Source organism: Streptomyces sp. NPDC001270 (assembly GCF_042896695.1).
Taxonomy (GTDB): Bacteria; Actinomycetota; Actinomycetes; order Streptomycetales; family Streptomycetaceae; genus Streptomyces.
The window spans coordinates 56,641-112,931 of sequence record NZ_JBIAXM010000001.1 but is presented as its reverse complement, the minus strand read 5'-3'; the positions used below and the strand labels follow the sequence as shown (position 1 = coordinate 112,931).

The 56,291-nt window shown below is 69.0% G+C and carries 57 protein-coding genes (2 of these 57 only partly in view); 20 read left to right on the top strand and 37 right to left on the bottom strand.

What is annotated here, in order from left to right:
* The 10 genes from ACFY2B_RS00545 to ACFY2B_RS00500 all read right to left on the bottom strand — a co-directional run.
* Positions 1-1,340 carry the 5' portion of a BTAD domain-containing putative transcriptional regulator gene (locus tag ACFY2B_RS00545; RefSeq protein ID WP_390760963.1) on the bottom strand. 1,684 nt of this gene lie to the left of the window's left edge, so only the first 1,340 of its 3,024 coding nucleotides appear in the window; its start codon is at positions 1,338-1,340; the stop codon falls past the left edge of the window.
* Positions 1,341-1,592: 252 nt separating this feature from the next.
* Complete coding sequence (locus ACFY2B_RS00540; protein ID WP_390760962.1) at positions 1,593-2,054, bottom strand: TadE/TadG family type IV pilus assembly protein; 462 nt, start codon at positions 2,052-2,054, stop codon at positions 1,593-1,595.
* Positions 2,051-2,464, bottom strand: coding sequence for a TadE/TadG family type IV pilus assembly protein (locus tag ACFY2B_RS00535; RefSeq protein ID WP_390760961.1), 414 nt, complete (start codon positions 2,462-2,464; stop codon positions 2,051-2,053). The genes ACFY2B_RS00540 and ACFY2B_RS00535 overlap by 4 nt, the downstream gene beginning before the upstream one ends.
* Complete coding sequence (locus ACFY2B_RS00530; protein WP_390760960.1) at positions 2,465-2,926, bottom strand: TadE family protein; 462 nt, start codon at positions 2,924-2,926, stop codon at positions 2,465-2,467.
* Positions 2,927-3,109: 183 nt separating this feature from the next.
* The gene (locus tag ACFY2B_RS00525) at positions 3,110-3,361 is read right to left on the bottom strand and encodes a hypothetical protein (RefSeq protein WP_390760959.1); all 252 of its coding nucleotides are present in this window, start codon (positions 3,359-3,361) and stop codon (positions 3,110-3,112) included.
* Between the two features lie 126 nt (positions 3,362-3,487).
* The gene (locus ACFY2B_RS00520) at positions 3,488-4,408 is read right to left on the bottom strand and encodes a type II secretion system F family protein (protein ID WP_390760958.1); all 921 of its coding nucleotides are present in this window, start codon (positions 4,406-4,408) and stop codon (positions 3,488-3,490) included.
* Positions 4,405-5,412: a type II secretion system F family protein gene (locus ACFY2B_RS00515; RefSeq protein ID WP_390761502.1), complete on the bottom strand. Its 1,008-nt coding sequence runs from the start codon at positions 5,410-5,412 to the stop codon at positions 4,405-4,407. Before ACFY2B_RS00515 ends, ACFY2B_RS00520 begins: the two co-directional genes overlap by 4 nt.
* 95 nt (positions 5,413-5,507) lie before the next feature.
* Positions 5,508-6,815, bottom strand: a complete 1,308-nt coding sequence (locus tag ACFY2B_RS00510; RefSeq protein ID WP_390760957.1) for a CpaF family protein — start codon at positions 6,813-6,815, stop codon at positions 5,508-5,510.
* Positions 6,812-7,807: a hypothetical protein gene (locus tag ACFY2B_RS00505; RefSeq protein WP_390760956.1), complete on the bottom strand. Its 996-nt coding sequence runs from the start codon at positions 7,805-7,807 to the stop codon at positions 6,812-6,814. The genes ACFY2B_RS00510 and ACFY2B_RS00505 overlap by 4 nt, the downstream gene beginning before the upstream one ends.
* Positions 7,808-7,824: 17 nt before the next feature.
* Entirely contained in the window at positions 7,825-8,544 is a 720-nt protein-coding gene (locus ACFY2B_RS00500) for a hypothetical protein (protein WP_390760955.1), read from the bottom strand.
* Between the two features lie 575 nt (positions 8,545-9,119).
* Between ACFY2B_RS00500 and ACFY2B_RS00495 the strand changes: the two genes are divergently transcribed.
* The 6 genes from ACFY2B_RS00495 (at position 9,120) to ACFY2B_RS00470 (ending at position 14,158) form a co-directional block, all read left to right on the top strand.
* Positions 9,120-9,716, top strand: a complete 597-nt coding sequence (locus ACFY2B_RS00495) for a hypothetical protein (RefSeq protein ID WP_390760954.1) — start codon at positions 9,120-9,122, stop codon at positions 9,714-9,716.
* The gene (locus ACFY2B_RS00490) at positions 9,713-10,750 is read left to right on the top strand and encodes a hypothetical protein (protein ID WP_390760953.1); all 1,038 of its coding nucleotides are present in this window, start codon (positions 9,713-9,715) and stop codon (positions 10,748-10,750) included. The genes ACFY2B_RS00495 and ACFY2B_RS00490 overlap by 4 nt, the downstream gene beginning before the upstream one ends.
* Before the next feature lie 66 nt (positions 10,751-10,816).
* Positions 10,817-11,116, top strand: coding sequence for a hypothetical protein (locus tag ACFY2B_RS00485; RefSeq protein ID WP_376529982.1), 300 nt, complete (start codon positions 10,817-10,819; stop codon positions 11,114-11,116).
* A gap of 1 nt (position 11,117) precedes the next feature.
* Positions 11,118-12,365, top strand: a complete 1,248-nt coding sequence (locus tag ACFY2B_RS00480) for an enoyl-CoA hydratase/isomerase family protein (RefSeq protein ID WP_390760952.1) — start codon at positions 11,118-11,120, stop codon at positions 12,363-12,365.
* A 104-nt stretch (positions 12,366-12,469) separates the two neighbouring features.
* Positions 12,470-13,378 carry a hypothetical protein gene (locus tag ACFY2B_RS00475; RefSeq protein ID WP_390760951.1) on the top strand — a complete coding sequence of 303 codons (909 nt, stop codon included), beginning with the start codon at positions 12,470-12,472 and terminating at the stop codon, positions 13,376-13,378.
* 39 nt (positions 13,379-13,417) lie between these two features.
* Positions 13,418-14,158, top strand: a complete 741-nt coding sequence (locus ACFY2B_RS00470) for a hypothetical protein (RefSeq protein WP_390760950.1) — start codon at positions 13,418-13,420, stop codon at positions 14,156-14,158.
* A 60-nt stretch (positions 14,159-14,218) separates the two neighbouring features.
* On the opposite strand, the gene ACFY2B_RS00465 is transcribed toward ACFY2B_RS00470, so the two are convergent.
* Complete coding sequence (locus tag ACFY2B_RS00465) at positions 14,219-14,509, bottom strand: winged helix-turn-helix domain-containing protein (RefSeq protein ID WP_376529990.1); 291 nt, start codon at positions 14,507-14,509, stop codon at positions 14,219-14,221.
* 160 nt (positions 14,510-14,669) lie between these two features.
* Here ACFY2B_RS00465 and ACFY2B_RS00460 point away from each other — a divergent pair, with 160 nt between their 5' ends.
* From ACFY2B_RS00460 to ACFY2B_RS00435, 6 genes are all read left to right on the top strand, one after another.
* Positions 14,670-14,966 carry a hypothetical protein gene (locus tag ACFY2B_RS00460; protein WP_390760949.1) on the top strand — a complete coding sequence of 99 codons (297 nt, stop codon included), beginning with the start codon at positions 14,670-14,672 and terminating at the stop codon, positions 14,964-14,966.
* A 558-nt stretch (positions 14,967-15,524) separates the two neighbouring features.
* Complete coding sequence (locus ACFY2B_RS00455) at positions 15,525-16,178, top strand: hypothetical protein (RefSeq protein WP_390760948.1); 654 nt, start codon at positions 15,525-15,527, stop codon at positions 16,176-16,178.
* Positions 16,179-16,388: 210 nt separating this feature from the next.
* On the top strand, positions 16,389-17,045 hold the full coding sequence (locus tag ACFY2B_RS00450) for a hypothetical protein (RefSeq protein ID WP_390760947.1): 657 nt from the start codon (positions 16,389-16,391) through the stop codon (positions 17,043-17,045).
* Between the two features lie 739 nt (positions 17,046-17,784).
* Positions 17,785-18,438, top strand: a complete 654-nt coding sequence (locus ACFY2B_RS00445; RefSeq protein ID WP_390760946.1) for a hypothetical protein — start codon at positions 17,785-17,787, stop codon at positions 18,436-18,438.
* Between the two features lie 68 nt (positions 18,439-18,506).
* The gene (locus ACFY2B_RS00440; protein ID WP_390760945.1) at positions 18,507-19,454 is read left to right on the top strand and encodes a hypothetical protein; all 948 of its coding nucleotides are present in this window, start codon (positions 18,507-18,509) and stop codon (positions 19,452-19,454) included.
* 267 nt (positions 19,455-19,721) lie between these two features.
* Positions 19,722-20,303 carry a hypothetical protein gene (locus ACFY2B_RS00435; protein ID WP_390760944.1) on the top strand — a complete coding sequence of 194 codons (582 nt, stop codon included), beginning with the start codon at positions 19,722-19,724 and terminating at the stop codon, positions 20,301-20,303.
* Between the two features lie 132 nt (positions 20,304-20,435).
* Here ACFY2B_RS00435 and ACFY2B_RS00430 read toward each other — a convergent pair whose 3' ends face one another.
* From ACFY2B_RS00430 to ACFY2B_RS00405, 6 genes are all read right to left on the bottom strand, one after another.
* The gene (locus ACFY2B_RS00430; RefSeq protein ID WP_390760943.1) at positions 20,436-21,029 is read right to left on the bottom strand and encodes a hypothetical protein; all 594 of its coding nucleotides are present in this window, start codon (positions 21,027-21,029) and stop codon (positions 20,436-20,438) included.
* Positions 21,022-21,696 (bottom strand): hypothetical protein, encoded by a 675-nt coding sequence (locus tag ACFY2B_RS00425; RefSeq protein ID WP_390760942.1) that lies wholly within the window; start codon positions 21,694-21,696, stop codon positions 21,022-21,024. Before ACFY2B_RS00425 ends, ACFY2B_RS00430 begins: the two co-directional genes overlap by 8 nt.
* On the bottom strand, positions 21,693-22,775 hold the full coding sequence (locus tag ACFY2B_RS00420; protein ID WP_390760941.1) for a hypothetical protein: 1,083 nt from the start codon (positions 22,773-22,775) through the stop codon (positions 21,693-21,695). Before ACFY2B_RS00420 ends, ACFY2B_RS00425 begins: the two co-directional genes overlap by 4 nt.
* A 306-nt stretch (positions 22,776-23,081) precedes the next feature.
* Positions 23,082-24,572, bottom strand: a complete 1,491-nt coding sequence (locus ACFY2B_RS00415) for a putative T7SS-secreted protein (RefSeq protein ID WP_390760940.1) — start codon at positions 24,570-24,572, stop codon at positions 23,082-23,084.
* 26 nt (positions 24,573-24,598) lie between these two features.
* Positions 24,599-24,922, bottom strand: coding sequence for a type VII secretion target (locus ACFY2B_RS00410; protein ID WP_390760939.1), 324 nt, complete (start codon positions 24,920-24,922; stop codon positions 24,599-24,601).
* 113 nt (positions 24,923-25,035) lie between these two features.
* Complete coding sequence (locus ACFY2B_RS00405) at positions 25,036-25,338, bottom strand: WXG100 family type VII secretion target (protein ID WP_376530006.1); 303 nt, start codon at positions 25,336-25,338, stop codon at positions 25,036-25,038.
* A 370-nt stretch (positions 25,339-25,708) separates the two neighbouring features.
* On the opposite strand from ACFY2B_RS00405, the gene ACFY2B_RS00400 reads away from it, so the two are divergent.
* Positions 25,709-30,280 carry an FtsK/SpoIIIE domain-containing protein gene (locus ACFY2B_RS00400; protein WP_390760938.1) on the top strand — a complete coding sequence of 1,524 codons (4,572 nt, stop codon included), beginning with the start codon at positions 25,709-25,711 and terminating at the stop codon, positions 30,278-30,280.
* A gap of 223 nt (positions 30,281-30,503) precedes the next feature.
* On the opposite strand, the gene ACFY2B_RS00395 is transcribed toward ACFY2B_RS00400, so the two are convergent.
* Positions 30,504-31,349 carry a menaquinone biosynthetic enzyme MqnA/MqnD family protein gene (locus tag ACFY2B_RS00395; protein WP_390760937.1) on the bottom strand — a complete coding sequence of 282 codons (846 nt, stop codon included), beginning with the start codon at positions 31,347-31,349 and terminating at the stop codon, positions 30,504-30,506.
* 286 nt (positions 31,350-31,635) lie between these two features.
* Between ACFY2B_RS00395 and ACFY2B_RS00390 the strand changes: the two genes are divergently transcribed.
* A complete protein-coding gene (locus ACFY2B_RS00390) occupies positions 31,636-31,839 on the top strand; it encodes a cold-shock protein (RefSeq protein ID WP_003974443.1) in 204 nt (67 codons plus the stop codon).
* 230 nt (positions 31,840-32,069) lie between these two features.
* Here ACFY2B_RS00390 and ACFY2B_RS00385 read toward each other — a convergent pair whose 3' ends face one another.
* Positions 32,070-34,016 carry an AMP-dependent synthetase/ligase gene (locus ACFY2B_RS00385; RefSeq protein ID WP_390760936.1) on the bottom strand — a complete coding sequence of 649 codons (1,947 nt, stop codon included), beginning with the start codon at positions 34,014-34,016 and terminating at the stop codon, positions 32,070-32,072.
* Between the two features lie 229 nt (positions 34,017-34,245).
* Positions 34,246-35,565 carry an acetyl-CoA C-acetyltransferase gene (locus tag ACFY2B_RS00380; RefSeq protein WP_390760935.1) on the bottom strand — a complete coding sequence of 440 codons (1,320 nt, stop codon included), beginning with the start codon at positions 35,563-35,565 and terminating at the stop codon, positions 34,246-34,248.
* A 125-nt stretch (positions 35,566-35,690) separates the two neighbouring features.
* Here ACFY2B_RS00380 and ACFY2B_RS00375 point away from each other — a divergent pair, with 125 nt between their 5' ends.
* Entirely contained in the window at positions 35,691-37,205 is a 1,515-nt protein-coding gene (locus ACFY2B_RS00375) for a 3-oxoacyl-ACP reductase (RefSeq protein ID WP_390760934.1), read from the top strand.
* A complete protein-coding gene (locus ACFY2B_RS00370) occupies positions 37,205-38,041 on the top strand; it encodes a MaoC family dehydratase (RefSeq protein ID WP_390760933.1) in 837 nt (278 codons plus the stop codon). Before ACFY2B_RS00375 ends, ACFY2B_RS00370 begins: the two co-directional genes overlap by 1 nt.
* Here the strand turns inward: ACFY2B_RS00370 and ACFY2B_RS00365 are convergent.
* The 9 genes from ACFY2B_RS00365 to ACFY2B_RS00325 all read right to left on the bottom strand — a co-directional run bounded on the left by ACFY2B_RS00365 (position 38,029) and on the right by ACFY2B_RS00325 (position 45,475).
* Positions 38,029-38,754, bottom strand: coding sequence for a TetR/AcrR family transcriptional regulator (locus ACFY2B_RS00365; RefSeq protein WP_390760932.1), 726 nt, complete (start codon positions 38,752-38,754; stop codon positions 38,029-38,031). The two genes, ACFY2B_RS00370 and ACFY2B_RS00365, sit on opposite strands and share 13 nt — an antisense overlap.
* A gap of 124 nt (positions 38,755-38,878) precedes the next feature.
* Positions 38,879-39,190 (bottom strand): DUF4229 domain-containing protein, encoded by a 312-nt coding sequence (locus ACFY2B_RS00360; RefSeq protein WP_390760931.1) that lies wholly within the window; start codon positions 39,188-39,190, stop codon positions 38,879-38,881.
* A 127-nt stretch (positions 39,191-39,317) separates the two neighbouring features.
* Complete coding sequence (locus ACFY2B_RS00355) at positions 39,318-39,842, bottom strand: GNAT family N-acetyltransferase (RefSeq protein WP_390760930.1); 525 nt, start codon at positions 39,840-39,842, stop codon at positions 39,318-39,320.
* 87 nt (positions 39,843-39,929) lie between these two features.
* Entirely contained in the window at positions 39,930-41,093 is a 1,164-nt protein-coding gene (gene mqnE, locus ACFY2B_RS00350; RefSeq protein ID WP_390760929.1) for an aminofutalosine synthase MqnE, read from the bottom strand.
* Between the two features lie 56 nt (positions 41,094-41,149).
* A complete protein-coding gene (locus ACFY2B_RS00345; protein ID WP_376530028.1) occupies positions 41,150-41,605 on the bottom strand; it encodes an Lrp/AsnC family transcriptional regulator in 456 nt (151 codons plus the stop codon).
* Positions 41,606-41,701: 96 nt separating this feature from the next.
* Positions 41,702-42,385 carry a UbiX family flavin prenyltransferase gene (locus ACFY2B_RS00340; protein ID WP_390760928.1) on the bottom strand — a complete coding sequence of 228 codons (684 nt, stop codon included), beginning with the start codon at positions 42,383-42,385 and terminating at the stop codon, positions 41,702-41,704.
* Positions 42,386-42,416: 31 nt separating this feature from the next.
* The gene (locus ACFY2B_RS00335) at positions 42,417-42,989 is read right to left on the bottom strand and encodes a Uma2 family endonuclease (protein WP_376530032.1); all 573 of its coding nucleotides are present in this window, start codon (positions 42,987-42,989) and stop codon (positions 42,417-42,419) included.
* A 46-nt stretch (positions 42,990-43,035) separates the two neighbouring features.
* The gene (gene mqnP, locus ACFY2B_RS00330) at positions 43,036-43,938 is read right to left on the bottom strand and encodes a menaquinone biosynthesis prenyltransferase MqnP (RefSeq protein ID WP_390760927.1); all 903 of its coding nucleotides are present in this window, start codon (positions 43,936-43,938) and stop codon (positions 43,036-43,038) included.
* Between the two features lie 79 nt (positions 43,939-44,017).
* Positions 44,018-45,475, bottom strand: a complete 1,458-nt coding sequence (locus tag ACFY2B_RS00325; protein WP_390760926.1) for a menaquinone biosynthesis decarboxylase — start codon at positions 45,473-45,475, stop codon at positions 44,018-44,020.
* 88 nt (positions 45,476-45,563) lie between these two features.
* Here ACFY2B_RS00325 and ACFY2B_RS00320 point away from each other — a divergent pair, with 88 nt between their 5' ends.
* Both ACFY2B_RS00320 and ACFY2B_RS00315 read left to right on the top strand, forming a co-directional pair.
* A complete protein-coding gene (locus tag ACFY2B_RS00320) occupies positions 45,564-45,953 on the top strand; it encodes a PLD nuclease N-terminal domain-containing protein (RefSeq protein WP_376530187.1) in 390 nt (129 codons plus the stop codon).
* Between the two features lie 36 nt (positions 45,954-45,989).
* On the top strand, positions 45,990-46,739 hold the full coding sequence (locus ACFY2B_RS00315) for a TioE family transcriptional regulator (RefSeq protein ID WP_390760925.1): 750 nt from the start codon (positions 45,990-45,992) through the stop codon (positions 46,737-46,739).
* A gap of 183 nt (positions 46,740-46,922) precedes the next feature.
* Here the strand turns inward: ACFY2B_RS00315 and ACFY2B_RS00310 are convergent, their stop codons facing one another.
* The gene (locus ACFY2B_RS00310; protein WP_376530040.1) at positions 46,923-47,690 is read right to left on the bottom strand and encodes a CDP-alcohol phosphatidyltransferase family protein; all 768 of its coding nucleotides are present in this window, start codon (positions 47,688-47,690) and stop codon (positions 46,923-46,925) included.
* Between the two features lie 355 nt (positions 47,691-48,045).
* Between ACFY2B_RS00310 and ACFY2B_RS00305 the strand changes: the two genes are divergently transcribed.
* Together ACFY2B_RS00305 and ACFY2B_RS00300 are read left to right on the top strand one after the other, a co-directional pair.
* Positions 48,046-48,513, top strand: a complete 468-nt coding sequence (locus ACFY2B_RS00305) for a nucleoside deaminase (RefSeq protein ID WP_390761501.1) — start codon at positions 48,046-48,048, stop codon at positions 48,511-48,513.
* A complete protein-coding gene (locus tag ACFY2B_RS00300) occupies positions 48,506-49,471 on the top strand; it encodes an isopenicillin N synthase family dioxygenase (protein ID WP_390760924.1) in 966 nt (321 codons plus the stop codon). Before ACFY2B_RS00305 ends, ACFY2B_RS00300 begins: the two co-directional genes overlap by 8 nt.
* Before the next feature lie 211 nt (positions 49,472-49,682).
* Here the strand turns inward: ACFY2B_RS00300 and ACFY2B_RS00295 are convergent, their stop codons facing one another.
* From ACFY2B_RS00295 to ACFY2B_RS00265, 7 genes are all read right to left on the bottom strand, one after another.
* Positions 49,683-50,123: an SRPBCC domain-containing protein gene (locus tag ACFY2B_RS00295; RefSeq protein ID WP_390760923.1), complete on the bottom strand. Its 441-nt coding sequence runs from the start codon at positions 50,121-50,123 to the stop codon at positions 49,683-49,685.
* A 40-nt stretch (positions 50,124-50,163) separates the two neighbouring features.
* On the bottom strand, positions 50,164-51,264 hold the full coding sequence (ccsB, locus tag ACFY2B_RS00290) for a c-type cytochrome biogenesis protein CcsB (RefSeq protein WP_390760922.1): 1,101 nt from the start codon (positions 51,262-51,264) through the stop codon (positions 50,164-50,166).
* On the bottom strand, positions 51,261-52,991 hold the full coding sequence (locus ACFY2B_RS00285) for a cytochrome c biogenesis protein ResB (RefSeq protein WP_390760921.1): 1,731 nt from the start codon (positions 52,989-52,991) through the stop codon (positions 51,261-51,263). Before ACFY2B_RS00285 ends, ccsB begins: the two co-directional genes overlap by 4 nt.
* A 3-nt stretch (positions 52,992-52,994) precedes the next feature.
* Positions 52,995-53,768, bottom strand: coding sequence for a cytochrome c biogenesis CcdA family protein (locus tag ACFY2B_RS00280; RefSeq protein ID WP_390760920.1), 774 nt, complete (start codon positions 53,766-53,768; stop codon positions 52,995-52,997).
* Between the two features lies 1 nt (position 53,769).
* Entirely contained in the window at positions 53,770-54,360 is a 591-nt protein-coding gene (locus tag ACFY2B_RS00275) for a TlpA family protein disulfide reductase (RefSeq protein ID WP_390760919.1), read from the bottom strand.
* A gap of 66 nt (positions 54,361-54,426) precedes the next feature.
* Positions 54,427-55,731: a hypothetical protein gene (locus ACFY2B_RS00270; protein ID WP_390760918.1), complete on the bottom strand. Its 1,305-nt coding sequence runs from the start codon at positions 55,729-55,731 to the stop codon at positions 54,427-54,429.
* 228 nt (positions 55,732-55,959) lie between these two features.
* Positions 55,960-56,291: the 3' end of a histidine phosphatase family protein gene (locus tag ACFY2B_RS00265; RefSeq protein WP_390760917.1), read on the bottom strand. It continues 352 nt past the right edge of the window; only the last 332 of its 684 coding nucleotides appear in the window; the start codon falls outside the window, past its right edge — the gene reads right to left on this strand; the stop codon is at positions 55,960-55,962.

Here is a 56,291-nt window from a genome sequence, read left to right as displayed (position 1 = left end):
CCCTCCGGGTCGGCGCCGACCAGCAGCGCGTCCTGCGCGTCCTGGGCGTCGCCGGTCGGCGTGGGCGGCTCCATGCCGCGCCGGCCGCCGACGGCTCCGAGGGCCGACTGCCACAGCGCCTGCCGGCGCCGCCTGCCGAGCGCGCCGAGCAGGCCGGCGGCGAGCAGTGGCGCGCCGATGAGGGCTTCCGGGAGGCCGAAGGCGTGGCCGGCGGACTGGCTGCCGGACGCGGCGGGCGTCGCGTGCTGCTGCCCCCGCTCGGCTCCGGCACCGCCGTCCGCGCCACCGAGCGCACCGCCGTGTGCGCCGGCCTGCTGCGCGGGCAGCGAGACCTGGGCGGCACCCGAGCCGCCGCCCTGCTGGGCATGCCCCTGGGCCTGCTGGTTCGCTCCCCCGTCCTGCCCCCCGCTGCGCGCATAGTCCTGGATCTGCTGCTGGACGTCCGGGGCGGCGGCCTGGGCGGCGGGCATCTCGACCAGTTCGCCGCCGCGCGCGTCGGCCGGCATCTCCATGATCCAGCCGGGCCGGATGAGGCTGGCCTCGGACAGCCGCGAACCGTCTGGCTGGACGCGGTCCTTGTTGAGTTCGTAGATCTCCTTGTACCGGCGGCCGTCGCCGAGGTGCCGCTGCGCTATCTCCCAGAGGGAGTCGTGGTGGCGACCCTCGGGCGGCTGGATCCGGTAGTACTTCGTCCCGGCGTCCTTGGCGACCGTGCCGCCCGCGTCCGCGTGGACGCCGGTCTGCGCCGCCTGAGCTGCCTGCGCGGCCTGTTCGCCGAGGGCGGCGGCCGTGCCGGAGACCTGCTCCTGCTGCTGGGCGAAGAGTCCGGGGGTCTGCTGGGCGGCGGCCACCGTGCCCCGCTGGTTGCCCTCCATGCTGTGCCCGAGCTGCGACAGCCCCGGGGTGAGGCTGGCCGCGGTGGCGCCGACCAGCAGCAGTGCGGCGACGAGCTGCCGGGCGAGCAGTTGGCTGGGCCCGGAGCCGGGCACCCGCCCGGCCAGTCCCACGCCGGACAGCGCGGCCTTGGCCTCCACGAGCACGCAGGCGGTGAACTGGGCCCAGGCGAGCCACACGATCACCGTCAGCACGTGCAGGAAGGTCTGGACGGTGATCTCCTGCTGCAACCACTCCAGGCTCGGCGCCCCGTGCGGCAGCGGCCACCCGACGGTGACGGCGAGGGCACCGGGCACGCCGACGACGAGCACGAGCAGGGCGAGGAACGCGAAGAACGCCTTGACGAAGTCCCCGAACGTGCGCCGCCGCACGCGTACCGGCTGCGGTGTCCGATTCCTCGGGCCCGTCGGTCTTCCCGTCGAGCTTGATGTGCTGCGTCGCGCCATGGCGGGTGTCCTGGGTCGTGGGTGGGAGGAGCTGGTCGGGGCGGGTCGAACGAGTGGATCCTAGGGAGATCCTATTGACTGGGACCGACACCGTCGAAGGTCCGCGGCGGCCGAACCCGGCGCACCGGCGCTCCCGTTCACCGGATCACCGATCCACGAGCGTCGCCCCCCGGCGATCGTCATCGGTCCCCCGCGCAACGTCTCCACCCCTTCACCCCTTCACCCCGTACGAACGTCATGCCCATCCCCGGCTCAGCCGACCTCGTTCCGCGCCACCGCCTGGCCGTGCACGACCACGTTCCCGCCGTAGAACATGCCGGTGAACACCGGCTGGTACGTCAACTGCACCTCGATCTCGACCTGTTGGGCGTCGGCCAGCACGCAGTGGGTCGCGGCGATGTCGGCGCCCGTCATGTCCATCTCGCGGGCGAAGGTCTTCACCCGCGCGTCGCAGTTCTGGTAGTTGATCGGCGCGGGGCCGCCCGCGTTGTCGTAGAGGGCTTCCTTGTCTATGTCCTGGGCCGCGTAGCGGGCCGCCTGTTCCGCGATGTCGGCGGCGCGTTCCCGCTTGGAGATGGACATGCCGCCGTCGATCACGAAGGCGGACAACGAGAGGAAGACGAGGGCGAAGATGATCACCGCGCCGGCGCCGGAACCCCGGTCGTCCAGCCCGGTCCGGCGCGCGGACCACCAGGCGCGTACGGCTGTCCTCACGCCGACCTCCGGAACGGGTCGAGCGGGGAGCTGAAGCTCGACGACAGCCGGGTCGGGATGTCCAGGCCCAGCATGGCCAGGCCCCGTACCTGGCAGCTCACCTCGACGGTGAAGATGGTGTCGGGTGCGAAGCCCTGACTGGTCTGGACGACGGAGACCGGGCCGGAACAGACGTCGGCCAGGTCCGCCTCGGCGGCCCTGCGGGCCTCGGCCATGGCGGTGCCGTGATCCTTCTGGATCGAGCCCGCGCGGGCCGCGTCCCGCGCGGCGCCGTCCAGCGCGCCCCGGCCGTCGACCAGTTGGCCGAAGGCCACCAGGACGAGGATGAACAGGATCATCACCGGCGCGAGGATCACGACCTCGACCGTGGACAGACCCCGGTCGTCGCCCGCGGGGTTACGGCCGCGCATTCAGTTGCCCCCTTCCGGCACGAACCGCTCCACCGGTCCGGAGGACTGCGCGTGCACGGTCAGGTCGAGGCCCGGGAAGACCGTGGGGATCCGCGCCGAGATCTCCACGCCCACCGTGCCCGCGTCCGGCTGGAGCAGCTTCACGTCCGGCGCGACCACCAGCTGCGGGCCGAGCTGGCTGATGTAGGAGTCGACGACGTCACGGGCCTCGCCGCGCCAGGCGCCGGGCTGTTCGTCGGCGGTGGCGCGAGCCTTGCGGGCACCCGCCTGCGCCGCCGCCTGGGCCACGTGGTCGGCGAAGAAGTACAGCGCGAACTGCACTGTCGCGAAAATCATGAAGAACAGGACGGGGGTGAGCAGCACGAACTCGATCGCGGTCATGCCCGAGTCACCGCTCTCGCCATGCGCGGCCCGCGCACGGCGGCGCGCCCATCTGCCCACGCCCACAAACAACCCCGTCATCCCCGTCGTGTCGCGCCGTATCGTCGTGTCTTCGCCGAGCGTCGTGTCTTCTTGTCGCGTCGTTTCTTCGTGTCGCGTCTTCGCGCCGCGTCGTACAGTCGCGCCGCGTCCTGCGTGCCGCGCCACGCCACGTCCTGCGTGCCGCGCCACGTCCCGCGGCGACGCCCCGCCTCGTGCGCGCGGTCAGCAGGTCTTGCCCGCGTCCGCGCCCCTGATGCAGTCGCCGACCTTGTTCGCGCCGTCGCTCAGCGCGGCGTTGATGATCGCGGCCACCACGCCGACGATCGCCACCACCACCGCGGAGATGATGACCCACTCGACGGCGGAGGCACCACGGTCCAGTTCGCCGGAGCGGGCGCGCTGCACCCGGCCCTGGAGGAAGGTGATCAGGAAGTCCACCGCCGGGATTCCGGTGCGGACGGTGCGTTCAGTCATGGAAGTCGTCCTCTCGACCCAGCTCGACTCGGCTGACGGTCTGGGCAGTGGGAGCAATGGAGCGGAAGGAGTGAAGTGGAGGCGATGGAATCGGATCGTAGGTCTCGTCGTTGCCGGTCGGAGGGCTCACACCTGGAACACCCGCACGGCCGCGGGGAAGATCAGGAACACCAGGAATCCCGCGCACAGCAGCAGCTGCGCCACGAGCATCGACTGGGACTTCTCGCCCGCGCTGCCCTCGATCTCGGCGAGTTCGCGGTGCCGCATGGTCTCCGCGCGGGAGGCGAGCGACTCGCGCACCTTGGCGCCGTCGTCCGCGACCAGCGCCAGCGAGGCAGAGAGGTCCTTGAGTTCCTCGACGCCCAGCTCCTCCCCGAGCTGCCCGAGCGCCTGCCACTGGCTGATGCCGGTGATCCGGGCGTCGGACAGGGCGCTGCGGATGCGCTGGTTGGCCCAGCCGTCGGAGACCTCGGCCGCCGCCATCAGCGCCTCGGGCAGGCCACGCCCGCCGGCCAGGCTCATCGACACCAGGTCCAGATAGGCCCCGATGACCCGTCGCAGGTCCCGGCGCTTGTCGGCCGCGTCCCGCCGTACTTCGAGGTCGGGCAGGAAGAAGAAGAGCGCCGCGCACATCAGGGCCAGCCAGACCGGGATGACCGGACTGCGGCCGAAGCCCATCGTGTAGACGACCGCGAACAGGAACGGCCCGAAGAACAGCCCGGCCGTGGCCAGCAGCACCTTCGTCGCCAGGAACTTCTCCCAGCTGCGGTCCAGGACGGCGAGGTCGGCGCGCAGCGAGCGCTGTTCCCAGCCCTGGTGCAGGTAGAACTCGGAGACGCGGGCGCCGATCTCGGCGCGCAGCGTGCCGAAGCGTCCCGTGTCCTGCGTCTGCCGCGCGGACTCGTACGCCGCGCCCCGCGCCCGCATCGCGTCGATCCGCGCGACCTGGGCGACCGCGCTCCGCCTGGACGGCATCAGGGCACGGATGAGGGCGTAGACGCCCAGTCCGAAGACCACGCCGATCAGGATCGGCATCGTCAGGTTCACCGGCGTACACCTTCTTCCGACTGGAACGGCGGCTGCGACTGGTGGGGCTGGTGAGGATGGAGCGGCTGTTGGGCCTGCGGGGCGTGCGGCTGTGTGCTCGTGACCGGGCCGCGGGGCCGTACGAACTGCACCGACGACTCGTCGCGGACCAGGAAGCGTTCGGGTGTCTCGATCGTGGACAGCTTGCGCAGCCACCAGAAGCCGAGCGCGAACAGGGCGCAGACGAGGGCGAGTACGAGCTGGCCGACCGGGCTGCCGTACGGCGAGACGAAGTCGCGGTTGAAGATGGCGAGTCCGAGGACGAAGGCGATCGACACCGCGACCACGATCTGCACCGAGCGGCGCGTGGAGGCGCGCTGGGCCATCACGCGCTGGCGCATGTCGACCTCCTCGCGGGCCGACTTGGCGAGCGCGCCGAGGACCTGGCGCAGGCCGGGGCCACGCAGCCGGGCGTTGAGGATCAACGCGGCCACGATGATGTCCGCGGACGCGTCGTCGATCTCGTCGGCGAGCACCTGGAGCGCGTCCGGCAGCGGAGTGCGGGCGCGCAGCCGGTCGACGAGGGAGTCGAGGTGGGGGCGCAGGACGGGGGCCGCGGCCCGCGCGGACGCCGGGATGGCCTGCTCCAGGCCGACCGCGCCGGCGATGGTGTCGCGCAGGGACTCGGTCCAGGAGGCCAGGGCCTCCACCCGGCGCATGGCCGCCCGCTCCTCCCCGGCGCCGCCGAAGAGGCGGTCCCAGAAGAAGACGAGGACGCCGGCCGCGAGACCGGCCACCGCCCAGCGGGTCAGCAGCAGGACGGCGAGCCCGACGATCGCGGCGAGCGAGCCGCGCTGCCCGGCGAACCGGATCAGTTCGGCGGCCCGCTCGTTGGCCTTCTGCTTCTCGTGCGCCGGCTTGGCGGGCAGGCCGCGCACGGCGAGCATCAGCAGCGCGATGCCGCCGCCGACGGCGACACCGCTGCCGATCGAGTACAGGACGGTGGTGGAGAAGAGGCCGCCCATGGAGCCGAGCGGACCGAGGGCCGTACGCGTGACGGCGTCGGTGCCGGTGGCGATGGCGGCAGTCGTGGCAGCGGTGGCGATGAAGTACGTCATGGTCACCCCCACGCCCCGTGCGGCTGGTAGCCGTAGGCCATCAGGTCCTCCAGGCAGGCTATCGGCGCGTGCGGTACGACCCGGCCGTCGGGCGTCTCGGCGAACACCTCGCTGGACAGCACCCGGCCGTCGACACCGTTGACCTCGCGGATCGAGGTCACCACGCGCTGGAGCCGGCCGCCGCTCTGGAAGTTGTTGCGCCGCTGGACGAAGACGACGAAGTTCACGGCGCCCGCGATCAGCATCTGGCTGGCCTCGATGGGCAGCCGCTCGGACGCCTGCAACGCGTACGTGGAGATACGGTTGAAGACCTCGCTGGAGCTGTTGGCGTGGATCGTGGAGAGCGAGCCGTCGTTGCCCTGCGACATCGCGTTGAGCATGGTGACGATCTCGTCGCCCAGCACCTCACCGACGATCACCCGGGACGGGTTCATGCGCAGCGAGCGGCGGACCAGCTCGGCCATGCTGATGGCGCCCTGGCCCTCGGAGTTGGGCAGCCGTTCCTCGAACGCCACCACGTTGGGGTGCAGGTCGGTGAAGGTGTCGAGCCCGAGTTCCAGGGCGCGTTCGACGGTGATGAGCCGCTCGCCCGGCGGGATCTCGTTGGCGAGGGCACGCAGCAGGGTCGTCTTGCCCGCGTTGGTGGCCCCCGCGATCATGATGTTCTTGCGGGCGCGGACGGCGCAGGCGAGGAAGTGGCCCAGCTCGGGGCCGAGGGTGCCGTTGCCGACGAGGTCGGAGATGAACACCTTGCCCATGCGCGCCCGCCGGATGGACAGCGCGGGCCGCCGGGCGACGTCCATGACGGCCGAGAGCCGGGAGCCGTCGGGCAGCCGCAGGTCGAGCTGCGGGTTGGCGGAGTCGAAGGGCCGGGAGGACAGACCGGAGTAGGCGCCCAGCACCTGGATCAGCTCGATCAGTTCCTCGTCGGTCTCGGCGACGGGCTCGCCCTTGACCTCGTGCCCGTCCGAGTAGCCGACGAAGACCTGGTCGCAGCCGTTGATGTCGATGTTCTCGACCTCGGGGTCGTCCAGCAGGGGCTGGAGCCGGCCCACACCGAAGAGCGCGGCGTGCACGGCGGCCGCGTACTGCTCCTCGGTCTCGGCGTCCAGCGGGGTACGGCCCGCGTTGATCTCGGTGCGGGCGTACTCCTCCAGGATCTGCGCGATGACCGCGCGGGCGTACTGCCGCTCGTCCTCCGTGGACATCGGCGACACGCCGCGGACCTGGTCCTGGCGGCGCTGTTCGGCGATGCGGTCGCCGGCGTCCTGCCGGAACCGCTTGACCAACTGGTGGTCGACAGCGGTCATCGTCCGGCTCCCGCGTGACCCTGCTGGGGCCGCTCGCCCTGCTGCGGCGGCTGCGGCTGCTGCTGGCCCTGCTGCGGCGGCTGCGGCTGCTGCTGGCCCTGCTGCGGCTGGTACGCCTGCTGCTGGGGCTGCTGCCGGCCGTGGTGCGCCTGCTGCTGGGACTGATGCGCCTGCTGGGCCTGGGCGGACGCGGCCCACGCGGCGCCGTACTGCTGGTACAGGTCGGCGGTGACCTTGCGGGCCGAGCGGATCAGCAGCGACTTCTCCAGACGCCCCCGCTTGCGGCCGGCCAACTGCTCCGCGCCGGACGGGTCGTCGGCGAGCGTGCCGACGACCCGGGCCCCGGTCTGGGCGTGCACCAGCATGTCGTTGACCTGGCCGGCAAGCTTGGCGGAACTGCTCGGGTCGGCGACCAGGACGACGCCGATGAGCGGGGTGGCGAGGGTCGCGGCGCCGCGCGGGCCGCCGTGCAGCTTGACGGAGAGCGCGGCGGCGCGGTCCCGGACCCGGGCCAGCGACTCGGGCTCGGTACGCGAGACCAGCAGGACGAGCGCGGCATGCGGGAGCAGTTCCACGGCCGGGGTGTCGCCGCTGATGCGTCCGCAGTCGGCGATGACGTCGGCGGGCGCGTTCGGGGAGTCGGCCAGGGAGGCGAAGGCGTGCCCGAGGGTGGGCCACAGGCCGGCCAGCCCGGCCGCCTGCTCGGCGATACCGAGCCCGACGAGCACCTCGAGCCCGCCGCTCAGCGGCTGCACGTGGTCCCAGAGCTGGTCGGGCACGAGCCCGCGGCGGGCCGTGGCCGCTATGGACAGCATGCCGGTGTTCGGGTTGAGCGGCCCGCCGTGCGCGGCGGCACTCCGGTAGACGAGGTCACCGCCGGCCGGGTCGGCCTCGGCGAGCAGCGCGCGCCTCGGCCAGACGGCGGCGAGGGCGACGGCCGCGGTGGTGACGCCGGGGGAACCCTTGTCGGCGGCGATTGCGATGAGCGCCATGGGGTGGGTGCCGCCTTCTAGTTGCCGGTGCCGGGAACTCGCACGACGGCCACCGCGTTGGCGGACGCGGCACGTGCCACGGCGGCGGCGTCGGCCTCGTCGACGAGCAGGGTCAGCGAGAGGTTGCCCGTGCTGACGGTGGCGTCACTGCCGTCGGACTTCGAGCTGACCCGCGCGTCGCCGACGATGAGCCCGCCGGAGGAGGCCCCGGACGAGTCGGCCGAGCTGCCCGAGTTCGAACCGCCGGAGTCGACGCTGTAGACGGCGACGGTGTCACCGGGCTTGATGTCGGCCGGGTACTGGCCCTGCTTGAGGGAGACGCCGACGGACGCCTTCCCCTTGGGGAGGGAGTTGCCGGCGGCGAACATCTGCCCCACCACGACCGTGCCCTTGTAGATGGTGGACTTGGCCTTGAGGGTCTTGAGGGTGTCGAGCTGGTCCCAGCGGACGTAGGCGATGCTGTCGTCGGCAGCGACCATCACGGAGGTCACCCCGCCGTCCTTGACGGACTCGCCGGCCGGGATCTCCTTGGTCACCTTGATGACCTCGATCCGGTCCCCGGCACGCAGCACGAGCGTCGTGGCGCCGAGCGCGCCGAGCAGGATCAGCAGCACGGCGAGCGCGGCCAACGCCGGTTTGCGCTCACGAGGCGGAGTGGGCAGCCGGTCACCGACCGACGGCTGAGCCGGAGCGGCGGCACGACCCGCGCCCGCCCCCGTACGCTCCTGGATCTTCACGCAACCGCTCCCCGTACGCGCAAGAAATGCCTGCCAAGTTGCCAAAAAAAGCGGACACTTCACCCCCGACGCCCGCGCGTAAAACACGAGACGTGCTGGACGCACCGCCCGAGCCGGGCGGATACCCAGCGCCAGAGTGAGTGTCAAGCGAACGCACCGTATCAGCCGTGCATAAGCCCCTCAAGGCACGCTCCGTGTGCGTGGACCCACCCGGAACACGGTCGCGCTCCGCAACGGCCATCGAACGCACAGCAGTTGAACCAAGGGGTTACGGAGCCTACTGCCTGCGTACCTGCGAACACCCGACAATCCCACCGCCGGGCAAGCGCTCACCGGGCGGACACGATGCCTGCACGTTTCGCTCACGACAGGTGCGGGTGGTTCCCCACCCTCCGTACGGAGAACCGCTGTTGTCCCGCGCCGGTCCGGCGGCCGACGCCGCTCCAGCCTGGCGGAACCTCCAATCCCAGGGATACCGTCAGTGCCCTTGACAGCCTTCATGTCTCAACGGGGAGCCCACAGTGATGCGCCGCTCTGTGCCAATTGCCGCCGCGGTTGCCGCAACCGCAAGTCTCTTGCTGACGGGGTGCGGTGGGGGTGACTCGGGCACGGACGGGGAGAGGATCGCGGGGGCCGACAGCGGGGACTCCTCGGCCTCCGCGGCTCCGAGCCCGACGACGAGCGGCGCCACGCGGCCCGACCTGACACTGCCGGGCGACGTACAGGAAACCTTCGAGGGCTGGAAGACCGGGGACGCCACCAAGGACGCGGTCCTGGCGGACGCCGGAAGGGCTCAGACCGCGGTGACGTACTCCGTCACCAAGGGGGATCCCGAGACCTCCGCGCTGGCTTTCTACCAGGCCGAAACCGCCCTCGCCGGCAGCCAGGACTGGGTCAAGTCGATCGTGGACTCCGGCCTCACCTTCTCGGGTGCGGTGCGTTACTACGCGGCCAAGATCAGTGTCTTCGACAAGAAGACCGCTGGTGTGTCGTACTGCGCGGACGAGAGCAAGGCGTACAACAAGGACCGGAAAACCGAGAAGGTCGACAAGGAACCGGCGACCGCCAAATCCTATGTGCTCTACAGCACCCGCCTTCAGTTGAACGACAAGGGCGTGTGGCAGACCACGAAGCTCGAATCGGAGCGGGGGAACAAGGCGTGCACTCCTTGAGGATCAGGCATTACTGGCTCCCCGTCGGGGCAGCCGCGGTCACCTTGGCGCTCCTTCCCGGCACCGCCTTCGGGTGGGGAACCCCTGGAAAATCGAACGGCCAGAAGACCGACACCCGCGGTGGGCAGGACGGCGGACGGCTCTACTCGGTGATCACCTTCAGCGGTTCCGCCGCGGGCGGAGGCGGTGACGAGGGCCGTGTCACCCCCGTCGGCGACTGGACCCCACCCGCGTGCTGGTACGAGCCGAGAAGCGCCGCGGACTTCTCCAAGTACGTCGAGAACATGTACACCGAAACGATCAATACGCCGGGCCAGCACAGCTACGCCAAGGCCTCCGTCGGCATGTTCCGCAACGACTACAAGGACGGCACGTACAAGAACTACAACCTCGACATACAGGACGAGGGCAACTGGTGGGTCGCCGTCGTCGACCAGGACCGCTGGATGGAGCCGGCCGCCCAGGTCTGCGACAAGCAGCCCTTCTGGGTGGAGAACGGTGACGCGCCGCCCGTGGACCACGCGGTCACCCCGCAGATCCTCGCCGAACTCGCCTACAACCGCGTGCGGCTCCCCGCCACCGAGGTGAGCCTGGCACCGCAGGACACCACCAAGGTCAATCTGCCCACCTGGGCCTGGCTCGACAAAGCCAGGTTCAAACCGGTCTCGGTGACCGCCGCCCTCGATGTCGGCGGCATTCACATCCAGGCCACGACCACCGCCGAACCCGTCGCGCTCAAGCTCGAACCCGGCACCCCGGACGCCACGACCTCTCCCGGTTCGGGCGAATGCACGCTCAACGCCGACGACTCCGTCGGAGAGCCCTACGCCAAGGGCAAGGCCGACCGGACGCCGCCCTGCGGCGTCACCTACCTGCGCTCCTCCGGGAACGGCACGTTCAAGCTGCGGGCCACGGTGACCTGGCGGATCACCTGGACGGGCACGGGCAATCCCGATCCGAAGCGGCTCCCTGACGGCACGTTCGGCAACGACCAGGCCGTCACGGTCCAGGAGATCCAGTCCGTCAACCGCTGACGACCCACCCACCAGCCGTGCGACGTCCACTCGCGACGGGCCCGTGACCGGAGACCGGAAGACGACATGAGCGACCTGCGCCTCGAAGACACCGTCTTCGAACACCTGAAGAAGACCTTCTCCACCATCAGCGACCGCATGGAGGACGCCCGCCGCAGCCTGCGCGGCACCGACGCCTCGGCCGTCGGCGAGAGCAAGCTCGTCGACGACGTCCAGGACTTCGCCGACGACTGGGGCTACGGCATCAAGCAGCTCGGCAAGCACACCCAGGGCGCCGTGAAGATGATCAACACCATCGGCGACACCTTCGACAAGCTCGACCAGGAACTCGCCGAATCACTCAAGGTCAAGAAGAAGGGCAAGTGACGTGACCGGCAAGCGGCCCTCCTTCCCCCACATAGGCTGGGACCCCACCCCCGGGGACGTGATCGACACCCGGGAACTCGCCAAACGACTCGGCAACCTGGCCGGCGAACTCGGCACCGCGGTACGCGAACTCGAACGCATCGAATGCGGCGCCTGGAAGGGCAAGACCGCGATCGCCTTCACGGAGTACATCGGCGAGGACGTCACCCCTCTCATCCGCAAGAGCTACGAATCGTTCGACAAGGCATCCCGGGCCCTCCACCGATGGGCGGGAGAGCTCCAGGACTTCCAGGACGAAGCGGACCGGCTCGAAAAACTCGCCGGTGAGAAACTCGACGCCAAGGGCAAGGCCGAAGCCAAGGCGGGCAGCGACGGCAGCGATGAACTCGGCAAAGCCTCCGGCGCCGTCGACGAGGTCATCAACAAGGTCCACGACCTCGAAGACCGCTACAAGCAAGCCGCCCACAAAATAGGCAAGGAACTCGACAAGGCCGCGGACATAGCCCCCGACGAACCCGGCTTCTGGGACAAACTCGGCAAGGGCATAGCGGACGCCTGGGACGCCACCGGCGACTGGCTCAAGGAACACGCCGACCTGATCAAAACGGTCGGCGACATCCTCAGCAACGCGTCCGCGGTACTGGGCATGCTGGCCATCGCCACCCTCCCCTTCCCCCCACTCGCCGCCATCTTCGGCACAGCCGCCCTCATCGGCAGCGGACTGGCCCTGGCGGCCCATGGCGTCGCCATGGCGGCCGGGGCGGATGTGAGTTGGATGACACTGGGGACGGATGCGTTGGGGCTGATGCCTGGGCTTGGGATGTTCGGGAAGGGGGTCAAGGTCGCCGGCAAGACGGCAGAAGTGGCCAAGGGTGCGGCGACAGCCAAGGCTGCCTTGCTGGGCAAGGGATTCAAGGTCGCAAAAATCGGTGAATCACGTATTGCTTTCGCCATGGGCAAGGCATCGAAGGACCTGGACGGGGGACGCGGGCTGGCCGGTTTGGTGAAAATCGGAGGAAGTTCCAAGAACGTCTACGAGGTTTCACACGCCAGTGGCCTGGCATCGCGCATGGGCGGCCTCGTCAGCGCCGGCTACCACGAAGGGCAGTGGATCGGCACCAAGGGAATCAACACCTTGACAAAATGGAGCGTGGATCCAATAAGCAACATGGGCAGGTCCATCGACGGCAGCCTCAAGATCGCCCCCAAAGTCATCACCAACATCAAGGACGCCGTTTCCGGCGATTAGCCTTGCCCCTCGGAATCAGACCGTGACCACGCTCCAGAGTATGGACGGCAGAGGGCGTCACGGAAACGAACCACTGAGTCAGAACACAGGGAGTGCACACCGAGATGAATATCTGGCAGCCCGAACCAGGGGAAACGCTACTCGCCCGCGCTCCCGTCACCTACGCAACAGGCGCTGCGATGCGGGTCAGAGGCATGCGCTGGTTCCGTGACACCTACCGCAATGACATCCAGCACGAGCTTCCCGGCTGGCCCGAAGGCCCCTCCTACACGCCCCATTCGACAGGCGGCACGGTGGCCCTGAAGTCCCTCAAGGGTGCCGGCATGGTGGTGGGGACGGCCTTCATGGCTCTCCTCAGCGCTGCGGGCGGCAACATCGCGGGCCCCTCGGACGACTCCGGCTCCGACACACCAGACGAGCCGGCGGACGAGGTCGAGGACTTCCCGGTCATGTGGGCCGCACCGGGCAGCATCGCCCGCACCCTGCCCTGGCAACTTGACCCAGGACGCACCGACCAGAATCACCAACGGACCCACGCAATCGTCACCGACCGCAGACTCGTCATCGTCGAACTGCCCTACAAGAAGAACTCAAAAGAAGTCGACGACGCGGTCCTCTGGCAGTGTCCACGCACCGATATCGGACACATCGAACTCAAGGACTTCAAGGACGGAGACGACGTCAAAATCGTTTTCGTAGACGGCTCATGGTGCAGGTTGAGATGCGTCTGGCGCAGGCACCTGACACGGTATCTGGAGAACACGCCCGACCTGCTCACGCTGGAATCCCTCACCCCGCAACAGCAGACAGCCGTCCTGGACTTCGCGGCTGAGGTCGAGATGCCGGAGTCGGTGTCCCCCATCATCACGCGAAACGCGTGCGGCCATTACCACGTCGACATTCTCCTGCCGAGTCGGTTCACTCCCGCCTTCGGAGCTTCGGAGGAGACTCTCACCATGAACGAGGACGGCCAGAAGGCCGATCCCCTGAAGTACCACCCCGAAGACCTCTGAACCCAAAACCACATCACACTCGAAACGGCTCCCGCGTCCATGCCATCCTCTGCCGAATCCACGGCCCCTCTTCCACCGCCGCCGCCACCGATAGACCCCCCACCCGTCTGGTTCCTGACCCCCGAAGGCTTCTTCCCACTCCCCCTCGCCGACAGCCCCGACGAGCGTGCGGCCCGAGCGCACTCCTTCGTACGGGACCTCTACTCCCGCGGTGACGAAACCGTCTGGGAACCCGCCGCCCCGTACTACTCGGCCATAGCCGAACTCATGCAGAACACCGGTGTCTCCTACGCCGCGATGGGCCTGTTCTCCACCTCCGAGGAGGAACGCACTCCCGAGGGCGACATAGCCAGGCACGACCTCTCCGGCGGCGCCGCCCAGTGCGCCTTCACCCTGGCCGCGATACCGACGGACCAGGCCGACGCCGAAACCGATGTCGTAGCACAGGGAATCCTCGCGGCCCTGTCCGCGGACCGGTACAACGAGGTCGACTGGCTCGACCTCCCCTGCGGCCCGGCCGTGTCATGCGTCACCTGGCGCCAGCTGAACCTCAACCCCGCCGTGACGGCAAGCGGAGAGGCCACGGAACTCGTCACCGCCCAGATCCAGGTCCACGTACCGTTCCCGACCGGCCCGTTCACCGCGGTCTTCACGCTTTTCACGGCCTCAGTGGATCAGTGGAGCCAGTTCGTCGAGATGATGGGGGCGATTCTCCAGACGGTTTCCTTCGTCGATCCCACCGAGGATCTGACGCCCCTCACGTCGGCCGAGGAAGCCTGAGAGCCAGAACGACGCCGGCCAGGCAAAGTCCCGGAGCCCAAGCTCGGCACCCGGACCCTGCTACTCCTGTCCCTCACCATCTGACGACACGTCGGCCTCCGGATACGCGACGAAGGTGCCCTTCGCCGGGAGAGTGACGACGAGGCCGCGCTCACGAAGTTCGCGAACGGCTCGGCGGGCGGTCAGGTACGCGACCCCGTATTCCTCACCGAGATCCCGCTCACCTGGCAGTCGCGCTCCCGGCCTCAGCGCACCCGACGCGATCCGGGCAGCGATGTGGTCAGCCACCTGCATATAGACGTACGCGATCTTGTTGGGGTCGATCGGCGAATCCCCTGCGTCTGCTGCCATAGCAACCACCGTAAAACAGCCCTGAGCTGCATTGATGGGTGCGATGCTGCATACTGCTATGCACTGACATGCGCAGCAATGTAGGCTGATTGCGCAATAGACCCCGGCGACGGGTGGAAGCCGTCCCGGGGCACGGCCAACGCTGAATCGGAGCGTCGACATGCCGGACTTTATCGTCCGCCTCCTCACCTGGATGCTGAGCATCTGCACCCCAAGCCCCCAGGGCCGCCACCGCCGAGGCGCACCCCCACCCCTGCGTTTCATCCCCATCCCGCCACCCCGCATCATCAATCCCCTCGACGGCAACGCATCCCACCTCGCACGCCCCTACGTCCTGGCCCCCGCCGAACACCGCCGCCAACGCGAACGCCGCCGGGCCGCCTCCCTGGCCACCCTCGGAATCGACGTGGGCCCGAGACACATCCACGGCGTACGCGTACCGGCGGCCGGCCGATGACGCGCCCCGCCATGCGCATGTGCGCCCGCTGCGACCGCTCGACGGACGAACCGGTCCTGATCCACGAGGTCCACGCCCCAACGGGCCCCGGCTTCAACGTCTACGCATGCCCGGAATGCGCCGCGCACTACGACGCACCCAGGACGCACGTACTCGAACTGCCCGACCCCACATCCCGCCGCTCCCGCCTCACCCTCCGCATCTACAGAATCGACAGGGAGGGCAGGGTGACCGACGACCGGGGCAAGGTCGAGGTCGTGGCCGGCGGGCACGGCGAACCAGTGCCATTCACATCGGCGTATCCGCCGTGCTCCTGCCGGAGATGCACAGCTGCGCGATAGCAAAACAAACAAGCGCACAACGACGGCTCCGGACATGGCACTCGACCACGCCCGGAGCTGTCTGCCGTTCGAGCACAATCAAGCCACCAGGCACTCCGGGAGTTATCCCTTACGCCGGAATTGCCCATGAGCATGGGGAGTTCAACCTGGCGGAAGCGGGAACTCTACCGATACCGTTGACCTCTTGACTGGAATTTTGTCTCACGGGGAGCCCACAGTGAAGCGCCGCACTCCGCCCGTTGCGATCGCGTTCGCCGCAACCGCAACCCTCCTGTTGACGGCCTGCAGCGACGGGGGTGAAAGCTCCAAGTCCAAGGACAAGATCACAGGTGTCGATACGGGCAAGGCAACAGCCCCAGCATCACCGACCGCATCGGCGGACATCGCCGAGCGCCCCAAGGTGTCTCTGCCCGCGGACGTAAAGTACGTCTACGAGGGATGGCACTCCAGCGACTCCGCCGAGGCCGCTGCGCTCGCGGACGCGAAGCGGCGCATTGAGGCCACGGACGCCGCCATCACCAACAACGACCTCAACTCGAAGGCCATCCCGTTCTATTACGAGGGTGACGCCCTTCTCGGAGCGGCTGACTGGATCAAGGGCTTCACGGACGACGGCTACACGATCACTGGCACGACGCGTTTCTATAACCCACACTTCACGAAGTTCGAGAAGGACTCCGTAAATCTCAGTTACTGCACAGACGAAAGCAAGGCGTACGACAAGGAGCGCAAGACCGGCAAAGTCGACAAGACGCCCGTGACCGCCAAGTCGTACGTTTTCTACAGCACTCGTATGGACCGGAACGCGCGGGGAGTCTGGCAGACCAGCATGCTCGCGTCGGAAAGGGGCAACGCGAAGTGCACGCCGTGAGCACAGGCACTAAGCGGCTCCGAGGACTTGGCACTCGCCGACGCCCGGAACTGTCGACCGCTCAAGCATAATCAAGCCATGCACTGCTCCCAGATTGCACCCATACACCGAAATTTCCCATGAGTACAGGGAGGGTGCATCCCGCCGGAAGCGATACTTTATTGATATTGTTGGAATCTTGACCAGATTTCCGTCTCACGGGGAGCCAATGTGAAGCGCCACACTCTGCCAGTTTCTGTCGCGATTGGCGCTACGGCAGCCATTCTTCTGAGTGCTTGCAGCGGCAATGCCGACGGGACTAAGAGGAATGGCAAGATTGCAGGTGAAGACACCAGTGACACCAGAGCCTTAGCCACGCCGAGCGCGAGCGTCTCCGACAAGGTCAAGCGCCCGGATTCGACGTTACCCAAGGGCGTTAACGATGTCTTCGAAGGCTGGCATACGGGCGATCCAACAGAGGACGCAGTTCTCGCCGACGCCGCGCGGTCACAAACCGCGATGAACTATGCCATCCTCGAAGGCGACTCGAACACACCAGGCATGACGTTCTATTATAAAGAAAAAGCGCTAACGTCGTCTATGAAGTGGGTCCAGAAGTGGCTGGATACTGGCCTCACTTATACCGGCACAACACGCTACTTCAAACCGAAGATCAATGTGTTCGACAGCAGGTCCGCGGGCGTCTCGTTCTGCGCTGACGAGTCAAAGGCGTTCAACAAGGACCGAAAGACCGGAACAGTCGACCGCTCACCGGTGGGCAACGACGCGTACGTCTTGTACAACACCCGCTTGGAAAGGAACGAGCAGGGCATCTGGCAGACGACCGACGGCACTTCCGTCCGGGGGAGCAAAATGTGCCTTCAGTAATCGCCGCCCGCCCGACCATCGCAGTATGCGTACTCATTGCATCTGAGCATGCTGGCCAAGCCCGAACCCTCTAGGTCCGCCGCCGGCGAGCGCGTCGAGACCACACCATTCGCATCACCTCATTTCAGTGAGGGCTGCACAAAGCGTTCCCAGGTCAAGGCCGTTGCAAGGTGCCCCTCCGACGAGGAATGGCACTCCAGCGACTCCACCGAGGCCGCCGCGGGACACTACAAACGAACCAGCCCTGCTCCAGGCAGTCCACGCCACAACGGGCCCGGCTTCAACATCTACGCATACCTAGAGTCCGCCGCGCACTACGCACCCAGGACGGACGTACCCGAACCCCTTGAACCCACACCCCACCACTCCCGCTTCACCTCGCATCTACAGAATGGACAGGAGGGGCAGGGTGACCGACGACCGGGGCACAGCCGAGGTCGTGGCTGGCGGGCACGAAGACCCCGTGCCGTCCACATCGGCGTATCCGCCATGTGCATGCCCGAGATGCATAACCGTGCGATAGCAATACAAAAGGGCAAATAACGACAACCTCAGAACTGACGCTCAGCCACGCCACGCCCTGCCAGCCGTTCGAGCAAATTCAAGCCACGAGGCACCTCCGGAAGGATCCCATACGCCGGAATTGCCCATGGGTACTGGCAAGTTCGTGCTGGCGGAGGCAGGAACTCCACCGATACCGTTGGGCTCTTGACAAACCCAGTCTCACGGGGAGCCCACAGTGAAGCGCCGCACTCTGCCCGCTGCCACCGCGTTCGCCGCGACCGCAGCCCTACTACTGACGGCATGCGGTGGCGGGGACGATTCCAAGACCAACGGCAAGATCGCCGGGGCCGACACCGGCGACACTGCCGTGCCAACCTCGCCCAGTCCATCCACCACCAGCTCGGCCCAGCGCCCCAAAATCACACTGCCGTCCGACCTCGATGATGTATTCGAGGGATGGCAGACGGGAAATTCCACGAAGGATTTGCTACTGGCCGACGTCCAAGGAGCACAGACGGCAACCGACTACGCCATCTCCAAAAGTAGCGCAAATGAATCAGTCCTGGGTTTCTACTACCAAGGCGACGCACTGGTCACCACTGCACAGTGGGTCAAGTCCTTCGCAGACAAAGGGCTGACCATTACTGGGAAGATCAGATACTTTGATCCTCAAGTCACCCTTTCTGGAAGCACATCCGGGTCCGTGCGTTACTGCTCTGACGAGAGCAAGGCATTCAGCAAGGACCGTAAGACCGAAAAAGTAAACATGACCGCCGTAACCGACGACTCTTACGTGCTCTACAACGTCAGGGTCGAAAAGAACAAGCAAGGAGTATGGAAGACGACGAATGGCCTGTCGGACAGGGGGAACTCCGAATGCACTCCCTGACATATCGATTCAGAGCAGTACTCGGGACCACAATAGTCGCGGTCGTCTTTTCCATTCCACCTTCCGCGATGGCGACCATCACCGACAAATCCCAGTACGAGGAGGGGATTAAGGCCAGTTTCCGCGGCAAGGAAATCGCCTCCCAGGTGAAGTTCGACTTCTCAAAAAATGGGAGTGGCAAGTCCACCGGAATGGTCGCCTCCGTAGGCACCTGGACTCCGCCTGCATGTTGGTACGAGCCGAAGTACACCCCTGAAGAAATGGAAAAACAGTACGAAGATCTACTCAAAAGCCCCCTCTTCTCCGGCAAGAAGGAGGCCGTGGAAGGCATGGGGGGCCGATTCAAAGACGGCAATCCCTACACCGACTTCAACAAAGAGAAGGCCGGCAAGGGAATGTTCTGGACATCGGCCCGCGATGATAGCAATCCAACAAATCCCCACATCTGGGATTGCAAGAAGCCGGACTTCTGGGCTGACAACGGTCATGCGCCTGACGTTGAGCACGCCATAGACGCAGAGACCCTGGCTGGCCTCGCTTACAGCAGGATTCAGGTACCCGACACCGAGGTCACCCTCGCTCCGGAGCAGTCCACAAGGGTCAACCTCGCCACCTGGGCCTGGCTCGACCAAGCGGACTTTCACAGCGTGTCCGTTACTGCCTCCCTCAACGTGGCAGGTTGGAACATTTCCGCCACCACGACAGCGAAGCCTGTCTCTCTCAGGCTAGAACCGGGCACTGCGGACGCGACCATGTTTCCGGCCAGCGGTGTTTGCCGCATCAACGCCGACGGCTCTATCGGCGAGCCATATTCCAAAGGCAGGTCAAACGAGTCCCCGCCCTGCGGGGTCACCTACCTTCGTTCATCAGGCGACGGCACATACAAACTCAAAGCAGCCATTACCTGGCAGATCACCTGGAATGGATCTAACGGAGAAGCAGGCCGACTTCCTGACGGTAGTTTCGGGACCACTCAGGACGTCACCGTTCAGGAGATCCAGTCTGTCAACCGCTGAACACGGAGCGCCGTGTGGACTTTGAACGGGTGTGCTTGACAAATTCGATGTAGACGAACTTGCTCGGTTCATGAATATTCTCTTGCCACTAACGCCGTAAAGATCACCGTGGCATCTCACTACTAGCGGCCGATTATTACTCGTTCATTGGCAAGGGTTTTGAGCAAGGTCGGCAATATTCCCCACCAGTATCTTCAGGGCAGCCCAGGATGTCATTGTGCAGAACATCCAACAGCCCAATGAGCAACGGGTTGAAGGAGAGTTCTCATGGCAGGTTCCGCCAAGCCTAAACGTCGAAGAGCAGCAGCGTCGGGTCTCGACTACGATCCACGTCCCAACAGGCTGAGCTCGTGCCGCGAAAAGAACCGGCCGAAAGGTAATTTTACCTTTGGCCTTCTCATGTTCCTAGGCGTTACCGGTATCATCATCTTGTTCGTAACCCTTGATATTCTCTGGGGCGATGAAACCTGGATGTGGGCGGCTGAAAGCTTGCCGGGTGGCGCCTATGGATTCTCCGCGTGCGTCGGCATATGCGGGCCGTGTCTCGCAGCTCTTTCGATCTTCTCTTTGATTCGTTTGAGCCAGAAGAGCCAGAGGATACACAAAGGCCGAACGCTGGTCATGGCAGGGCTGTGCATCGCGTCCACCGCCCTGCTAGTGCCTTACATAGTACTCGTCTTCAACGCCCAGAACACGGGAAAGTGGGGTCGCGGCAATTCAACTTCACCGAGCTGGGTGTTCAGCAACTACCCGTGGCTCTGGGCCGTTGGGCTGCTCAGCACCATGGTGACGATCGCAGGGCTCATTTGGGTATTTGTCGCCTGCAATCGCCGCAAAACTGATTCTTGAGGTGCGGAGCGTCGTCCACGCCGCGCAGCGAAAGCTCGGCGACGACTCCCCGATCACGGTCATAAATAAGGCTTGCGGCCGTCCGCTCACCCACAAACCCGCCCCCTTCTCAAGCCAAGCCAGTCCCACGACTCAGAACCCCACCTTGACCGTCTTGACAATACTGTCCGCGGCCTCCTCCATCTCCTCGTCCAGTCCCAGTACCGTCCACGAGACAAGCAGCATGATGGCGATGTTGCTGCCGGTCGGCAGAATTCCGTATGTCAGTGTTCCCAGCAGAAGCCCCGGCCCGCGGCGTGGGGAACCATCCGCGGCGAAATTCTGCCGCAGTCGTACCGCGGGACCGATCGGCAGTTCGGTGTGTGAGATCTGCGGAGGACCGAAGTCGTCAGCGCTGAATGTATCGGCGAGCCAGTCGAGCGTGATGGTGGGAACCGTCTCATCGGGATGAATCAGGTCGACTTCCAGGAGCGCAATGGAAGCGTCGAAACCATCGGGGTAAAAGGCGAAGGCATAGAACGGATCACGGCTACGGCTGTCCTCGACTCGGGATCGTAGGTCCTTACGGAGGGTCCCTTTGTCGAGTTCGTAGCCCGCTGCCTTGCTGCGCTCACGCAACTCCACCGCGGTGCTCTTGGCCCAGTCCTTGACGTTGTCAGTCGGGTCGAGCGGGAGTGGCACCCATTCCGTCGGGCACTCGATGCCGCAGGTGCGGATATCACTCATGGGTCTGTTCACCATCCGTCCAGATCATTGATCCAGCCACCGCGTCGAAGAGTTCGATCATTACATCGGCGATCTCCACAAGCGGCGTGGAGAAGGTCAGAAGGAGGTACGCCCTGGTCGTCGGCACCGGCACTTGGTAGGTGAGCGTGACCGACGGGAGCGGTGGTTCAGTACTTCCCGGTACGCCGACGGGTGGACTCTGAGTTGGCTGTCCTGCCGGTGTGCGAGTCCGGACTGCCGTGCCTGCGGGTAGTTCGACGATCGACACGTCTGCCTCTCCGTCAGATGAAAGGCGAGCAGCGAAGTCCTGTGCTGTCAACGCTCTTTCACTGTGCGGTGTCGGCAACAAGGTGATCAGGAGGGAGGCTGGGATCGTGAGCGGGCCTGCTTGCTGCAGACTGATGTACAGCTCGATGCCGCCCCCCTGGTAGGCCGCAGCGGCCTGTGCCAGGAGTTTGTCACGTAATTGCCGTTTGATGTGCGGTGCGTTGTCCACGCCTTCGAACTGGCGATTGATCAGCACGTCCACCGAGCGCTCGCGACGGTCCGGGGAGACGGGCACCAGAAACCACCCCTCCGGCAGGAGCAGGCGGTAATCAGCGGGAGGCGTGCCGCTGCTGTCCACGGGAGTGGCCACAGGAGCTCCCGTCTCGTCGGCTTGACTCATACCCTGCCTCCCGGCTTGTCCAGAGGTTTGTCGTACGAGACGCGGCTGATGAATGCACTCACCGCTGCAGGCACCAGTGCGGCCACAATGGTCATCGCCGACAGCAGTCCCGCCAAAAAGGCCGGAATCTCGTCTCCGAAGACTCCAGCCAACAGAACAGCGCTGAAGAGAGGAAGGGAGAGGAGCTCATTCTTGCCGATGACTGCCCTGTGCCAGCTTGTCTCTTCGCGGGCTTCCTTCGCCTCCATGGGGGACATCCGGCGGGCGTCTCCAGCCAGCACGTGCCCCTGCCACCAGACCTTCGCGTTCTTGGCGTACTCGTACCGCTCGTCCGCAACAGGAACATTCAGCGCGGTTACCAGTTCCGTCCAGCGGTCGCGTCCCTGCGGTCCTGCGAACCAGTGCTTCCACGGCAGGAGAACCCGCGCTTCACCGCCCCGGTCCCGGAACTCCACACCCAGCAGTTCTCCTGTTGTCGGAGCCACCAGTCGTACCAACCACGCCACTCCATGAGTCTGTGACCGCCCAAGCCAGCGTTCGTGCCCAATCGAATTGGTCAGGACTACGTCGTGCGGGAGCACACGCACCGACGCCGTCCGCAGGAACCGCCTCGTCGCTCCCCCGGCTGCGGGGGACGGCTTGATCTCCACGCTGTGCGCAGGCCAGGTATGGCGTCTATTGCGCCACCAGGCCCTGACTCGCACCATCCCATCGGCTGCGGGGAGCAGGAACAGGGCGCCGGCAGCGACCGGCATCGCCCAATCGAGGTCGGCTGCGAAAGCCGTCACGAGAGCGATGAACCATACGAACAGACCGAGTGCCCTGACCCAACTGTGCCAGTGAGGCAGTTGGGCGTGGATGGCCCGGTCCGGCCCGCTCTGGTTCTTCTTCGGTGTTCCAGGGCGCGGGAGGGGGACTTGGCTTTCTTCCAAGGGAATGCCGAGTGTGGTAACGATTTCCTTCAGCCCGGTCCGGCCGAGGCAATTCAGCGGCTGCAGATCCATCGCCCCTGCGGCTCCCGCCTCGGGCAGCCAGGCCGCCAGAGGTACCAACAGGATGTCCCGGCCGTCCTCGTCCATGAAGACCAGAGAACCCCAACGTTCAATGGGCCGTTTTTGCACGGTCTCCCACAAGTCGCCAGGTGGGTGGAAGACGGCGCGCCGAATGCCCCCGGCACCGACCGGGTATCGGCGCTCCAGTAGCCGAGGCCCGCGTACAACCAGGCTTCGCCCGTCAGCGTAGATCCGGGCTCGGCGTACGATCTGGGCATTGTGCGGCGGCATACCCGCCGGGCGCGCCATGGGGTCGGCCGACTGGCACAGCGACTCGCTCTTCCTCGGCTGCTCGCCCATCACTGAACCTGTCTCGACCGTCACTCGCTCCACTCACCCATCACTCGTTGTCGTGGCGTCCTTGACCCCGGTTGCCGACCAGAGCCCCTCAGCCAGCCCGCCTATCCCAACAAGATCGCCGATCTTGCCGGTGATCTCTCCCTTGTCGAGTAGGTCGGTGGTCGACGCGACTGCGGTCGAGCCGGCCCAGATCCGAGTCTGGGTCTGGAACACGTCGATTGCTCCCTTGACCCCGCTGTCGACCCGAAGCGATTGGGACATCTCGTCGAGACTGCTTTTCATCGCGGTAATGGCGGGGTCATTCAAACCGGGGCGAACTCCCGTCCACGTATCCGCCTGTCCGAGTTGCCTGAGATTGCTCGGGCTCAGGTCTTTGAGGGCCTTGATACTGTCCCGCGATTCCTGGTAGATCAACTTCGGGTTGAATGCGTCTGCCACTCGCTGAGCTCCGGGGAACCAACCCTTGGGCGCCTTGGCGATCATTTCTGCACCGGCCTTTCCTCGCAAGGCACCGCCACTGATTTCGTTGGCCTTCTTCCAAGCTTGGTTTATGGCCTTGTTGTACGCCGGAGTTCCCGGCTTCGCCTTGATGCCCTGCCTGAGTGCCCTGGCTGCCGACGACCGTCCCAAACCCTTGGCGGCGAGCGACGCGCCCTTGGCTCCTGCGAGGGCGCCTCGACCGATGCCGAGGGTGGCCAGGCCTACAACATCGAGGGCGACATCAAACCAACTGCCCTCGCCTGCCAGCGCCAGAAGGGTATGGCCGACAAGGGATACCAAAGTGGCGGCCAGCGCGATGGTGCCCAGGACTCCCGCCAGCACCTGCCCCACGACCGGGATCCATCCCACCACGAGCGCCAAGGTCCCACAGACGGTGGCGATCCAGCCCGTCCAGGTGAGGACTTCATTGATCCATCCGGAGTTGTCATGCACCCAGCCCTTGAACTTGTCCCAGGTGCCGTCCTTCAGCCCATCGTGATCGATGGCATGGCGGATGGACTCACGCGCTCTCTTGGCTGCGGCATCGCGGACGTCCTTGGCTGCTTCGAGGTCCCTTTTAGCCCGTTCGAGTGCTGAGGAGGCGGCTTCTTGACGCTTCTCCAGTTTCTTACGCTCCGGATCGTCAGCAACCGTTCCCTTGGGCAGCATGTCGATCGCGCCGCCGCTCGACTGGTGCTCATCGTGCGCGGTCCTCGCGTCGCGGAGCGCCTTGTCTGCCATGGTCTGAGCGCGATGGAGTTCCGAGGCGTACTCCGTGGCACAACCGCCGTCAACGACCCCTTCTCCCAAGGTGTCCGCGGCGGAGTCGTAGCGTTTGAAAGCCTTCCGTAGCTTCCCCTCGGCTTCCTCAGCATTCTTTCGGAACTCGTCAGCCGTCTTGCTTTTCCATGACTCGACGGAAGAGAGTGCTTTGATCTCGTCCGCCTGTTTTCTGATGACCTCGGCAGTTTTCCGTAACTCGCGGCCGAGCGCAGCCACTTCTTCCGGATTACCTGGAATCGGATCTGCCGACTCTCCGATCACCGACCACTCATCCGCCCTGGGCCGCGTCACTTCGCGCCTGCCCTGGCGCCGGGCTTCCTCTTGTCCGTGCCGCGCAATGCCTCGGCCAGCGCGTGATCGATGTCTTCGTACGCCTTGGCCGCTGTCGTCAAGAGCTTCGACAACTTTTCCAGTTCGTCCATGAGGCGTCCCCTGTGGATCTTCCAGTTGTCGCCGAAATCGTCGAAGACATCGACCAGCCCCTGGTCTCCGAGGGTGGACGCGCCCAAGCCCTCCGCAGGATTCGCATGGCCCTTGAACTCTCCGTGGATCTTGGAGAGTGATCTGGCGCTCTCCTTGATGCGCGCGAGATCGGCCGTCTGGTCCGACATGTGTTCCCCCTGAGATATGGCCTTGCGCAACACCGACAGGCCGCAAGGCGCGGCACGCGGCGCGGTCCCAGGGACACGCGCCGCGCCGTACGTCACCGCTGGCGGAGTTGGACCTACCGGCTCTTGGCCGACTTAGCCAGTTCCTCGTCGATCTGTTCGAACTTGTCCGCGGCCGTCGTCAGGTAGTCCCCCATGCCGTCCAGGCCGTCCAGCGTGTCCTTCGTCCCCCGTACGAACTCGTCGAAGTTCTCGTCGAACGCCTTCGACGAGCTCTTGGTGACATAGCCGGACTCGACCAGGTTCGCGATGTACTTGCGCAGGCCGTCCAGCTTCTCCTGGAGCTTTTCCTTCTCCTTGACGACATGCTTGGCCGCATCCCGCATGTCCTGGTATGTGACGTCAAGGTCCTTGGCCATGAAGCTGCTCCCTCTTCAAAACGCCGCAGGGCCAACCCCCGTGGCTCCCTGTGCGCGGACGAGACGGCTGGTACACATGGTTCCGCCGGTGCGATCGTCCGCTCTTGCGACTGCAGCTTACGGGGGTCAACTGACCGGCCACATCCCCGAATCGGGAACCGGATCCGGATCCGGGAACGGATGCGGAACGGACACGGACACGGACACGGACACGGATCCGTGATCGGAGCCGGGTGGGCTCGTGCGCGGTGCGTTGCCATCGGGAAGGGTCCGCTTCCCCATTGCCCCGCCCGTGCGCCGAGCGGATATCGTCGCTTCGACTGTGACCTGCGGGAGGGAAGCGGGCACGGGGGGCTTGGGGAGGACAAGCGTGCGCCTGACTCTGACCGTCGTCGATCCGTTCGGCGGGGATTCCGCCGACGTCGTACTCGATGCCGACCCCGAGTCCAGCGTCGGGGACATCGCCGTGGAACTGGCCAAGCACGTGGGGGTCAGTGGTGCGCAGGTCATTCCGATCGGGCATCAAGCGGTTCCGGCGGGCGGTGCGCCGCTCGTGTACGTGGACGGGTACGGCGTCGATCCCGGTGCCACCGTGGTCGGTTCGCCGCTGCGGGACGGGGCCGTCGTCAGCCTTCAGGATCCCGCCGGGTGCCTGCCCGGCGAGCCCACCGGGCTGGTGGAGCTGCGGGTGGTGGGCGGGCCGGTCGCCGGGTTCGTGCACCGGCTCGGGGTCGGGCGGTACGACATCGGCAGCGGGCCGGCCTCGTACATCCGTATCGACGATCCTGAACTCGACGCCCGCGCCCTCACCTTGTCAGTTGCAACCGATGGCACCTGCCAGGTGGCCGTGCACGCCGACCAGGAGGCCGTCACCCTCGACGGGAAGAAGATCTCCGAGGCCGGCGAGGACGGGGCCTGGCCGCTCGGTGGGCAGATCGCCGTCGGCAACTCGCTGCTCGAACTGGGGCGTTACACCCCGCCCAACGCCGCGCTGAAGTGGTCGGAGGACGGGGTGGGGCTCGACTACAACCGGCCGCCCCGGCTGCGTCCGCCGGACCGGCAGACCAAGTTCCGGCTGCCGAGCCCGCCCCGGGACTACGAGGCCCGGCCGCTGCCCTGGCTGATGGCGCTGACGCCGCTCGTCGGCTCCGTCGTCTCCGTGCTGATCTTCCACCGCTGGTACTACCTGATCATGGCGGGGCTCAGCCCCGTCCTGCTGTTCGCCAACTACTTCATGGACAAGAAGCACGGGCGCAAGTCCCATGCGAAGCAGCTCAAGGAGTACAAGGAGCAGAAGGAGCGGATCGAGAAGGACGCGCAGGACGCGCTGGCCGCGGAGCGGCAGGACCGGCGGAATGCGGTGCCCGACCCGGCCGCCGTGCTGTCGCTCGGCACCGGTCCGCGCACCCGGTTGTGGGAGCGGCGGCGCACCGACCGGGACCATCTGGTGGTACGGGTCGGGACGGGGCGGCTGCCGTCGGAGGTCGTCCTCGACGATCCCGAGCAGGACGATCACCGGCGGCAGGTCACCTGGGACATCGAGGACGCGCCCGTCTCGCTCTCGCTGCGCTCGCTCGGCGTCATCGGCATGGCGGGCCCCGGTGATTCCGCCCGTGCCATGGGGCGGTGGGCGGTGGCGCAGGCCGCCGCACTGCACAGCCCGATGGACGTCCAGGTGTACGTGCTGAGCGAGAGCAGTGCGCAGGGCAGCTGGGACTGGGTGCGGTGGCTGCCGCACGCCCGGCCGACCGGCGGGCAGGACGCCAACGTCCTCATCGGCACCGACGCCGAGACCGTGGGCGCCCGGATCGGCGAGCTGACCCAGATCCTCGACGCCCGGAAGAAGACCGCCGAGCAGAACCGCGGGCAGGGGACCTCCTTCAGCGATCCGGACATCGTCGTGGTCTGGGACGGGTCGCGGCGGCTGCGGTCGCTGCCCGGGGTGGTGCGGCTGCTGCGCGAGGGGCCCGCGGTGTCGATGTACGCGGTGTGTCTGGACGCGGAGGAGCGGTTCCTGCCGGGCGAGTGCCAGGCGTACGTCGTCGCCGAGCCCAAAGCGCGGGAGTACGACAGCCCGGCCCAGCAGGTGGTCCCGCAGCAGGCCGCCGGCGGGTTCCCGTCGTTCCAGGCGTGGCACACGACGAGCGGACCCGAACCCGAACAGGCTGCGGCGGCACAGGAGTTGCGGCTGCGGGTGGAGGAGGCGGGCGCGGAACGCATCAAGGACGTACGGCCGGACTTCGTGTCCGCCCCCTGGTGTCTGCGCCTCGCGCGCTCCCTGTCCCCGCTGCGGGACATCAGCGGGGAGACCGAGGACTCGGCGCTGCCGGCCGCGAGCCGACTGCTGGACGTGCTGCAACTGGAGCCGCCGACCGGTGACGCGATCACCGCACGCTGGCGGATGGGCGGGCAGTCGACGCTCGCGGTGATCGGTGAGTCGTACGACGGCCCGTTCGGCATCGACATGCGCAAGGACGGGCCGCACGGACTGATCGCCGGTACCACCGGTTCCGGCAAGTCGGAGCTGTTGCAGACCATCGTGGCCTCCCTGGCGGTGGCCAACACGCCGGAGAACATGACCTTCGTCCTCGTCGACTACAAGGGCGGCTCGGCGTTCAAGGACTGTGTGCAGCTGCCGCACACCGTCGGCATGGTCACCGACCTCGACGCCCACCTGGTGGAGCGTGCCCTGGAGTCGCTGGGCGCGGAGCTGAAGCGGCGCGAGCACATCCTGGCCGCCGCCGACGCCAAGGACATCGAGGACTACCAGGATCTGGTGCGGAGGGATCCCTCGCACGCCCCGGTGCCCCGGCTGCTCATCGTGATCGACGAGTTCGCCTCGATGGTGCGCGATCTGCCGGACTTCGTGACCGGTCTGGTCAACATCGCCCAGCGGGGCCGTTCGCTCGGCATCCACCTGCTGCTGGCCACCCAGCGGCCGAGCGGTGTGGTCTCCCCCGAGATCCGGGCCAACACCAACCTGCGGATCGCGCTGCGCGTGACGGACGGCGGCGAGTCCAGCGACGTCATCGACTCGCCGGAGGCCGGACACATCTCCAAGAACACACCGGGCCGGGCGTACGTCCGGCTCGGGCACGCCTCCCTCGTACCGTTCCAGTCGGGGCGGGTCGGAGGGCGTCGGCCCGGCGCCGCGGACCCCGCCGCGCTCGCCCCGTGGGTGAGCGAGCTGGCCTGGGCGGACCTGGGCCGGGCCGCGCTGGTGAAGCCGAAGGCCGAGGCGCGCGAGGACGAGGAGATCACCGACCTGAAGGTGCTGGTCGACGCGGTCCGCGACGCCAACGCCGCGCTGCGCATCCCGGCCCAGCACAGCCCGTGGCTGCCCGCGCTCGCCGAGACGCTGCTGCTGGCGGAGATCGACGAGAGCGCAGCGCCGTCGGTGGCGGCGCTCGCGCCGGGGCGGCTCGCGCCCGCGCCGTACGGTGTGGAGGACCTGCCCGCCGACCAGGCGCGCCGTCCGGTGGTCGTGGACTTCGCGTCCTTCGGCCATCTGATGATCGGCGGTGCCCCGCGCAGCGGCCGGTCGCAGGTGCTGCGCACCATCGCGGGCTCTCTCGCCCGTACGCACTCCGTCGCCGACGTCCATCTCTACGGCATCGACTGCGGCAACGGCGCCCTGAACGCGCTGACCCGGCTGCCGCACTGCGGCGCGGTCGTCGGCCGCAACCAGACCGAGCGGGTCGTCCGGCTCGTGGGCCGGCTCAAGGGCGAACTCTCCCGCCGCCAGGACCTGCTGGCGGACAAGGGCTTCGCCGACATCGGCGAGCAGCGGGCCGCGGAGCCCGCGGAGGAGCGGCTGCCGCACATCGTCGTACTGCTCGACCGCTGGGAGGGCTGGGTGCCCACGCTCGGCGAGATCGACCACGGTTCACTGACGGACGAGCTGACGACGTTGATGCGCGAGGGGGCGAGCGTCGGCATCCATCTGGTGCTGACCGGTGACCGTACGCTGCTCGTCGGCCGGATCGCGACGCTGACGGAGGACAAGTACGGGCTGCGGCTCGCCGACCGCAGTGACTTCTCCACGCTCGGCATCCCCGCCCGCAAGGTGCCCGAGGAGATCCCGCCGGGCCGGGCGTTCCGCAACGAGTCCGGTACGGAGACGCAGTTCGCGCTGCTCGCCGAGGACACGACCGGGCAGGGGCAGGCGGCGGCGATCGCGGCGATCGGCGAGACGGCCGCGGCCCGGGACGCGGACGTACCGCGCTCGCGCCGGCCGTTCCGGGTGGACAGCCTGCCGAGCCGGATCTCCTTCCCTCAGGCGTGGGAGATGCGCGATCCGGAGGCGTCCCGTTCGCGGCTGTGGGCGCTGGCGGGCATCGGCGGCGACGAGATCGTCGGCTTCGGCCCCGATCTCGCGGACGGCGTGCCGTCGTTCGTGGTCGCGGGCCCGGCGAAGTCCGGCCGCTCGACGGTCCTGCTGAACTTCGCCCAGTCCTATCTCGCCCAGGGCGTACGGCTGGTCGTCGCGGCGCCGCGCCAGTCGCCGCTGCGGCAGCTCGACGGCACGGACGGCGTGCTGAAGGTCTTCACCGGCGACGACATAGACGAGGACGAGTTCGAGGAGGTCATCGACTCGGCGTCGCCCGAGGAGCCGATCGCCGTGCTCGTCGACGACGGCGAGATCCTGGAGGACTGCGACGCCGCCTCCCAGATGAAGCGCATCGTCTCCCGCGGCGCCGAACAGGGCCTCGCCCTCGTCATCGCCGGTGACGAGGAGGACGTGTGCAGCGGCTTCTCGGGCTGGCAGGTGGACGCGAAGAAGGCCCGTCGCGGCATCCTGCTGTCCCCGCAGGAGTCCTCCAGCGGCGACCTCATCGGCGTACGCCTGTCCCGCAGCCTGGTGGGCGGCCAGATCGCCCCCGGCAGGGGCATGCTCCACCTGGGCGACGGCGAACTGCGCACGGTGGTCGTACCGGGCTGAGGCCGGGGCCCCGGGCCTCGGTCCCCGGGACACCGGTCACGGGGGCCGGGGTCATGGGAGCCGGGGTCGCGGCGGCGACGCGAGGTGGTCGGTCTTCGTCGGGCGGGAGATCGGGGCGCCCGCCCCTGCGTACCGGCCGGCCGCGCCCGTACCAGCGACTCCGCCTCTTCGCCCGCCCCTTCGCCGGTCCCGTCGTCCGTCCCTCGCGGCGGCTGCGCCCTCGCTACGCCAGCAGTTCCACCTTCACGTCCGCCGGGAAGCCCGTCGTGGGGCCGACCCGGCGGGCGAACTCGGTGACCGCCGCCAGCTGCGGGCCGCCGAAGCGGAAGTCGAGGGTCGTGAAGTACTGCTCCAGGATCCGCTCGTCGAACGCCTCCCAGCGGGCCGCCTGCTCGGCGACCTTGCCGACCTCCTCAAGGGAGAGGTTGCGCGAGGACAGGAACGCCTCGTGCACCTGACGGGTGATCACCGGCTCGCGCTCGGCGTACTCACGCCGGGCCGCCCAGACCGCGAAGACGAACGGCAGGCCCGTCCACTCCTTCCACAGGGTGCCCAGGTCGTGCACGGCGAGCCCGTAGCGCGGCCCGTCGAGGAGGTTGGCGCGCAGGGCGGCGTCGCCGATGAGCACGGCCGCGTCCGCCTCCTGCATCATCAGGCTGAGGTCGGGCGGGCAGGTGTAGTACTCGGGCCGCACGCCGAACCGCTCGGCGAGCAGCAGCTGGGCGAGGCGTACGGAGGTGCGGGAGGTCGAGCCGAGGGCGACCCGGGCGCCGTCGAGCTGGTCGAGGGGGACCTGGGAGACGATCACGCAGGACATCACCGGGCCGTCGCAGCCGACCGCGATGTCGGGGAAGGCGATCAGGTCGTCCGCGTTCTTGAGGAACTCGACGAGGGTGATGGGCCCGATGTCGAGGTCCCCCCGCACCAACTGCTCGCTGAGCTTGTCCGGGGTGTCCTTGGTCAGCTCGAAGTCGAGGAGGGTGCCGGTTCTCGCGAGCCCCCAGTAGAGGGGCAGGCAGTTCAGGAACTGGATGTGGCCGACGCGCGGCCGGGTGCGAGAAATGTCCACATCGCGAGACTAGACCCCCTGGGGTAGGGTTCCGAGACCGCCCCTACGTCAAGTGGCCCAGCAGGTGTTCAAACTTCCGGGTGACGTGATCTTGACCTCTATTGCTCGGGGCGGCCCGCATGCTAGGCTCGCCGCAAGTTGCAGTTTGGTTTCCCTTGCAGTACAGAGCCTGCGGAGCATGTAACCGCGGGCTCTCGTCGTTTTCAGACATATGCACTTGTGCGGCACGGTTTCACACTTGCAGGTTCTGGAGCAGGGCAACCCTTTGTGAGCCCAAGGAGGGCTTATGGCTACCGGAACCGTGAAGTGGTTCAACGCCGAAAAGGGCTTTGGATTCATCGCCCAGGAAGGCGGCGGCCCCGACGTCTTCGTCCACTACTCCGCGATCAACGCTCAGGGTTTCCGTTCCCTCGAAGAGAACCAGCAGGTGAGCTTCGACGTGACCCAGGGTCCGAAGGGCCCGCAGGCGGAGAACGTCACCCCCGTCTGAGCAGCGAGCCGATCGCAGCCTGAAAGAAGTACCCAAGGAGCCCCGCGCCTTCCGGCGACGGGGCTCCTGCCCTTTTCCCGCCGACGCCGACGCCGACCCCGGCCGCCGACAGCCACAGCAGCCGCAGCAGTCGCAGCAGTCGCAACAGTCGACAAGAGCAACAGGGGCAACAGGGGCCACTGCGGCGCGCGGCACTCGCGCCGGACGCGCGGTCTCCGGCGTCCTGTCGGCTACCCCTCGTACAGGGCCTCCACCGCCTCCGAGAAGTCGCGCATGATCTCGGCGCGGCGCAGCTTCATCGAGGGGGTCAGATGGCCCGCCCGCTCGGTGAAGTCCGTCGGGAGGACGGTGAACTTCCTGATGGATTCGGGGCGGGAGACCATGCGGTTCGCCTCGTCCACCGCGCGTTGCAGGAGGGCGTTCAGGTCCGGGTCGTCCACCAGCAGCTCGGCCGGGACCGGGTGTCTGCCGTTCATCCGGCGCCAGTGCGTGATGCCGTCGGGGTCGAGGGTGATGAGGGCGGTGACATAGGGGCGGGCGTCACCGACCAGCATGACCTGGGAGATCAGCGGGTGCGAGCGGAGCCAGTTCTCCAGCGGCGCCGGTGCCACCGACTTGCCGCCCGCGGTGATCAGCAGTTCCTTCTTGCGGCCGGTGATCGTCAGATAGCCCTCGTCGTCCAGTTGCCCGATGTCACCGGTGGGCAGCCAGCCGTCCCGGGTCACCGGGACCACCCCGCCCGCCGACGGGTCCCAGTAGCCGCGCAGTACGTGCTCGCCCGCGATCAGGATCTCGCCGTCCGCGGCTATCCGGACCTTCGTGCCGGGCATGGGCCAGCCCACCGTGCCGAGGCGGGGCTTGAGCGGCGGGGTCACGGTGGAGGCACCGGTCGTCTCGGTCAGGCCGTACCCCTCGAAGATCTCGATGCCCGCCCCGGCGTAGAAGGCGGCCAGGCGGCTGCCCAGCGGGGAGCCGCCGCAGATCGCGTAGCGCACCCGGCCGCCCATGGCGTTGCGGATGCGGCGGTAGACCAGCGGGTCGTAGAGGGCGCGGGCCGCGCGCAGGGTGCGGCCCGGACCGCTGCCGGTGCCGGTCTGACGGGCCTCCAGGGCCTCGCCGTAGCGCCTGGCCACGGCCGCCGCGCGGTCGAACGAGGAGGCCCGGCCGCCCGACTCCGCCTTGGCGCGCGCGGTGTTGAAGACCTTCTCCAGCATGTACGGGATGGTCAGCAGGCAGGTCGGCCGGAAGGCGGCGAGGTCCGGCAGCAGGTCCTCGGGCTTGAGGCTCGGCGCGTGGCCGAGGCGTACCCGGGCGCGGACGCAGGCGATCGCCACCATGCGGCCGAAGACGTGGGACATCGGCAGGAACAGCAGGACGGACGGTTCCTCGACGGTCCTCGCCTTGAAGACCGGGTAGAGCAGTTCGATGGCGTTGTCGACCTCGGCGAAGAAGTTGCCGTGGGAGAGCGCGCAGCCCTTGGGGCGGCCGGTGGTGCCGGAGGTGTAGATGAGGGTGGCGAGGGTGTCCGGGCCGAGCATGCCCCGGCGGACGGCGACCTCCGCGTCCGGGACCTGGGCGGCGCCGCGTTCGGCGAGCCGTTCCAGGTGCTCCTTCTCGATCACCCACAGGTGCCGCAGATCGGGTACCCGGTCCAGCTCCGGGCCGAGGGCGGCGGCCTGGGCCGCGGTCTCCGTCACCAGGGCGACCGCGCCGGAGTCCTGGAGGATCCAGCGCGTCTGGAAGACGGACGAGGTGGGGTAGACGGGGACCGTCACCAGGCCGGCCGCCCAGGCGGCGAAGTCGAGGAGGGTCCACTCGTAGCGGGTGCGGGCCATGACGGCGATCCGGTCGCCCGGTGCCATCCCCTCCGCCAGCAGCCCCTTGGCCAGGGCGAGCACCTGGTCGGCGAAGGCCGCCGTGGTCACCTCCGTCCAGTCGCCGTCCGCCGTCCGGCGGCTGAGGACGACCGCGTCGGGGTCCGCCGCCGCGTTGTCGAAGGGCAGGTCGGCGAGCGACCCGTGCCGTACCGGCGGGGTGAACGGCGGTACGGACACCTCGCGCACGGCGCCGTCCAGGCGCCGGATCTCGGGCTCCACGAGGATCGGCGCGCCGTCGTAGTCGGTGGCGGTGACCGTCTGGCCGAAGGAGACGGGGGCGTTCGGGTACCGGGTGGACACGGGGCGGCTCCTCGGGCGTGCAGCGGCGGACTGCTTGCTGCGTGGCGTACGTGCCTCGCGCACCGAGGCGTTCACCGACGGTGGGCCGACAGGCCGCGGAAGCGGCGTCACCGACAGCCGGACAGCGATCAGGCAGGTGATGGTACGGCCCGGCTGTGGCGGGGGTGTGCGGTTTCCGGACGGATCCGGCGCCGGGGATGTGCAACCTCGGGGATTACGTGAGGGTGTGTCACGTTCGTTCCAGGATCGCCGTGACGCCCTGGCCGCCCGCCGCGCACACCGAGATCAGCCCGCGGGCCGGTCCCTCCCGCTCGGCCAGCAGCTTGGCCAGCGTGGCCACGATACGGGCGCCGGTCGCCGCGAAGGGATGGCCGGTGGCCAGGGACGAGCCCGCCACGTTCAGCCGCGCGCGGTCCACCGGCGCGAGGCCCCGTTCCTCCCAGGCGGCCAGCGTCGCCAGCACCTGGGAGGCGAACGCCTCGTGGATCTCGACGAGTGCGAAGTCCGCCATGCCGAGGCCGGCCCGCTCCAGCATGCGCGGCACGGCGTGGGCGGGCGCCATCAGCAGGCCGTCCTCGCCGCCCGCCACATCGCCGCGGACGAAGTCCACGGCCGCCGTCTCGTACGCCGTGAGGCAGGCCAGCGGCTCCAGGTCCCGCTGCCGCGCCCATTCCTCGGAGGCCAGCAGCACCACTGCCGCGCCGTCCGTCAGCGGGGTCGAATTGCCCGCGGTCATGGTGGGGTCGGGATGCGCCGGCCCGAACACCGGTTTGAGCGCGGCCAGTTTCTCCGGCGTCGAGCCGGGGCGCAGGTTCTGGTCCCGCGCCAGGCCCCGGAACGGGACCATCAGGTCCTGGAAGAAGCCCCGTTCGTAGGCCGCCGCGAGGCGTTGGTGGCTGGTCGCGGCCAGTTCGTCCTGTGCGGCGCGGGACAGGGGGCCGCCCAGCCCGGACGGGGCCGAGCGCTCGGAGAAGACCCGGGCCGTCACCGCGGCGTGCTCGCCCATCGACAGGCCGGTGCGAGGTTCGGCGTTGCGCGGGATCTCGGGGACCAGGTGGCCCGGCCGCACCTTCGCGAGCGCCTTCAGCCGGGCCCCGGCCGACTTCGCCCGCCGGGCCTGGAGCAGGAGGCGGCGCAGGCCGTCGTTGACGCCCAGCGGGACGTCGCTCGCGGTGTCGGCGCCGCCCGCGACCGCCGCCTCGGTCTGGCCGAGGGCGATCTTGTTGGCGGCGGCGATGACGGCTTGGAGACCGGTGCCGCAGGCCTGCTGGATGTCGTAGGCCGGGGTGCGGGGGTCCAGCGTCGAGCCGAGGACCGTCTCGCGCGCGAGGTTGAAGTCCCGGCTGTGCTTGAGGACCGCGCCGGCCACGAACTCGCCGACCGCGCCGGGGCCGTGGAGACCGTACCGCTCGACGAGGCCGTCCAGGGCGGCGGTGAGCATGTCCTGGTTGGAGGCGGTGGCGTAGGGGCCGTCGGAGCGGGCGAACGGGATGCGGGTGCCGCCGATCACCGCGACCCGGCGGGCCCGCGGCGGCTCAAGGGGACTCATCTCGATCTGCTCCTCCACCCCGACGTAGGCTTACCTCCGGTAACCTTACTCCAGAGTAAGTGAGTTGAGTTCCGCTCCGGACGCCTGCTCCGGACGGCGCACCGGACCCCGTGGAAGTGGGAGACATGGCCGACCGCTATCTGAGCTTCGCCGGCACCGCACCCGGCCGGTTCCTGACCCGCCGGCTCGGACTGCCCCGCCCGGCGGTGCTGCGCCGCTGGTCACCGGGGTCCCCGGCGCTCGACGGCGGCCTGCTCCACCTGACGGCGGGCACCTCCGGCCTCGCGCTCGCCCCCGTACTGGCCCGCACGGGGCTCGCCGTCGGCGGGGAGCGGCCTGCCGGTAGCGGGGAGCAGCCTGCCACCAGTGGCGGCCGGCCGGGCGCCGGCGAGGAGTTGTCAGCCGCCGACGGGGAGCGGCCGGCCGACGCCGATCGAGGGCAGCCCGCGGCCGGTCGGGAGCAGGCCACCGCCGGTCGGGAGCGGAGCGCCGTCGGTCGGGAACAGCCTGCCGTCCGCCGGGAGCAGCCCGCCGCCGGTCGGGGGCACCCGGCCGCCGTCGTCCTCGACGCCACCGGGGTGCGGGACCTCGACGCGCTCGCCGAGGTGCACTCCGCCCTGCACCCCGTCGTCCGGTCGGTCGCCGACAGCGGCCGGGTGCTGGTGCTGGGCGCGCCGCTCGACCCCGCCGACCACCATCAATCGGCCGCCCAGCAGGCCCTGGAGGGTTTCGCCCGGTCGCTGGGCAAGGAGATCGGCCGCGGCCGGACCGTGAATCTGCTGCGGCTGCGCGACGCGTCCGCCGCCGAGTCCACCCTCCGCTTCCTGCTCTCCCCCAAGTCCGCCTACGTCAGCGGCCAGGTGATCCACGTCGGCGCGGGCCCCGTCGAGCCGCCCGGCGACTGGGATCGGCCCCTGGCCGGGCGCACCGCCCTGGTCACCGGTGCCGCGCGCGGTATCGGCGAGGCCGTCGCCGGGACCCTGGCCCGGGACGGGGCGCACGTCGTCGTCCTGGACGTGCCCGCCGCCGGGGCCGACGCCCGCCGGGTCGCCGAACGGCTCGGCGGCAGCGCGCTCACCCTGGACATCACCGCCGCCGACGCGGCCGAGCGGATCGCCGCCGCGCTCCCGGACGGTCTCGACGTGCTCGTCCACAACGCGGGCATCACCCGGGACCGGCGGCTGGTCAACATGCCCGCGGAACGCTGGAGTCCGGTGCTGGAGGTCAACCTGGGCAGCGTGCTGCGCACGACGGACGCGCTCCTCGCCCGCGGGACCCTGCGGCCCGGCGGGCGCGTCGTGGCCACCGCCTCGATCGCCGGGCTCGCGGGCAACGCGGGGCAGACGAACTACGGCGCGAGCAAGGCGGGGATCGTCGGTCTGGTCCGCTCCCTGGCACCGCGCGCGCTGGACGCGCACGGGGTCACCGTCAACGCGGTCGCGCCCGGGTTCATCGAGACCGGGATGACCGCCGCGGTCCCCTTCCTCATCCGTGCGGCGGGCCGCCGGATGAACTCGCTCGCCCAGGGCGGGCTGCCCGCCGACGTCGCCGAGACCGCTGCCTGGCTCGCCCACCCGGCCTCGGGCGCGGTGAACGGGCAGGTCGTACGGGTCTGCGGGCAGAGCCTGCTGGGGGCCTGATGTCCGTCGTCCTCACCCAGGCCCCCGCCCTCGCGCCGCTGCTCGCCCGCGGTGCCCTGCAGTCCCCCTTCAAACGGCCCCGCCCGGACGCGGACTTCCCCCGCGACCGGCTCGTGCTGCCCGCGCAGCGCATCGACCTGGCACGGCTGGCGCGCTACGAGCGGGTGTGCGGTTTCGCGACCGGCGACGACGCCCTGCCCCTGACCTATCCGCAGGTGCTGGGCTTCCCGCTGGCCATGCGGCTGATGAGCGACCGCGCCTTCCCGCTGCCGCTGCTGGGGCTCGTCCACACGTCGGTCGAGCTGACCCGGCACCGGGCGCTCACGGCCACCGGGGAGTACGAACTCGCCGTACGCGTGGCGGGGTTGGCGCCGCACCGGCGCGGTACGGAGGCGTCCGTGGCCACCGAGGTACGGGCCGGCGGCGCGGTGGTGTGGGAGTCGCGGAGCACCTATCTGGCACGCCACCGGACGGCCGGCGCCCCGGCGGCCGGGCGGCGGCCGGAGCACCGGCCGCTGCCCGCGCTCGCCGAGTGGCGGCTGGCCGCCGACATCGGCCGGCGCTACGGCACCGCGTCCGGCGACCGCAACCCCATCCACCTCCACCCGCTCACCGCCCGCCTGTTCGGCTTCCCCCGGACCGTCGCGCACGGCATGTGGACGGTGGCCCGCTGCCTCGCCGCGCACGGCAGCCCGGAGGCGGTACGGGTGCGGGCGGAGTTCCGGGCGCCGGTGCTGTTGCCGGGGACGGTGACGTACGCGGCGGACGGGGGGCGGTTCGAGCTGCGCGGCGAGGGCGGCCGGATCCATCTGACCGGCGCGGTCTACCCGACCTGAACGACCCGCTCACCGGACCTGTCGGAATCCGCGGGCTCGGCGGACCCGGCCGGCTGAGCGGGCTCGGCGGGTTCCTCGGGCGGTGTCCAGGGGCGGTTCGCCATGAGGTCGCCGAGGCCCGCCCACGCGAAGTTCATCAGGGTCGCCGCGGCCTGCCGAGCCGTGACGTCCGGGGTGGCGTTGGCCCAGGCGGCGAGGGACTCGGCGGCGCCGACCAGGGCCTCGGCGAGGCCCGCGACCTCGCCTTCGGGCAGGTCGGGGTTGCGGTGCGCCTCGCGGGCCGCGACGGCGATCAGCTCGGTCACGAACGCGACGATCTCCTCCCGCATCACCGTGACCTCGGCGGCGAAGGCCGGGCCGTGGGTGCGCGCCTGGAGATGCAGCACGGACCAGGCGTCCGGGTGCTCGCCGGTGTGCGTGAAGAACGCCCGGAGGCCGTCCCAGAGTTGCCGGTCGGCCGGCAGCCCGGGGCGGACGCCGGAGCGCACCGCGTCCGTCAGCGCCTTGGCCTCACGCCGGATGCACGCCGTGAACAGGTCTTCCTTGGAGTTGAGGTAGAGATACACCAGCGGCTTGGACACACCGGCCAGTTCGGCGATCTCGTCCATCGAGGCGGCCGCGTACCCGCGTCGGCCGAAGGTCCGTACGGCGGCGTCGAGCATCTGCTGCTCGCGGACCGCCCGCGGCATCCGCTTGGTCTTCCCGGCACCCATGGGGCCAGCGTAGGCGCTCCGCCGGTGAGGGGGGCCGTGTGTCGTTCGGCTGCGGCGGTGTCGTGGCCGGTCGCGCAGTTCCCCGCGCCCCTGAAGGGCGCGATCGCGTCGCCTCGGGGTGTGGTCAGGACGGCTGGCTCTGGGCGTGGCCCTGGGTGCGGGCGGCGTCGTCGGCCAGGTCCTCCTGGCTGCGGTTGGCCTCCAGGTTGGCCTTCGCCCGGTCGACCCTGCGCACGATCTGCACGGAGGCGCGGTCCCGCTCCCGGCGCAGCACGACGAAGCTGATCGGTGCCGAGAGCACCAGCGCGAGCAGCAGCACCCACAGGAGGTTGGAGTCGCCGAAGCCGCGCGGGAAGAGGCCGGAGGAGACGAGACCCCAGACGACGAGGAAGCAGCCCACGAAGATACCGAGGCGCATCAGCGTGTAGCGGAGCATCGCAATCCACTCTTCCGTTTCTGGCGGTCACCCCGCTCGATGGAGTCGAGGGAGGTCGGAACACCCCAAAGGGGCACCATCCAGTGAAGCACGCCGCCGGCTCGATCTTGTGAGGGGGGTGCGGGTGTCAGGCGAGCGGCAGCAGCATCGTGATGTCGTCGCGGTCGTCCCCGTCGGCGACGCGGATGGCGCCGGGCACCCGGCCGACCTCCTTGTACCCGCAGGAGGCGTAGAACCGCTCCAGGCCGATTCCGCCGCGGCAGGTGAGCCGGATCGCGTCGATGCCGTCGAAGCCGCGGGCCGCGTCCGCGGCGGCGGCCAGCAGGTCACGGCCGTATCCGCGGCCCTGGTGGCGCGGGTGCACCATCACCGTGTACAGCCACACCCAGTGCCGCATCAGCCGGTGCGGGTTGAAGGAGAGGAAGGCCGTCGCGGCGACCTCGCCCGCCGCGTCGTGCCCGACCAGCAGCCGGGTGCGCCCCTCGGCCATCGCCACGAGGTGCCTGACCAGTTCCGGCCGTATCAGCTCCCGCGACACCGGCGGTACGAAGCCCACGGCGCCGCCCGCGTCGGAGACGTCGGCCCACAGGTCCAGGACGCCGTCGCGGAGCGCGCGGTCGACGGCCGGATCGAGCGTGAAAGTAAGGGACATGAAGGCATCGTACCCATTACCTCAGTGCTGCCGGGTGGCCGTCCGGCGCGGCACGGCCACCCGGCGGCCCCGTCGGCCGCGGCCCGTTCAGAGCCGCATCGGCTGCGGCGACTCGCGGCGCAGCGGGTCCGGGCCGTCGTACTCGCGGACGATCTCGTAGCGCGTGTTGCGCTCCACCGGGCGGAAACCCGCGTCGCGGATGAGGTCCAGCAGGTCCTCACGGGTCAGCTTGTTCGGGGTGCCGAAGTTGTCCGCGTCGTGAGTGATCTTGTACTCGACGACCGAGCCGTCCATGTCGTCGGCGCCGTGCTGGAGGGCGAGCTGGGCGGTCCGCACGCCGTGCATCACCCAGAACACCTTGACGTGCGGGACGTTGTCGAAGAGCAGCCGGGAGACGGCGAAGGTCTTCAGCGCCTCGGCACCGGTCGCCATCTGCGTCCGGGCCTGGAGGCGGTTGCGGATCTTGCCGTCCTTCATGTCGACGAAGTCGTGCTGGTAGCGCAGCGGGATGAAGACCTGGAAACCGCCGGTCTCGTCCTGGAGTTCACGCAGCCGCAGCACGTGGTCGACCCGGTGGCGGGGCTCCTCGATGTGGCCGTACAGCATGGTGCACGGGGTCCTGAGCCCCTTCTCGTGCGCCAGGCGGTGGATGCGCGACCAGTCCTCCCAGTGCGTTTGGTGGTCGACGATGTGCTGCCGCACCTCCCAGTCGAAGATCTCGGCGCCGCCGCCGGTCAGCGACTCCAGGCCGGCGTCGATCAGTTCGTCGAGGATCTCGGACGCGCCGAGCCCGGAGATGGTCTCGAAGTGGTGGATCTCGGTCGCCGTGAACGCCTTCAGGGACACGTTCGGCAGGGCGGCCTTCAACTCCCGCAGCGAACGCGGGTAATAACGCCACGGCAGGTTCGGGTGCAGGCCGTTGACGATGTGCAGCTCGGTGATGTTCTCCGGCTCCATCGCCTTGGCCAGTCCGACGGCCTCCTCGATGCGCATCGTGTACGCGTCCTTCTCGCCCGGCTTGCGCTGGAAGGAGCAGTAGGCACAGGACGCCGTGCACACGTTCGTCATGTTGAGGTGCCGGTTGACGTTGAAGTGCACGACGTCGCCGTTCTTGCGGGTGCGCACCTCGTGGGCGAGACCGCCGAGCCATGCCAGGTCGTCCGACTCGTACAGCGCGATGCCGTCCTCGCGGGTCAGCCGCTCGCCGGAGCGCACCTTCTCCTCCAGCTCGCGCTTGAGCCCGACGTCCATGTCCGTGCCTCTCTCTCGGCGTCTCGACGATTCCGCCCCACCGTACGCCCCGGGAGCTACACCTCCTCGGGCAGCTCTCCCACCCGGTTCTCCCACTTGGTGGACAGCACGATGGTGGTACGGGTGCGCGAGACGCCCTTGGTGCCCGACAGCCGGCGGATGATCCGCTCCAGACCGTCCACGTCCGCCGCCCGCACCTTGAGCATGTACGAGTCCTCGCCCGCGATGAACCAGCAGTCCTCGATCTCGGGCAGGTCCTTCAGCCTGCGGGCCACCTCCTCGTGGTCGGTCGCGTCGGACAGCGAGATGCCGATCAGGGCGGTGACGCCGAGGCCGAGCGAGGCCGCGTCCACGGTGGCCCGGTAACCGGTGATGACACCGGCCGCCTCCAGCCGGTTGATGCGGTCGGTGACGCTGGGGCCCGACAGGCCGACGAGGCGCCCCAGCTCGGCGTAGGAGGCCCGGCCGTTCTCCCTCAATGCCTGGATGAGCTGTCTGTCCACCACGTCCATGCGATCGAAGCCTTCCGCTGATGAGATCCGAAGAGAGATCTGCAGAGTTCCTGAAGTTTTCCGAAGTACCGGAGCACGGCCGGCGCCGCCCGATGCTCACTCGGTCCGGGAACCACCGCCGAGGTCGCCCGCCCACCGGCGGTAGAGCCGGTGCGCGACGCCCGCCGCGTCGAGGACCCGTCCGGCGACGAAGTCCACCAGGTCCTGGATGTGGGTGGCCCCCGCGTAGAAGGCCGGGGAGGCCGGCACCACACGCGCGCCCGCGTCGTCCAGGGCGACCAGGTGGCGCAGCGTCTGGCCGTTCAGCGGGGTCTCCCGCACGGCCACGACCAGGGGGCGGCGCTCCTTGAGGGTGACGCTCGCCGCCCGTTGGAGCAGGTCCTTGGACAGCCCGAGCGCCACACCGGCCACACAGGCGGTGGAGGCGGGCACGATGAGCATCCCCCGCGCGGGGTACGACCCCGAGGAGGGCCCGGCGGCCAGGTCGCCCGCGCTCCAGTACCGCACCCGCTCGATGTCCGCGGCGGCCACGGGGAACGTACCGGGCTTGCCGTCGGCCCCACGCGCAAGCCATTCCCGCAGGTCCTGACGCCAGTGCGGGTCCCGGAAGGCGATCCCGGTCTCGTCGAGGAGGGTCAGCCGGGAGGCCCGGGACACGACCAGGTCGATCTGCTCCCCGGCGTCCAGCAGCGCCCGCAGCACGGCAGCCGCGTACGGTGTCCCGGAAGCTCCGGACACCCCCACGATCCAAGGCGCGCGCTGCGATTCTCCTGCGTTCACACCTTGAGCGTACCGGTGGGCCCGGGGGTGTTCAGGACGGGTGGGGGGCCTTGGGGTCGACGGGGAGGTCCGACGTGGGAATCACCAACCTGCCGAGCGGTGAATCGACCTTGATCTCCGGTCCGTACGGAATCGTGTCGCGGCCCCTATAGCCCTCGGGGCCGGGGTTCCACATCGTGACGACGTGGCCCTCCAGCGGATTGACGACCAGGTAATTCGGGATGCCTCGGGAGGCGTACCGGAGGGGTTTCAGGGTGTAGTCGCGGCGAACGCTTTCCGGGGACACGACCTCGGCGACGAACTCGATCAGGTCGGCAGGGTAGGAACCGCGGTTCTCGGTCTCGGCCGCGGCGGGGATGACGGCGAGGTCCGGGCAGAACTCGTTGGCTTCGTCGAAGAAGAACGCCACATCGGTCACCAGCGCCCACTCCGGTGTCAGTTGTTCCTCGACGATCCCCCACAATCGCTGGATCGTCCTCCCGTGGAACGGCCTGACCGGGTTCATCACGATGCTGCCCTCGACAATCTCCGTCACATAGCCGGGGAACATGTCCTCCAGCTTGCTGAGCTGCGAGTGCAGGCGGTCAAGGTCCGAGACAGTCACGGTGTCCTCCCTGGAGTCCTGCCCTCGATGCTAGTCCGGACCGTATTCAGACGGTCAGCCCCCGCACGAGGAGATCCAGCAGCGCACACACGAACAGGGCAATCCCGATGAACCCGTTGACGCTGAAGAACGCCCGGTTCAGGCGGGACAGGTCGTGCGGGCGGACGATGCTGTGCTCGTACACGAACGCGCCCGCGACGATCACCAGGCCCAGCCAGAAGAAGGCGCCCGCACCCGTGGCCACCCCGTACCAGACGAACAGGGCCGTCGTGATCGTGTGGCAGACCCGGGCGCCCCAGATCGCCGCGGGGATGCCGAACCGGGCCGGAACCGACAGGACACCGATCGCGCGGTCGGTCGCCACGTCCTGGCAGGCGTAGATCAGGTCGAAGCCGCCGATCCAGATGCCGACCGCGAGGCCCAGGATCACCGCATGCCAGGACCACTCGCCGCTGATCGCCAGCCAGCCGCCCACCGGGCCCATGGCCTGCGCCAGGCCCAGGATGGCCTGCGGGAAGTTCGTGAAGCGCTTGCCGTAGGGGTAGACCACCATCGGGATCACCGCGATGGGGGCGAGGGCCAGGCACAGCGGGTTCAGCAGGGCCGCCGCGCCGAGGAAGACCACCAGCGCGATCAGGGCGCCGGTCCAGGCGTGCCGGACCGACATCGCGCCGGTCACCAGCTCACGGTGGGCGGTACGCGGATTGCGCGCGTCGATCTCCCGGTCGATGATCCGGTTCACCGCCATCGCGAACGTGCGCAGGCCCACCATGCAGACGGTGACCAGCAGCAGCCGGCCCCAGTGGATGTTCCTGTCCCACTCGTACATCGCCGTCAGCGACGCGATGTAGGCGAAGGGCAGGGCGAAGACGGAGTGCTCGATCATCACCAGGCGCAGGAACGCCCGGGTGCGTCCCGGCTGCGGGATCGCGGCGGAAGCGCTGCTCACAGGCCGTGCTCCGGTTCGCCCCCGCGGCGGCGGGGAAGCCCCGCCGCCGCGCCGCCGTGTTCCGTCGTGGCGGTGTTCCTCACAGTCCGTACTCCTTCCAGCGACGGTCCACCAGGGCCGCCGTATCGGGGTCCGACAGGACCATCTCCGGCCACCCCCCGTCCCTCGTGTAACCCTCCTCGGGCCACTTCTTCGTCGCGTCGATACCCGCTTTTCCGCCCCAGAACTGCTGGTAGGAAGCGTGGTCGAGGTGGTCGACCGGGCCTTCCACGACCGTGAGGTCACGGGCGTAGTCGGTGTTGCCGAGGGCTCGCCAGGCGACCTCGTGCAGATCGTGCACGTCGCAGTCGGCGTCGACGACCACGATCAGCTTGGTGAGGGACATCATGTGCGCCCCCCAGATCGCGTGCATGACCTTCTGCGCGTGCTTCGGGTACTTCTTGTCGATCGAGACGATCGCGCAGTTGTGGAAGCCGCCGGCCTCGGGCAGGTGGTAGTCCACGATGTCCGGGACGATGATCTTCAGCAGGGGGAGGAAGAAACGCTCCGTCGCCCGGCCGAGGGGGCCGTCCTCCGTCGGCGGCCGGCCCACGACGATCGACTGGAGCAGGGGCCGCCTGCGCATCGTGACGCAGTCGATGGTCAGGGCCGGGAAGGGCTCCTGCGGCGTGTAGAAGCCGGTGTGGTCGCCGAAGGGACCCTCCGGCAGCATCTCGCCGGGCTCCAGCCAGCCCTCCAGGACGACCTCCGCGTTCGCCGGCACCTGGAGCGGCACGGTCTTGCAGTCGACCATCTCGATCCGCCGGCCCGCGAGGAACCCGGCGAAGAGGTACTCGTCGATGTCACCGGGCAGCGGGGCGGTGGACGCGTAGGTCACGGCGGGCGGGCAGCCGAAGGCGATGGCGACCGGCAGCCGCTCGCCCCGGCGGGCGGCGACCTGGTAGTGGTTCCGGCTGTCCTTGTGGATCTGCCAGTGCATGCCGATGGTGCGCCTGTCGTGGCGCTGGAGGCGGTACAGGCCGAGGTTGCGGATCCCGGTCTCCGGGTCCTTGGTGTGGGTGAGCCCCAGGTTGAAGAAGGAGCCGCCGTCCTTGGGCCAGGTGAACAGCGCGGGCAGGGCGTGCAGGTCGACGTCGTCGCCGTGCAGGACGACCTCCTGCACGGGCGCGTTGTCCGGCTTCACCTTCTTCGGCGGCACGTGCGCCATCGCGCCGAGCTTCCCGAACGCCTCGCGCACGCCGACGAAGCCGTGCGGCAGTTCGGGACGGAGCAGCCCGCCGATCCGGTCGGAGATCTCGCCGTACGACTTGAGGCCGAGGGCCTTCAGCAGCCGCCGGTCGGTGCCGAACACATTCATGGCGAGCGGCATGCGCGAGCCGCGCACGTTCTCGAACAGCAGCGCCGGACCGCCGGACTTCTGCACCCGGTCGACGATCTCCCCGACCTCCAGATGGGGATCGACCTCGGTCTTCACGCGCTTGAGGTCGCCCTCGCGCTCCAGAGCCCTGAGCAGGGAGCGAAGATCGTCGTAAGCCATGGGGTCCAGTATCCCCGAGCGGCTACTCTGGCCCGGTCACGGGGGGCCGGTGCGGAACCCCTCCATCGTCTCCAGGGGATTTCTCGACATGCTCAGGGTGCTGATGTACCTCGTGCCACTGGCACTGACGATCTTCGCGCTCATCGACTGCCTCAACACACCCGAGGACGAGGCACGGCACCTGCCCAAGATCGCCTGGGTCTTCATCATCCTTCTCTTCTGGATCGTCGGCCCCATCGTCTGGCTGGCCACGGGCAAGGTCCGGGTCCCGCCCGCCGACGGCCGCACGCCGTCCGAATGGCACCGCAACCACCGCTTCGAGCAGGTCGCCCCGGACGACGACCCCGAGTTCCTGAAGTCCCTCGCCGAGGAGAACAAGCGGGACGAGCGGCTGCTGAAGAACTGGGAGGCCGATCTGCGCCGCCGCGAGGAGGAGTTGCGCCGCAAGGAGAAGGGCGAGGAACCGCAGGAGGGCTGACCGGCCCGCATCCGTCCTGCCCCACCCCGCGCACCGATGACGAGCGACGAACACCGGGCCGAGCCCCGCGGCGAGCGACTGCGCACCGTCGACCTCGCCCGCGCCGCCGGCGTCTCCACTCAGCAGATCCGCAACTACGAGGAGGCGGGTGTACTGCCCCCGGCCGAGCGGTCGGCGTCCGGCTACCGGACCTTCCGGGAGGTGCACCGGCGGGCGCTGCTGACGTACCGGTCGCTGCCCGCGGGGTACGGGCCGACGCAGGCGGTACGGATCATGCGGGCGGTGCACGCCGCGGACGTGCCCGGCGCGCTCGCCCTCGTGGACGCGGCGCACGCGGCGCTGCACGAGGAACGCGGCGCGCTGCGGGCGGCGGACGAGGCACTGCGGACCCTCGCCGGGCGGCCCCTGGACCCCGGGCCCCGGACCGGGCTGCGCATCGGCGAGGTCGCGGCGCTGCTCGGCGTCCGTACCTCCGCGCTGCGCGTCTGGGAGGACGCCGGCCTGCTCGCGCCGGGCCGGGAACACGGCACGCACTACCGCCGCTACGGCCCCGCCGACGTACGCGACGCCCGGCTCATCCACACCCTGCGCCGGGCCCACCACCTCTTCGAGCAGATCCGCCCCGTCCTCGACGACCTGCGCCGGGAGGGCAGCGACGAGGCGCTGCGGGCCGCACTCGTGACCCGCGAACGCGCGCTCACGGCACGGTCGCGGGCGATGCTCGCGGGCTCGGGCCGACTGCACGACTACCTGGGGTACCTCGACCACCCGAACGACGGTGGGTGAGGCGGGTGGATGAGGCAGGTGGATGAGGCGGGTGGGTGAGGCTGATGGCTGGTGCGGGTGACGGGCGCGACCGGACCGGGTGATCCGCCTGATCCGCCTGATCCGGCTGATCCGGCTGATTCGGCTGATTCGGCTGATCCGACCCGTCCGGCCGGACGGGTCGGGCGGGTCGGACGGGTCGGCTCAGCGCAGCCGGGAGGACGACAGGATCGACAGCAGGTGGGCCGGGACCATCACCCACGTGATCACGGCCAGCGCGCCGAGCGCCCAGCGCGTGGGCTCCAGCCCGCCGGTCGCCGCGTCCGCGACGGCCGCCGCCAGCAGCACCAGCGACGCCTCGATCCCGTTCGTCACCCGGTGGATCTTGAACGCCGCCGCCAGCCGCCGCACCGCGGCCACGCCCTCGGAGCGCGGCCGGGTCGACTCGTCGCCGGCCACGCCGAGTCCGCGCCGGGCACGGGCCACGTCCACCAGGTCGGTGGACGCCTTCAGCAGGACGACGCCGAGCGCGGTGGCGATCCCGACCGACAGCCAGCCGCCGAAGCCGTTCTCGGCGGCCCGGAATCCGGCGCCCGCCAGCAGCGCGGCGTCCGCGAGATAGGCGCCGAGCCGGTCCACGTAGATGCCGGTGGCGCTGTTCTGTCCCTTCCAGCGGGCGACCTCGCCGTCCACGCAGTCGAACAGCAGGAACAGTTGCATCAGGACGACCGCCAGGACGGCTCCGGGCAGGCCCGGGACCAGCAGGGCGGCGCCCGCCGCGACCCCGCAGACCACCATGGTCCAGGTGAGCTGGTCCGGGGTGACCGGGGTGCGCACCAGCTGGCGGGTCAGCCGCAGCGAGATCCGCCGCATGTACAGCCGCCCGGCCCAGTGCTCGCCGTTGCGGCTCGCCAGCTTGGCCTGCGGCTGGCAGACCTCTCGCAGCTCCTGAAGAACCGGAGCAGCACCCATGACCGTTCCTCCCACCCGGGGCCCAACTGCCGCTCGCGCGGCGACGATCGGGCCAGCGTACAGAGTGCGTTTCCATGCGCTTTACCGAGGCCACCACGGGGCGTCAGGTCCCGGTAACTGCGTCCGACGGCGTCCGCCGCCCGCGTCCGGGCAGAATGTCAGCGGGCCGGTCGGTTCCCCCGGCTCCCGGCGGCTGCTCCGCGCGCGTCGCGCCGGTTCCGTTCCGAAAGCCGAAGGACCGAAAGCCGAAGGCAGAAGGACCGAAAGCCGAAGGGGCGGAGACCGCAGGCCGCAGGACCGGACCGGCCGAACGGCCCGCGGAGGGTTGACGCCCGAGGAGGGTTGACGCATGGGCATGGACCGCGCCGATCACCTGGACCCGGACCGGGCCCGCGACTGGCTCGCCACCGCCGTCGCCGAGGCCCGCGCCGGGCGCGCCGAGGGCGGCATCCCGATCGGCGCCGCCCTCTACGGCCCCGACGGCGCCCTCCTCGGCCGCGGCCGCAACCGCCGCGTGCAGGACGACGACCCCGCGACACACGCGGAGACGGCCGCCTTCCGCGCGGCGGGCCGACAGCGGACGTACCGGGGCACGACGATGGTCACCACGCTGTCGCCCTGCTGGTACTGCAGCGGTCTGGTGCGCCAGTTCGGCATCTCGCGGGTCGTGATCGGCGAGGCCGTCACCTTCCGCGGCGGGCACGACTGGCTGGCCGGGCACGGCGTGGAGATCGTGCTGCTGGACGACGCCGAGTGCGTACGGCTGATGCGCGACTTCGTCAGGGACCATCCGGCTCTGTGGAACGAGGACATCGGTGACTGACCCCCGCATCCCCACGATCGACCTGCTGCCCTGGCTCTCCGGCGGCCCCGGGGCGCGCGCGGACCTCGCCCGCACCGTCGACCGGGCCCTGCAACGGGCCGGCTTCCTGCTGGTCACCGGGCACGGTGTGGATCCGGGGCTGCGTACCCGGATCCGGGCCGCGGCCCGCGCGTTCTTCCTCCTCCCCGCCGAGGCGAAGGAGGTCTACGCGGCGCGGGTCGGCGGGCGCGGCTGGCTCGGGCCGGGCGCCGAGGCCAACGGGTACTCCGAGGGGACCCAGACGCCGCCGGACCTGAAGGAGTCGCTGACCTTCGCGACCCACGAGCCGTTCGCGGACCCGGCCGTCAACGCCGAGTGGTACGCGCCGAACGTGTGGCCCGCCGAGATCCCGCGGCTCCGGCCGCTGTGCGAGGAGTACCTGGCGCGGCTGGCCGTCCTGCACAAGCACCTGCTGGCGCTGCTCGGCCACTCCCTCGGCCTCGAACCGGACTTCTTCACCCGGCACCTGGACCATCCGACGTACGGCTTCAACATCAACTGGTATCCGGGGCGGGAGGTGACCGGTGAGCCGCTGCCCGGGCAGTTCCGCATCGGGCCGCACACCGACTTCGGGACGGTCACCGTCCTCGACCGGCAGGCGGGCCGGGGCGGGCTACAGGTCTTCACGGACGACGACGGCTGGGCGGACGCGCCCTACGACCCCGCCGCGTTCACCGTCAACATCGGTGACCTGATGGCCCGGTGGACCGGAGACCGGTGGCGGTCGGGGCGGCACCGGGTGCTGCCGCCGCCGGCGGACGCGCCCGCCGAGGAGCTGATGTCGCTGGTCTACTTCGGTGAGTGCACCCCGGGCACGCTGGTCGAGTCGGTGCCCGCGCCGATGGGGCGGGTGGCGTATCCGCCCGTCGACTCCCACGTCTACCTGCGGGAGAAGCTCGACTCGATCACCGTCGGCTGAGCGGGCCGGCCGGACACCGCCCCGGTGCCCGCCGCACCGCCTCCACCGGCAGACCCCCACCACCGGCACGCCTCCCCTGCCGACAGGCCACCACGACCGCCTAACCTGCTGCCAGGCCCCGTCGTCATGCCCCCTGCCGCCAGGTCCCCCGTCGTCATGCCCCCTGCCGCCCAGCCCCTACCGGCAGGCCGTCGCCGCCGCCGCTCCGCCCCTACCGGCCGCGGCCGTTCGTGAGGTCGCCGCTCCGCTGCGGGGCCGCCGCCAAGGTATCGATCAGGTGTTCGAAGCGAGCCCGCCAGCGCGGCTCCTCCGCCGCATCGCCCCGGTACTCGTGGGTGAAGCGGAGCACGCTCCGGTCGGGCCCGCCCCGCTCCAGGTGGAACCTGATCCGGCCACGGCCCTCCAGCGTGTACTCCGCGACCCGGTCCACGTCCCACGCGCTCACCCGGCCGGTGCCGAGGCCGCGCAGCGTGACCGCGCCGCCGAGCCGGGGTTCGAGGACGTCGGCGGCGGTCAGCCAGCGGGCGAGCCCCTCCGGCGTGGTCAGCGCGGGCCAGACCGTCTCCATGGGCCGCGGAAGCCGTACCAGGAAGTGGAGTATGTGCTTGTTCCCGCGGGTCTGGCTGCTGCCCTGTTCGATGGATCCGGCCATGACACCAGCCTGGACCGGCGGGAAGTGTTCCGCACGCGGGTCAGACGCCCGCGTACGAGTGCTTGCCGCTCACGAAGATGTTCACGCCGTAGTAGTTGAACAGCCAGCAGGCGAACGCGAGCATCGCGAGGTAGGCGGCCTTGCGGCCCTTCCAGCCGGCCGTGGCGCGGGCGTGCAGGTAGCCGGCATAGCCGATCCATGTGATGAAGGACCAGGTCTCCTTGGGGTCCCAGTTCCAGTAGCGGCCCCAGGCGTCGCCCGCCCAGATCGCGCCCGCGATGATCGTGAACGTCCACAGCGGGAAGACGGCCGCGTTGAGCCGGTAGGCGAACTTGTCGAGCGAGGCGGAGGCGGGCAGCCGCTCCAGCACCGAGGTGGCGAACCGGCCCGGCGTGCCGCCGGTCTGGAGCTTGTTCTCGTACGAGTCCTTGAACAGGTAGAGGATCGTGGCGACCGCGCCGACGTAGAACATCGCACCGCAGAAGATCGCGGTGGAGACGTGGATGTACAGCCAGTACGAGTGGAGGGCGGGAACCAACTGGTCGCTGGCGGTGTACAAGACAGTGACAGCGAGGCCGAGGTCGAGGAGGACCGTGGTGGTCAGGAACAGCCCGAGCCAGCGGACGTTCTTCCGCAGCGCCAGCAGGCCGAGGTACACGCCGACGGCGACCGTGGAGAAGGTGATGTTGAACTCGTACATGTTGCCCCACGGCGCCCGCTCCACGGAGGCGGCGCGGGTGATGACCCCGAGCAGCTCCACCAGGAAGGCGAGCACGGTGAGCGAGACGGCGATCCGTCCGTACAGATCGCCCTTCTCGTCACCGCCGTGGGCGCCCGGACCGTCCGGCACGTCCCGGGCACCGGCCGCCGCCCGGACGACGACCTTCGGCCGCTCCAGTACGGCGGTACCGCCGGCCCTCTTCACGGTGACGGCGGGCACGGCCGCTTTCTTCGGGACGTCGGCGGTCAGCGCGGCGGCCGTGCGGCCGACCTTGCTGCGGCTGCCGAACAGCCACTCCGCGATATAGGCGAAGAAGGCCAGCGTGTACACGGCCATCGACGAGTAGATCAGCGTGTTGCTGAGGCTCGCGAGATGTTCGTTGGTCGCGGCGGCGAGATCGATTGCGGCGGCGGAAGTCACTGCTTCTCAGCCCCTTCGGCAAGTACGACTGGGGAGTCGGGGGATGGGGAGGGATCGTCGGAGGGATCGGGGGCCCCTGGGGCTTGGTCGTAGAGGAGGCCGGCGAGGTCGCCCAGTTCCTCGGGCACCTTCGCGGACTCGCTGCGGCCGAGGCCGGCCATCTCGACGACGGTGACGCCGTCGGGGCCGGGCACGGCGCGCACCCAGACGCGGCGGCGCTGGATGAACAAGGACGCGGCCAGACCGAAGATCGCGGCAAGGGCACCGCCGAGCATCCAGCGGCCGCCGCTCTCCTGGACGATCTCGAAGCCGGCCCACTCCTTGATGTCCTTGTCGACGGTGATCGAGCCGGCACCGCCCGGGAGCGTCATGGTCTGCCCCGGGGTGAGCTGCTGCTTCAGCAGACCGCCCTTGGAGTCCTTGAACTCCTTCATATGGCTCTTGTCCAGCTGGTACACGCTCTGCGGAATGCCCGAGTCGACGCCCAGGTCACCGTGGTAGGCGTTCAGCGCGATCATCGGGTTGAGCAGCCCCGGGAACTGGGAGAGCATCGGGCTCCCCTTGCCGCCCCAGGTCGGCAGGAAGAACACCTGGAAGCCGAGCTGCTCGCTGACACCCTGGGGGTTCTTGTAGCCGTCCATGACCTTGACCACACCGGATCCGGTCGAGTTGCCGTCCAGCGGGAGGAGGGGAACCGCGTCGTGGAAGACGACCTTGCCGCTGCCGTCGCGGACGGTGAAGACCGGCGCGTAACCATGGCTGACGAGGTAGACCTTGGCGCCGTCGATGTCCAGCGGCTGGTTGACCTGGATGGTGGTCGTCTGCTCCTTGCCGTAGGCGCCCTTGTTGTAGGAGATCTTCGCCTCGTAGGTGCGCGGGGTGCCGCGGTTCGGACCGGTCAGCTCGTAGGTGCCCTTGAATTTCTTCAGGTCGAAGCTGAAGGGCACCAGATCGTCGTTGGTGAAGAGGTTGCCGGACTGGAAGTCGTCGTACTGGAGGATCGAGTTGGAGAACCCGTCGCCCTCGACGACCAGCTTGGTGCCGTCCGACTTGTACAACTGACCGGTGGCGAAGGCGACCAGCAGCACGATCAGCGCGATGTGGAAGACCAGGTTGCCCACTTCACGGGCGTAGCCCTTCTCGGCGGCGACCGCGTCCCCGACGGCATGGACGCGGAAGCGGCGCCTCTTCAGCAGCGCGAGCGCGTCCGTGCGGACCTGCTCGGGATCGGCCGTGGTGCGCCAGGTGGTGTAGGCGGGCAGCCGGGTCAGCCGCTTGGGCGCGGCCGGCGGCCGGCTGCGCAGCTGGCCCACGAACTGCCAGGTGCGGGGCACGATGCAGCCGATGAGGGAGATGAACAGCAGGATGTAGATGGCGGAGAACCACACCGAGCTGTAGACGTGGAAGAGGCCGAGCTTGTCGTAGATCGGCCCGAGCGTCTTGTGCGCCTGGCGGAAGTCGTCGACCTTGCTGGCGTCACTGCCGCTCTGCGGGATCAGCGAACCGGGGATCGCACCGAGGGACAGCAGCAGGAGCAACAGCAGCGCGACCCGCATGGAGGTGAGCTGCCGCCAGAACCAGCGGGCCCAGCCGATGACACCCAGCCCCGGCAGGTTCACCGGTTCGTCGCGCGGGGCGGTGGACAACTGGGCGCCGGCGTCCCCGAGTCCCTGGTCCTCCGGTCCGCCCGGGGAGTCGTCGGGCGCGGTCTTCGAAGTCGTGCTCATCGATCAGATCCCCACAGTGAAGCCGTTGGACCAGGTCTGCATCTCCTGCACCAGACGGTCCCAGGCGCCCGTCAGCAGGAGCACACCGGTGACGATCATCATCGAGCCGCCGATGCGCATCACCCAGACATAGTGGCGTTTGACCCAGCCGAAAGCGCCGAGCGCCTTGCGGAAAGCCATGGCGGCGAGCACGAAAGGCACGCCGAGACCGACACAGTAGGCGACCGTCAGCAGGGCGCCGCGGCCCGCGCTGGCCTGGTTCATGGCGAGTCCCTGCACCGAGGCGAGGGTCGGGCCGATGCAGGGCGTCCAGCCGATCCCGAACAGCGCGCCGAGCAGCGGCGCGCCGACCAGTCCAGTGCTCGGCCGCTGGTGGAAGCGGAACTCACGCTGGGTGAGCCACGGCATCAGTCCCATGAAGAACACGCCCATGGCGACCATGAGCCCGCCCAGCACCTTGGAGAGGACCGACTGATGCTCCTGCAAGGTCGAGCCGAAGAAGCCGAACAGTGCGCCGCCGGAGACGAACACGACGGTGAAGCCGAGGACGAACAGGGAGGCGCCGGTGACCATCCGGCCGCGCCGGGCCTCCGCCAGGTCGGTGCCGGCGACCCCGGTGACATAGGAGAGATAACCGGGCACGAGTGGCAGGACGCACGGGGAGAAGAACGAGACGAGACCGCCGATCACGGCGACCGGCACGGCGATGAGCAGGGCCCCGCTGAAGACCGTCTGGTTCCGGCCCGTCTCCTCGGCGAGCGTCAGGAGCGCACTCACGTCACTTCTCCGCGAGGACCGGCTTGATCATCCTGAGCAGGTTCTCCTCGTCGAGGGCCTGCAGGGCACGGGCGGCGATCTTGCCGTCCCGGTCGAGGACGAGGGTGGAGGGGATCAGCTGCGGGTTCAGCGTGCCCTTCTTGAACCGGAGCATCAGCCTGCCGTCCGGGTCGTACAGGCTGGGATAGGTGATCCCCTCGTCCTTCTCGAAGGCGATCGCCGGGGTGGTGCTGGTGTCCCGCGTGTTGATTCCGACGAACTGGACGCCCTTGCCCGCGTAGTCCTTGGAGACCTGGGCGAAGTACTTCCCCTCGGCACGGCACGGACCGCACCACGAGCCCCAGACGTTGATGACGACGACCTGGCCCTTGTAGTCGGCGACGTCGAGCGTCTGGCCGTCGATCGTCTTGCCGGACAGATCGGGTGCCGCCTCCCGCGAGCCCTTGGCGACCGTGTCGATGCCGTTGTTACCGGTGATGAAGTTGGTGTGGCCACCACCACCGGACGTGCCGCCGGAGCCGCACGCGGACAGGGTCAGGGCCGCCGCGGCGGCCACGGCGCTGAACAGGACGGCGCGGCTGCGGGTACTCATGTGAAAAGTTTCGCATGTCCGATCCGGGGATCTTGCGCACCCCCCTCACGGACGGAAACCTGCATTTCAGACGGTGTTCGAGGGGTTCGAGGACGGCTCGGAAAGGAAGGTTTTCCAGCCACCGGCCGGAGTCTGCCCGACGTCCAGCGTGCGCAGTTTGTCCAACACTTCGGGGCGCTGGACATCGAGCCAGTCGACGAACTGCCGGAAGGAGACGAGCCGGATGTCGGCACCCTTGTCCCGTTCCCGCGCGATGTGCTCGAACGACTCCTCCACGGCGTCCATGTAGATGCCGCCGTTCCACTGCTCGAAGTGGTTGCCCACGAAGAAAGGTGCGCGATTTGTCTCGTATGCCCGCTTGAATCCCGCTATGTAGGCTTCCGTTGACTGCTTGCGCCAGCCCGGATAGTTGTAGGCGGGGGCCTTGGTCGAGTTGACCGACTGGTTGGCGAGCATGTTGTAGTCCATCGACAGGACCTCGAAGGAACGGCCGGGGAACGGTATCTGCTGCAACGGCAGGTCCCACACGCCCTGCCGCTTGCGCGGCCACACCTGCCGGCCGCCGGGCGAGGAGGCGTCGTAGCGCCAGCCCAGTTCGCGGGCGGTCGGCAGCAGGTTGTCCTGGCCGAGCAGGCAGGGCGTACGGCCGCCGACGAGTTCCTTGTCGTAGTCGAAGGGCAGCGCGGGCAGCTCCGTCCAGCCGCTGTTGGTCCGCCACTCCTTCACGAACGACTTGGCCTGCTCGATCTCGCTCCGCCACTGCCGCGGGGTCCAGTCGGCGACGGTGCCGTGGCCGGAGCAGAAGTGCCCGTTGAAGTGGGTGCCGATCTCGTGGCCCTCCAGCCAGGCGCGGTGGACGCCCGCCAGTGTCGCCTTGATGTGCTCGTCGGTGAGGTAGCCGATGTCGGAGGCGCCGCGCGGGTTGTTCGGCGGGTCGTAGAGCCGCTTCTTCGACTCGGGCAGCAGATAGAGCCCGGAGAGGAAGAAGGTCATGGCCGCGCCGTGCTCCTTGGCCAGGTCGAGGAAGCGCGAGAAGAGGCCGGTGCCGACCTCGCCCGCCCCGTCCCAGGAGAAGATCACGAACTGCGGCGGCACCTGGCCGGGCTCCAGCGGCTCGGGCGCGGCGGGCTGGTGCGGCTGCTTGCCGGTGAAGGACGTGGAACCGTCGCCGATCGGCCGGGCGGGCGCTCCGGTGGTGCCCTGGCCCTTGCCGTGTCCCGTGCCGCTCCCGCTCCCGACCGCGTTCCCGGCGGAACCGGAACCGTGCCCACCACCGTGTGAGGCATTGAGCGTGCCGCAGCCCACGAGCCCGGCGGCGGCCGCGGCTCCCGCGCCGAGGCCGAGCATTCCCCTGCGGGAGAAGGTGCGCATGAGGTCCCCGATTCATCACGTCCTGCTGGTGGTCACCCAGTCAGAGGGCGTGATGAACAGAGAGGTTCCGCATATTCTCATACTTTTCTCAGCAAGGCTGCGAAAACATCGCAAGCGGCGCGCAGGCCGGGCCCCGCCCGGCGGACCGCCCCGGCGCCGCCGGCGAAAGTGCCGTACAGCACGGTACGGGTGCGGCGGGCCGGGCGGTTGCGGGCCGGGGGCCGGCGCTCAGGCCCCGAACGCCTTGCTCTTGCCCTTCACCGGCTTGGCGCCGGCCAGGAGATGAGGCGGGACCAGGTCACGGGCGGGCTCGGTGTAGCCGACCGAGACGATCCGGTCGCCCTGGTAGGTGAAGGTCGTCAGCGAGGCGAGCGTGCACTGCCGCTTGCGCGGGTCGTGCCACAGCCGCCGCCCCTCCACGAACGAGCGCACGATCCAGATCGGCAGCTGGTGGCTGACCACCACCGCCTCGTGCCCGCGCGCCCGGTCCCGGGCCGCGTCCAGCGCGCTCTTCATCCGGACCACCTGGTCGACGTACGGCTCACCCCAGGACGGCCTGA

Bases quoted from the DNA above. Each gene is read 5' to 3' on its own strand.
- ACFY2B_RS00535 (WP_390760961.1), bottom strand. From the start codon at position 2,464: ATGCGCGGCCGTAACCCCGCGGGCGACGACCGGGGTCTGTCCACGGTC.
- ACFY2B_RS00355 (WP_390760930.1), bottom strand. From the start codon at position 39,842: ATGTCCCTTACTTTCACGCTCGATCCGGCCGTCGACCGCGCGCTCCGC.
- ACFY2B_RS00510 (WP_390760957.1), bottom strand. From the start codon at position 6,815: ATGACCGCTGTCGACCACCAGTTGGTCAAGCGGTTCCGGCAGGACGCC.
- ACFY2B_RS00425 (WP_390760942.1), bottom strand. From the start codon at position 21,696: ATGAGTCAAGCCGACGAGACGGGAGCTCCTGTGGCCACTCCCGTGGAC.
- ACFY2B_RS00390 (WP_003974443.1), top strand. From the start codon at position 31,636: ATGGCTACCGGAACCGTGAAGTGGTTCAACGCCGAAAAGGGCTTTGGA.
- ACFY2B_RS00405 (WP_376530006.1), bottom strand. From the start codon at position 25,338: ATGGCCAAGGACCTTGACGTCACATACCAGGACATGCGGGATGCGGCC.
- ACFY2B_RS00365 (WP_390760932.1), bottom strand. From the start codon at position 38,754: ATGGGTGCCGGGAAGACCAAGCGGATGCCGCGGGCGGTCCGCGAGCAG.
- ACFY2B_RS00360 (WP_390760931.1), bottom strand. From the start codon at position 39,190: ATGCTCCGCTACACGCTGATGCGCCTCGGTATCTTCGTGGGCTGCTTC.
- ACFY2B_RS00325 (WP_390760926.1), bottom strand. From the start codon at position 45,475: ATGGCTTACGACGATCTTCGCTCCCTGCTCAGGGCTCTGGAGCGCGAG.
- ACFY2B_RS00295 (WP_390760923.1), bottom strand. From the start codon at position 50,123: ATGGCCGGATCCATCGAACAGGGCAGCAGCCAGACCCGCGGGAACAAG.
- ACFY2B_RS00440 (WP_390760945.1), top strand. From the start codon at position 18,507: ATGGCGACCATCACCGACAAATCCCAGTACGAGGAGGGGATTAAGGCC.
- ACFY2B_RS00525 (WP_390760959.1), bottom strand. From the start codon at position 3,361: ATGACTGAACGCACCGTCCGCACCGGAATCCCGGCGGTGGACTTCCTG.
- ACFY2B_RS00310 (WP_376530040.1), bottom strand. From the start codon at position 47,690: ATGGGTGCTGCTCCGGTTCTTCAGGAGCTGCGAGAGGTCTGCCAGCCG.
- ACFY2B_RS00370 (WP_390760933.1), top strand. From the start codon at position 37,205: ATGTCCGTCGTCCTCACCCAGGCCCCCGCCCTCGCGCCGCTGCTCGCC.
- ACFY2B_RS00285 (WP_390760921.1), bottom strand. From the start codon at position 52,991: ATGAGCACGACTTCGAAGACCGCGCCCGACGACTCCCCGGGCGGACCG.
- ACFY2B_RS00530 (WP_390760960.1), bottom strand. From the start codon at position 2,926: ATGACGGGGTTGTTTGTGGGCGTGGGCAGATGGGCGCGCCGCCGTGCG.
- ACFY2B_RS00475 (WP_390760951.1), top strand. From the start codon at position 12,470: ATGAATATCTGGCAGCCCGAACCAGGGGAAACGCTACTCGCCCGCGCT.
- ACFY2B_RS00485 (WP_376529982.1), top strand. From the start codon at position 10,817: ATGAGCGACCTGCGCCTCGAAGACACCGTCTTCGAACACCTGAAGAAG.
- mqnE (WP_390760929.1), bottom strand. From the start codon at position 41,093: ATGGACGTCGGGCTCAAGCGCGAGCTGGAGGAGAAGGTGCGCTCCGGC.
- ACFY2B_RS00380 (WP_390760935.1), bottom strand. From the start codon at position 35,565: ATGAGTCCCCTTGAGCCGCCGCGGGCCCGCCGGGTCGCGGTGATCGGC.
- ACFY2B_RS00270 (WP_390760918.1), bottom strand. From the start codon at position 55,731: ATGCGCACCTTCTCCCGCAGGGGAATGCTCGGCCTCGGCGCGGGAGCC.
- ACFY2B_RS00505 (WP_390760956.1), bottom strand. From the start codon at position 7,807: ATGGCGCTCATCGCAATCGCCGCCGACAAGGGTTCCCCCGGCGTCACC.
- ACFY2B_RS00410 (WP_390760939.1), bottom strand. From the start codon at position 24,922: ATGTCGGACCAGACGGCCGATCTCGCGCGCATCAAGGAGAGCGCCAGA.
- ACFY2B_RS00305 (WP_390761501.1), top strand. From the start codon at position 48,046: ATGGACCGCGCCGATCACCTGGACCCGGACCGGGCCCGCGACTGGCTC.
- ACFY2B_RS00420 (WP_390760941.1), bottom strand. From the start codon at position 22,775: ATGGACGAGGACGGCCGGGACATCCTGTTGGTACCTCTGGCGGCCTGG.
- ACFY2B_RS00275 (WP_390760919.1), bottom strand. From the start codon at position 54,360: ATGAGTACCCGCAGCCGCGCCGTCCTGTTCAGCGCCGTGGCCGCCGCG.
- ACFY2B_RS00465 (WP_376529990.1), bottom strand. From the start codon at position 14,509: ATGGCAGCAGACGCAGGGGATTCGCCGATCGACCCCAACAAGATCGCG.
- ACFY2B_RS00430 (WP_390760943.1), bottom strand. From the start codon at position 21,029: ATGAGTGATATCCGCACCTGCGGCATCGAGTGCCCGACGGAATGGGTG.
- ACFY2B_RS00435 (WP_390760944.1), top strand. From the start codon at position 19,722: ATGGCAGGTTCCGCCAAGCCTAAACGTCGAAGAGCAGCAGCGTCGGGT.
- ACFY2B_RS00345 (WP_376530028.1), bottom strand. From the start codon at position 41,605: ATGGACGTGGTGGACAGACAGCTCATCCAGGCATTGAGGGAGAACGGC.
- ACFY2B_RS00515 (WP_390761502.1), bottom strand. From the start codon at position 5,412: ATGGGCGGCCTCTTCTCCACCACCGTCCTGTACTCGATCGGCAGCGGT.
- ACFY2B_RS00460 (WP_390760949.1), top strand. From the start codon at position 14,670: ATGCCGGACTTTATCGTCCGCCTCCTCACCTGGATGCTGAGCATCTGC.
- ACFY2B_RS00375 (WP_390760934.1), top strand. From the start codon at position 35,691: ATGGCCGACCGCTATCTGAGCTTCGCCGGCACCGCACCCGGCCGGTTC.
- ACFY2B_RS00470 (WP_390760950.1), top strand. From the start codon at position 13,418: ATGCCATCCTCTGCCGAATCCACGGCCCCTCTTCCACCGCCGCCGCCA.
- ACFY2B_RS00315 (WP_390760925.1), top strand. From the start codon at position 45,990: ATGACGAGCGACGAACACCGGGCCGAGCCCCGCGGCGAGCGACTGCGC.
- ACFY2B_RS00320 (WP_376530187.1), top strand. From the start codon at position 45,564: ATGCTCAGGGTGCTGATGTACCTCGTGCCACTGGCACTGACGATCTTC.